46 protein-coding genes, 1 tRNA gene, 1 pseudogene and 2 riboswitches (1 of these 50 only partly in view) are annotated in these 53,207 nt (G+C 75.7%); of the genes and pseudogenes, 33 read left to right on the top strand and 15 right to left on the bottom strand.

Annotated elements, in window-relative coordinates; translation table 11 throughout:
* Positions 1-405 carry the 3' portion of a MarR family winged helix-turn-helix transcriptional regulator gene (locus GCU56_RS20620; RefSeq protein WP_345771978.1) on the top strand. The gene continues 42 nt to the left of window position 1, outside the view, so the window shows 405 of its 447 coding nt (coding positions 43-447); the start codon falls outside the window, past its left edge; its stop codon occupies positions 403-405.
* A gap of 4 nt (positions 406-409) precedes the next feature.
* Here the strand turns inward: GCU56_RS20620 and GCU56_RS20625 are convergent, their stop codons facing one another.
* The 4 genes from GCU56_RS20625 to GCU56_RS20640 all read right to left on the bottom strand — a co-directional run bounded on the left by GCU56_RS20625 (position 410) and on the right by GCU56_RS20640 (position 3,680).
* Positions 410-823 carry a transcriptional repressor gene (locus GCU56_RS20625; RefSeq protein WP_163483800.1) on the bottom strand — a complete coding sequence of 138 codons (414 nt, stop codon included), beginning with the start codon at positions 821-823 and terminating at the stop codon, positions 410-412.
* Between the two features lie 73 nt (positions 824-896).
* Positions 897-1,919 carry an iron chelate uptake ABC transporter family permease subunit gene (locus GCU56_RS20630; RefSeq protein ID WP_163483801.1) on the bottom strand — a complete coding sequence of 341 codons (1,023 nt, stop codon included), beginning with the start codon at positions 1,917-1,919 and terminating at the stop codon, positions 897-899.
* A 1-nt stretch (position 1,920) separates the two neighbouring features.
* Positions 1,921-2,706 (bottom strand): metal ABC transporter ATP-binding protein, encoded by a 786-nt coding sequence (locus tag GCU56_RS20635; RefSeq protein WP_163483803.1) that lies wholly within the window; start codon positions 2,704-2,706, stop codon positions 1,921-1,923.
* Positions 2,703-3,680: a metal ABC transporter substrate-binding protein gene (locus tag GCU56_RS20640; RefSeq protein ID WP_163483805.1), complete on the bottom strand. Its 978-nt coding sequence runs from the start codon at positions 3,678-3,680 to the stop codon at positions 2,703-2,705. The genes GCU56_RS20635 and GCU56_RS20640 overlap by 4 nt, the downstream gene beginning before the upstream one ends.
* 73 nt (positions 3,681-3,753) lie before the next feature.
* On the opposite strand from GCU56_RS20640, the gene GCU56_RS20645 reads away from it, so the two are divergent.
* The 10 genes and pseudogenes from GCU56_RS20645 to holA all read left to right on the top strand — a co-directional run bounded on the left by GCU56_RS20645 (position 3,754) and on the right by holA (position 15,081).
* The gene (locus GCU56_RS20645) at positions 3,754-5,007 is read left to right on the top strand and encodes a glutamate-5-semialdehyde dehydrogenase (RefSeq protein WP_163483807.1); all 1,254 of its coding nucleotides are present in this window, start codon (positions 3,754-3,756) and stop codon (positions 5,005-5,007) included.
* Positions 5,008-5,044: 37 nt separating this feature from the next.
* The gene (locus GCU56_RS20650) at positions 5,045-5,932 is read left to right on the top strand and encodes an AAA family ATPase (RefSeq protein ID WP_163483809.1); all 888 of its coding nucleotides are present in this window, start codon (positions 5,045-5,047) and stop codon (positions 5,930-5,932) included.
* A complete protein-coding gene (locus GCU56_RS20655) occupies positions 5,932-7,365 on the top strand; it encodes a vWA domain-containing protein (RefSeq protein ID WP_163483811.1) in 1,434 nt (477 codons plus the stop codon). Before GCU56_RS20650 ends, GCU56_RS20655 begins: the two co-directional genes overlap by 1 nt.
* A gap of 276 nt (positions 7,366-7,641) precedes the next feature.
* Positions 7,642-8,379, top strand: coding sequence for a nicotinate-nucleotide adenylyltransferase (nadD, locus tag GCU56_RS20660; protein WP_345771979.1), 738 nt, complete (start codon positions 7,642-7,644; stop codon positions 8,377-8,379).
* Complete coding sequence (gene rsfS / locus GCU56_RS20665; protein ID WP_163483813.1) at positions 8,376-8,945, top strand: ribosome silencing factor; 570 nt, start codon at positions 8,376-8,378, stop codon at positions 8,943-8,945. Before nadD ends, rsfS begins: the two co-directional genes overlap by 4 nt.
* A complete protein-coding gene (locus tag GCU56_RS20670; RefSeq protein WP_163483815.1) occupies positions 8,942-9,676 on the top strand; it encodes a histidine phosphatase family protein in 735 nt (244 codons plus the stop codon). The genes rsfS and GCU56_RS20670 overlap by 4 nt, the downstream gene beginning before the upstream one ends.
* A 68-nt stretch (positions 9,677-9,744) precedes the next feature.
* On the top strand, positions 9,745-10,662 hold the full coding sequence (locus GCU56_RS20675; protein ID WP_163483817.1) for a DegV family protein: 918 nt from the start codon (positions 9,745-9,747) through the stop codon (positions 10,660-10,662).
* 141 nt (positions 10,663-10,803) lie between these two features.
* A complete protein-coding gene (locus GCU56_RS20680; RefSeq protein ID WP_163483819.1) occupies positions 10,804-11,640 on the top strand; it encodes a helix-hairpin-helix domain-containing protein in 837 nt (278 codons plus the stop codon).
* Between the two features lie 407 nt (positions 11,641-12,047).
* Positions 12,048-13,751: pseudogene (locus tag GCU56_RS25390) on the top strand (ComEC/Rec2 family competence protein); the annotation flags it as partial.
* Positions 13,752-14,190: 439 nt separating this feature from the next.
* The gene (gene holA / locus GCU56_RS25395) at positions 14,191-15,081 is read left to right on the top strand and encodes a DNA polymerase III subunit delta (RefSeq protein ID WP_345771980.1); all 891 of its coding nucleotides are present in this window, start codon (positions 14,191-14,193) and stop codon (positions 15,079-15,081) included.
* A gap of 158 nt (positions 15,082-15,239) precedes the next feature.
* Here the strand turns inward: holA and rpsT are convergent, their stop codons facing one another.
* Positions 15,240-15,500, bottom strand: coding sequence for a 30S ribosomal protein S20 (gene rpsT / locus GCU56_RS20695; RefSeq protein WP_163483824.1), 261 nt, complete (start codon positions 15,498-15,500; stop codon positions 15,240-15,242).
* A gap of 186 nt (positions 15,501-15,686) precedes the next feature.
* A riboswitch (cobalamin riboswitch) is annotated at positions 15,687-15,905 on the top strand.
* 120 nt (positions 15,906-16,025) lie between these two features.
* Between rpsT and GCU56_RS20700 the strand changes: the two genes are divergently transcribed.
* The 9 genes from GCU56_RS20700 to GCU56_RS20740 all read left to right on the top strand — a co-directional run bounded on the left by GCU56_RS20700 (position 16,026) and on the right by GCU56_RS20740 (position 31,108).
* A complete protein-coding gene (locus GCU56_RS20700) occupies positions 16,026-18,407 on the top strand; it encodes a ribonucleoside-diphosphate reductase subunit alpha (protein ID WP_163483826.1) in 2,382 nt (793 codons plus the stop codon).
* 89 nt (positions 18,408-18,496) lie between these two features.
* On the top strand, positions 18,497-19,492 hold the full coding sequence (locus GCU56_RS20705; RefSeq protein ID WP_204332553.1) for a ribonucleotide-diphosphate reductase subunit beta: 996 nt from the start codon (positions 18,497-18,499) through the stop codon (positions 19,490-19,492).
* Between the two features lie 103 nt (positions 19,493-19,595).
* The gene (lepA, locus tag GCU56_RS20710) at positions 19,596-21,440 is read left to right on the top strand and encodes a translation elongation factor 4 (RefSeq protein ID WP_163483830.1); all 1,845 of its coding nucleotides are present in this window, start codon (positions 19,596-19,598) and stop codon (positions 21,438-21,440) included.
* On the top strand, positions 21,437-22,096 hold the full coding sequence (locus tag GCU56_RS20715) for an MOSC domain-containing protein (RefSeq protein ID WP_345771981.1): 660 nt from the start codon (positions 21,437-21,439) through the stop codon (positions 22,094-22,096). Before lepA ends, GCU56_RS20715 begins: the two co-directional genes overlap by 4 nt.
* 56 nt (positions 22,097-22,152) lie before the next feature.
* Positions 22,153-22,842, top strand: a complete 690-nt coding sequence (locus GCU56_RS20720) for an LppX_LprAFG lipoprotein (protein WP_163483832.1) — start codon at positions 22,153-22,155, stop codon at positions 22,840-22,842.
* Positions 22,811-24,559 carry an MFS transporter gene (locus GCU56_RS20725; RefSeq protein WP_163483835.1) on the top strand — a complete coding sequence of 583 codons (1,749 nt, stop codon included), beginning with the start codon at positions 22,811-22,813 and terminating at the stop codon, positions 24,557-24,559. Before GCU56_RS20720 ends, GCU56_RS20725 begins: the two co-directional genes overlap by 32 nt.
* Positions 24,560-24,622: 63 nt before the next feature.
* A complete protein-coding gene (locus tag GCU56_RS20730) occupies positions 24,623-28,222 on the top strand; it encodes a BTAD domain-containing putative transcriptional regulator (RefSeq protein ID WP_163483837.1) in 3,600 nt (1,199 codons plus the stop codon).
* Positions 28,219-29,610, top strand: coding sequence for an FAD-binding protein (locus GCU56_RS20735; protein WP_163483839.1), 1,392 nt, complete (start codon positions 28,219-28,221; stop codon positions 29,608-29,610). Before GCU56_RS20730 ends, GCU56_RS20735 begins: the two co-directional genes overlap by 4 nt.
* A 97-nt stretch (positions 29,611-29,707) precedes the next feature.
* A complete protein-coding gene (locus tag GCU56_RS20740) occupies positions 29,708-31,108 on the top strand; it encodes an FAD-binding protein (RefSeq protein WP_163483841.1) in 1,401 nt (466 codons plus the stop codon).
* Between the two features lie 106 nt (positions 31,109-31,214).
* Here the strand turns inward: GCU56_RS20740 and GCU56_RS20745 are convergent, their stop codons facing one another.
* The 4 genes from GCU56_RS20745 to GCU56_RS20760 all read right to left on the bottom strand — a co-directional run bounded on the left by GCU56_RS20745 (position 31,215) and on the right by GCU56_RS20760 (position 33,339).
* Positions 31,215-31,751, bottom strand: coding sequence for a Clp protease N-terminal domain-containing protein (locus GCU56_RS20745; protein ID WP_163483843.1), 537 nt, complete (start codon positions 31,749-31,751; stop codon positions 31,215-31,217).
* Positions 31,752-31,754: 3 nt separating this feature from the next.
* On the bottom strand, positions 31,755-31,988 hold the full coding sequence (locus GCU56_RS20750) for a helix-turn-helix domain-containing protein (protein WP_163483845.1): 234 nt from the start codon (positions 31,986-31,988) through the stop codon (positions 31,755-31,757).
* Between the two features lie 61 nt (positions 31,989-32,049).
* Entirely contained in the window at positions 32,050-32,358 is a 309-nt protein-coding gene (locus GCU56_RS20755; RefSeq protein ID WP_345771982.1) for a hypothetical protein, read from the bottom strand.
* 15 nt (positions 32,359-32,373) lie between these two features.
* On the bottom strand, positions 32,374-33,339 hold the full coding sequence (locus GCU56_RS20760) for a zinc-binding dehydrogenase (protein WP_163483848.1): 966 nt from the start codon (positions 33,337-33,339) through the stop codon (positions 32,374-32,376).
* A 136-nt stretch (positions 33,340-33,475) separates the two neighbouring features.
* On the opposite strand from GCU56_RS20760, the gene GCU56_RS20765 reads away from it, so the two are divergent.
* A complete protein-coding gene (locus tag GCU56_RS20765; RefSeq protein ID WP_163483850.1) occupies positions 33,476-34,366 on the top strand; it encodes a class I SAM-dependent methyltransferase in 891 nt (296 codons plus the stop codon).
* A gap of 47 nt (positions 34,367-34,413) precedes the next feature.
* On the opposite strand, the gene selD is transcribed toward GCU56_RS20765, so the two are convergent.
* The gene (selD, locus tag GCU56_RS20770; protein ID WP_163483852.1) at positions 34,414-35,421 is read right to left on the bottom strand and encodes a selenide, water dikinase SelD; all 1,008 of its coding nucleotides are present in this window, start codon (positions 35,419-35,421) and stop codon (positions 34,414-34,416) included.
* Positions 35,422-35,517: 96 nt separating this feature from the next.
* On the opposite strand from selD, the gene GCU56_RS20775 reads away from it, so the two are divergent.
* On the top strand, positions 35,518-36,210 hold the full coding sequence (locus tag GCU56_RS20775) for a DUF6624 domain-containing protein (protein WP_163483854.1): 693 nt from the start codon (positions 35,518-35,520) through the stop codon (positions 36,208-36,210).
* Positions 36,211-36,220: 10 nt separating this feature from the next.
* Here GCU56_RS20775 and GCU56_RS25400 read toward each other — a convergent pair whose 3' ends face one another.
* Complete coding sequence (locus GCU56_RS25400; RefSeq protein WP_163483856.1) at positions 36,221-36,862, bottom strand: WYL domain-containing protein; 642 nt, start codon at positions 36,860-36,862, stop codon at positions 36,221-36,223.
* A gap of 52 nt (positions 36,863-36,914) precedes the next feature.
* Here GCU56_RS25400 and GCU56_RS20785 point away from each other — a divergent pair.
* From GCU56_RS20785 to GCU56_RS20800, 4 genes are all read left to right on the top strand, one after another.
* Positions 36,915-37,010: transfer RNA gene (locus GCU56_RS20785), tRNA-OTHER, on the top strand.
* Positions 37,011-37,048: 38 nt separating this feature from the next.
* Entirely contained in the window at positions 37,049-38,350 is a 1,302-nt protein-coding gene (gene selA, locus GCU56_RS20790) for an L-seryl-tRNA(Sec) selenium transferase (protein ID WP_163483859.1), read from the top strand.
* Positions 38,347-40,113, top strand: a complete 1,767-nt coding sequence (selB, locus tag GCU56_RS20795; RefSeq protein ID WP_239522652.1) for a selenocysteine-specific translation elongation factor — start codon at positions 38,347-38,349, stop codon at positions 40,111-40,113. Before selA ends, selB begins: the two co-directional genes overlap by 4 nt.
* Positions 40,114-40,385: 272 nt before the next feature.
* On the top strand, positions 40,386-42,740 hold the full coding sequence (locus tag GCU56_RS20800) for a hypothetical protein (protein ID WP_163483861.1): 2,355 nt from the start codon (positions 40,386-40,388) through the stop codon (positions 42,738-42,740).
* Between the two features lie 15 nt (positions 42,741-42,755).
* On the opposite strand, the gene GCU56_RS20805 is transcribed toward GCU56_RS20800, so the two are convergent.
* Positions 42,756-43,526: an enoyl-CoA hydratase-related protein gene (locus GCU56_RS20805; protein ID WP_345771983.1), complete on the bottom strand. Its 771-nt coding sequence runs from the start codon at positions 43,524-43,526 to the stop codon at positions 42,756-42,758.
* Positions 43,527-43,576: 50 nt separating this feature from the next.
* Here GCU56_RS20805 and hemW point away from each other — a divergent pair, with 50 nt between their 5' ends.
* Positions 43,577-44,797 (top strand): radical SAM family heme chaperone HemW, encoded by a 1,221-nt coding sequence (hemW, locus tag GCU56_RS20810; RefSeq protein ID WP_163483865.1) that lies wholly within the window; start codon positions 43,577-43,579, stop codon positions 44,795-44,797.
* A 122-nt stretch (positions 44,798-44,919) separates the two neighbouring features.
* Here hemW and GCU56_RS20815 read toward each other — a convergent pair whose 3' ends face one another.
* Positions 44,920-45,279 (bottom strand): ANTAR domain-containing response regulator, encoded by a 360-nt coding sequence (locus GCU56_RS20815; RefSeq protein ID WP_345771984.1) that lies wholly within the window; start codon positions 45,277-45,279, stop codon positions 44,920-44,922.
* A gap of 185 nt (positions 45,280-45,464) precedes the next feature.
* Here GCU56_RS20815 and GCU56_RS20820 point away from each other — a divergent pair, with 185 nt between their 5' ends.
* From GCU56_RS20820 to GCU56_RS25405, 4 genes are read left to right on the top strand one after another with little or no spacing between them, the layout of a single operon-like run.
* Positions 45,465-46,373, top strand: coding sequence for an ABC transporter ATP-binding protein (locus tag GCU56_RS20820; RefSeq protein WP_345771985.1), 909 nt, complete (start codon positions 45,465-45,467; stop codon positions 46,371-46,373).
* Positions 46,370-47,113, top strand: a complete 744-nt coding sequence (locus tag GCU56_RS20825) for an ABC transporter permease (RefSeq protein ID WP_163483872.1) — start codon at positions 46,370-46,372, stop codon at positions 47,111-47,113. The genes GCU56_RS20820 and GCU56_RS20825 overlap by 4 nt, the downstream gene beginning before the upstream one ends.
* A 21-nt stretch (positions 47,114-47,134) precedes the next feature.
* A complete protein-coding gene (locus tag GCU56_RS20830) occupies positions 47,135-48,241 on the top strand; it encodes a sensor histidine kinase (protein WP_163483874.1) in 1,107 nt (368 codons plus the stop codon).
* Complete coding sequence (locus GCU56_RS25405) at positions 48,238-48,843, top strand: response regulator (protein WP_163483876.1); 606 nt, start codon at positions 48,238-48,240, stop codon at positions 48,841-48,843. Before GCU56_RS20830 ends, GCU56_RS25405 begins: the two co-directional genes overlap by 4 nt.
* A gap of 58 nt (positions 48,844-48,901) precedes the next feature.
* Here the strand turns inward: GCU56_RS25405 and GCU56_RS20840 are convergent, their stop codons facing one another.
* Positions 48,902-50,101, bottom strand: coding sequence for a cobalamin-independent methionine synthase II family protein (locus GCU56_RS20840; protein WP_163483878.1), 1,200 nt, complete (start codon positions 50,099-50,101; stop codon positions 48,902-48,904).
* Between the two features lie 54 nt (positions 50,102-50,155).
* Positions 50,156-50,265, bottom strand: a riboswitch (SAM riboswitch).
* Between the two features lie 80 nt (positions 50,266-50,345).
* Complete coding sequence (locus GCU56_RS25885; protein ID WP_440588757.1) at positions 50,346-50,969, bottom strand: type II toxin-antitoxin system VapB family antitoxin; 624 nt, start codon at positions 50,967-50,969, stop codon at positions 50,346-50,348.
* Here GCU56_RS25885 and hrcA point away from each other — a divergent pair.
* Positions 50,929-51,951 (top strand): heat-inducible transcriptional repressor HrcA, encoded by a 1,023-nt coding sequence (gene hrcA / locus GCU56_RS20850; protein ID WP_163483880.1) that lies wholly within the window; start codon positions 50,929-50,931, stop codon positions 51,949-51,951. The genes GCU56_RS25885 and hrcA overlap by 41 nt on opposite strands.
* A 15-nt stretch (positions 51,952-51,966) precedes the next feature.
* On the top strand, positions 51,967-53,103 hold the full coding sequence (dnaJ, locus tag GCU56_RS20855; protein WP_163483882.1) for a molecular chaperone DnaJ: 1,137 nt from the start codon (positions 51,967-51,969) through the stop codon (positions 53,101-53,103).
* Positions 53,104-53,207 lie beyond the last annotated feature (104 nt).

Consider the following 53,207-nt stretch of genomic DNA (forward strand, 5'->3'; position numbering starts at 1 on the left):
TGCTTCTACCCCCACCGGGCCATGGAGGCCCGCCTGCTCGCGACGCTGGCCGCCGCCGGTTTCGACGACATCACCATGGCGCAGGGCCGGATCGCGGCCCGGATCGGCCCGGCCGGCACCCGGCTCACCGACCTCGCCGAGCAGGCCCTGGTGACCAAGCAGACCGCGGGTCACCTGGTCGACCAACTCGAGCGGTCCGGGTACGTCCGGCGGGTGCCCGACCCGACGGACGGCCGTGCCCGGCTGGTCCGGATGGCCGAGCGCGGGGAGCAGGTGGTGCACCTGGCCCGCCGGGTGGAGGCCGAGGTGGAGGCCGAGTGGACGGCCCACCTGGGCGAGGAGGCCACCGCCCAGCTGCGCGCGGCCCTGGAGCGGCTGCGCGAGATCACCGACCCCTACCGCTGAGGCGTCAGCGCGCCGCCGTGCAGGCCGAGCAGGTGCCGAAGACCTCCAGCTGGTGCTGCACGTCGGCGAAGCCGTGCTCGGCGGCGACGCGGGCCGCCCAGCGCTCCACCGGCGGGTCGGCGACCTCCACCGTGCGGCCGCACGAGCGGCAGACGAGGTGGTGGTGGTGCACCGGCGAGCACCGCCGGTAGGCGGCCTCCCCGTCGCCGCCCCGGAGGACGTCGACCAGGCCGTCGTCCACGAGCGCCTGCAGGGCCCGGTAGACCGTCGCCAGCCCCACCGAGTCACCACGCTGGCGGAGCATCGCGTGCAGGTCCTGGGCGCTGGCGAAGCCGTCGAGCTCGTCGAGCAGGGTCAGGACGGCGCTGCGCTGGCGGGTCTGCCGACGGGGCGCCTCGGCCGGCTCCGGGCGGGTCACGAGCCCACCTCGCCGGCGCTCGTCGGACTCGTGTCCCCAGGTGCTGTGCTCCTGCGTGACCTCGCGAGCTCGGTCACGAGCGGCCCGCCGTCCCGGCCGGGGGCGCGGTGTGCTGGCCGTGCTCGTCGTAGTGCACGCCGGCGCCGGTCCGGTGCGCGGCGTGCAGGTGGCCGTCGTGGTCGTAGTCGACGTGGTCGCCGTGCGGCACCGGTTGGTGGCCGCAGTTCTCGCCGTGCTCGTGCGGATGGGCGGCGTGCACCTCGGCGCGGCGCTGGTGCCGGCGGCGCGCGGTCGCGCCGCTGACCGCCGTCCCCGCGGTCACCAGCAGGAACAGCGCGATGGCCAGCAGCACGATGGTGCCGCCCGACGGGGTGCCGGTGTAGTAGGACGCCGTCGTCCCGCTGACGCTGACCACCAGGCCGATGCCGCAGGCCAGGTACAGGGTCTGCCGGAAGCTGCGGGCCAGCAGTTGGGCGACGGCGCTCGGCACGATCATCAGCGCGCTGATCAGCAGGAGCCCGACGACGCGCATCGAGAGCACGACGGTCGAGGCGACGAGCGCGGCCAGCACGATGTTGAGCGCCAGCACCGGCAGGCCGACGGCGCGGGCGTACTCCTCGTCGTCGCTGACCGCGTAGAGCCGCTGCCCCAGCAGCCAGACGACGGCGAGGACGACGACGGTGATCGCGGCGAACACCGCGACGTCGGCCGTGCTGGTCGTGGTGATCGCGCCGAACAGGTAGGCGTCGAGGTTGGTCGCCTGCCCGCGCGGGGCGAGGCTGAGCAGCACCACGCCGCCGGCGATGCCGCCGTAGAACAGCACGGCGAGCGCGACGTCGCCGCTGGTGCGGCCGCGCGCCCGGACCAGCTCGATCAGCACCGCGCCCAGGATCGCCGCCACCAGCGCCGTCCCCACCGGGGCCGTCGACGTCAGGACGCCGATCGCGACGCCGGTCAGGGCGACGTGGCCCAGGCCGTCGCCGAGCAGCGACAGCCGGCGCTGCACGAGGAAGACGCCCACCGCGGGCGCCACCAGGCCGACCATGAGCGAGGCCAGCAGCGCCCGCTGCATGAAGCCGAACTCGAGGACCTCCACGTCAGCGCCTCCTGTCCGTCGTCACCCGCGGCTGGTCCTGCCGGTAGCGCGGCGGCTCCAGCCGGTCGGGGTCGCCGGGGTGGTGGTGCCCGCCGCCGTCCGGTGCGGCGCCGGCGAGCGGGCCGTCGTAGCTGATCCGCCCGTGGTCGACGGCGATCGCGCGGGTCAGGACGCCGGACAGCGGGCCCGCCTCGTGCGTGACCACGACCAGTGTGGTCCCGGCGGCCGACACCCGGGCCAGGACGGCGGCCAGCGCCTCCTGGCTGGCGGCGTCCACGCCCGCGGTCGGCTCGTCCATGATCAGCAGCTCGGGTTCGGCGGCCAGGGCCCGGGCCACCAGCACACGGCGCTGCTGTCCACCCGACAGCGAGGCGACCGGGTCGCCCAGGCGGTCGCCGAGGCCGACGGCGGCCACCGCGTCGGCGACCGCGCTGCGGTCGGCCGCCCGGAGCCGGCGGAACAGCCCCAGCCGGGCGAGGCGCCCGACGCCGACGACCTCCCGCACCGTCGCGGGCACCGCGCCGCTGACGGTGTGCCGCTGCGGCACGTAACCGATCCGGCCGCGCTCGCGCAGCCGCCCGACGGGCGCGCCGAGCACCTGCACGTCCCCACCCAGCACGGTCGCCAGTCCCAGGACGCCGCGGGCCAGCGTCGTCTTGCCGGAGCCGTTGGAGCCGAGGACGGCGACCGCCTCCCCGTGGTCCACGGTGAGGTCCACGCCCCGGACGATCGCCACGTCGCCGTAGCCGATGCTGGCGTCCCGGAGCTGGAGGGCGGGTGCGGTCATGCGCAGGACTGTCCCTCCTGCAGGGTGACCAGGTTCGCGCGCATGACCTCGAGGTAGTCGGCGCCGGCCGAGTCGTCGGTCAGCCCCTCGAGGGGGTCGAGCACCGCGGTCTCGACCCCGGCCTCGTCGGCGACGGTCTCCGCGACCGCCGGGTCGACGAGGGTCTCGGTGTAGACGGTGGTCACCCCGCGCTCGCGCACCAGCGTGGAGATCTCGGCCAGCTGTGCGGGGTCGGGCTCCTGCGAGGGGCTGAGCCCGCTGATGCCGACCACCTCGAGACCGTAACGGTCGGCCAGGTAGCCGAAGGCGTCGTGCGAGGTGACCAGGGTGTCGACGGCGCAGTCACCGAGGCCTGCCTGCATCTCGGCGTCGAGGGCTTCGAGGTCCGCGCGCAGGGCGGCGGCGTTCTCCTCGTAGGTGGCGCCGCCGTCCGGGTCGAGTACGGCGAGGCGGTCGGCGACGGCGTCCCCGACGGCGGCCAGCCGGATGGGGTCGAGCCAGAAGTGCGGATCGACCGGCTCCTCGTCGCCGTGCTGCTCGCCCTCGGGCTCCTCGCCCTCGGGCTCCTCGCCCTCGCCCTCGTGCTCGTGCCCGTGGTCGTCGGCGGCGGTCAGGGACAGGTCCGCGGCCTGACCGGCGTCCCAGCTGGTGTCGGCGGCCTCCGACCCCGCCGCCTCGTCGAGCGCGGGCTGGAAACCGTCCAGGTAGACGAGCAGGTCCGCCTCGGCGACCGCGGCGACGTCCTGCGGGGTCAGCTCCAGGTCGTGGGCCTCGGCGCCCGGTGGGGTGAGCGAGGAGACGTCGACGCGGTCGCCGCCGACCCTCGCGGCGGCCCACTCCAGGGGGTAGAAGCCGGCGACCACGGTGAGCCCGCCGCCGCCGGAGGCCTCCTCGGAGCCGCCGCAGCCGGCGAGCAGCAGGGTCGCGGCCGAGGTCACCGCGACGATGGTCGAGCGGCGCATTGCGGTGTTCATGAGAATCATTCTCGCATACCGGCGAGGCGAGGAGGCGGGGAGGGCCGCGTGCTCCCCGCGTACCCTCGCGGGCGTGTCCGACGTCTCCGGCCTGCCGCTGATCGGGGCCGCGGCGCTGCGTGCCCGCGCCGCCGCCCGGGTGCTGCGCACCCTGCCCACCGACACCAAGGACGCCGCGCTGCGTGCCATGGCCGACGCGCTGGTCGAGCGCACCGATGAGGTGCTGGCCGCCAACGCCGTCGACGTCGAGGCCGCCGCCGCTGCCGGCACGCCCGCGTCGGTGCTCGACCGGCTGCGGCTGGACGCCCCGCGGCTGGCCGGCGTCGCCGCTGCGCTGCGCGAACTGGTGGCGCTGCCCGACCCGGTGGGGGACGTCGTCCGCGGCTCGACGCTGGCCAACGGACTGCAGCTGCGCCAGGTGCGGGTGCCCCTCGGGGTGGTCGGCATCGTCTACGAGGCCCGGCCCAACGTGACCGTGGACGCCGCGGGGCTCTGCCTCAAGAGCGGCAACGCGGCGCTGCTGCGCGGCTCCGCGTCGGCCTTCCGCACCAACACCGCACTGGTCGCCGTCCTGACCGAGGCGGCCGAGAAGGCGGGGCTGCCCTCCGGGTCGATCGAGCTGCTGCCGGCCGACCGCGCGTCGGTCGGCGAGCTGCTGAACGCCCGCGGGCTGGTCGACGTGGTCATCCCGCGCGGAGGGGCCTCGCTGATCCAGCGGGTGGTCCGTGAGTCGCGCGTGCCGGTGATCGAGACCGGCGAGGGCAACTGCCACGTCTACGTCGACGCCTCGGCCGACCCCGCGATCGCCGAGGCCATCGTGCTCAACTCCAAGACCCACCGGGTGAGCGTCTGCAACTCCGCGGAGACGCTGCTGGTGCACCGCGACGTCCCCTTCCTGCCCCGGCTGCTGTCCGCGCTCGCCGAGGCCGGGGTGACCCTGCACGGGGACCCCGCGGCCCTGGCCGCCTCCGCCGCGGTGGTGCCGGCGACCGACGAGGACTGGGGCACCGAGTACCTGTCGATGGACATGGCGGTGCGGGTCGTCGACGACCTCCCGCAGGCGCTGGACCACATCGAGCGGTGGGGGACCGGGCACAGCGAGGCCATCGTCGCCGACTCCGCCCGGGCCATCGCCGAGTTCACCGCCGGGGTGGACGCCGCCGCGGTGCTGGTCAACGCCTCGACCCGGTTCACCGACGGCGGCGAGTTCGGCTTCGGCGCCGAGATCGGCATCTCCACGCAGAAGCTGCACGCGCGGGGCCCGCTCGGCCTGCCCGAGCTGACCTCCACCACCTACGTCGTGACCGGCAGCGGCCACACCCGCTGACCGCCGCTCCGCCCCGCCACCCCCGAAGGGGAGCCGCATGCCCCGTCCGCCGTCGCAGTCCCCGCAGTTCTCCTCGGTCGCCGACGTCGGCAAGCGGCTGTCCACCGCCGGGTACCTGCCCGACGCGCAGATCGCCACGACCGTCTTCCTCGCCGACCGGCTGGGCAAGCCGCTGCTCGTGGAGGGTCCGGCCGGCACCGGGAAGACCGAGCTGGCCAAGGCACTGGCGGCCGCGACCGGGTCGGAGCTGATCCGGCTGCAGTGCTACGAGGGGCTGGACGAGGCCCGGGCGCTCTACGAGTGGAACTACAAGAAGCAACTGCTGCGGATCCAGGCGGCGCAGGGCACGGGCGGCGCGGACTGGGACACCGTCCACGACGACATCTTCGGGGAGGAGTTCCTGCTCGCCCGGCCGCTGCTCACCGCCATCCGACGCACCGAGCCGACCGTGCTGCTCATCGACGAGACCGACAAGGCCGACGTCGAGGTCGAGGGGCTGTTGCTCGAGGTGCTGTCGGACTTCCAGGTCACCATCCCCGAGCTCGGCACCGTGACCGCCACCCGCCGGCCGATGGTGGTGCTGACCTCCAACGCCACCCGGGAGCTGTCGGAGGCGCTCAAGCGGCGCTGTCTGTACCTGGCGCTGGACTACCCGTCGGCGGAGCGGGAGCGGGAGATCGTGCTCTCCCGGGTGCCCGACCTCGCGCCGGGGCTGGCCGAGCAGCTGGTCCGCACCATCCGGGCGCTGCGGGCGCTGGAGCTGAAGAAGTCGCCGTCGATCTCGGAGACCCTCGACTGGGCGCAGACGCTGCTCGAGCTGGGGCTGGACACCCTCGACGAGTCGGCGGTGCGCTCGACGCTGGGCGTGGTGCTCAAGCACGCCAGTGACCAGCAGCGGGCCGCCGCCGAGCTGCGGCTGAACTGATGACCGCGCCCGCCGGCTCCGCGGCCGCACCGGGTGGCCTGGCCGGGCACCTGGACGGCTTCGTCCGCGCCGTCCGCGACGCCGGCATCCCCGTGGGCATCAGCCAGGCGGTGGACGCCGCCGAGATCCTCACCGTGGTCGAGCTGCTCGACCGCGAGCAGCTGCGCCACGGGCTGGCCGCGGTGCTGCTGCAGCGGGCGGCGCAGCGGCCGGCCTACGACGTGCTGTTCGACCTGTGGTGGCCGCTGGGCGACCGGCCGGTCGCCGTTCCCGAGGACGACGAGGACCGCGCCGACCCGTCGGGCGAGTCCACCCTCGACGCGCCCGACACGGACCCCGGCGACCTCGCCCAGCTGCTGCGCGACCGGCTGGCGCGGTTGCTGCTGGAGGGGGACGAGGAGGCGCTGCGCCGCTTCGCCCGCGAGGTGGTGGACCGGCTGGGGCGGGCGTCCCCCTCGCCGTCGGGGCAGTCCTTCTTCAGCTACCGGGTCATGCGGGCGCTCTCCCCGGACACCCTGATCGCCCAGCTGCTCGCCGGGCTCCTCGGGGACGGCGAGCGCGGTGGGCTGGCCGAGCAGGTGGCGCGGCAGACGGTGCGGGAGCGGCTGGCGGCCTTCCGGGCCGCGGTGGAGGCCGAGGTCCGCCGGCGGACGGCGGCCGAGCGGGGACGGGACCGGGTCGCGAAGAACGCGGTGCGGCCGCTGGCCGACCAGGTGGAGTTCCTCCGCGCCCAGCAGGCCGACCTCGCCGAGCTGCGCCGGACGGTGGGCCCGCTGGCCCGGCGACTGGCCGTGCGGCTGTCGGCCCGCCGGCGGCTGGGCCGGGAGGGGCGGCTGGACTTCCGGCGGACCGTCCGGGCGTCGCTGGGCACCGGCGGCGTACCGGTGGTCACCCACCACCGCCCGCGGAAGGTGCACAAGCCCGAGCTGGTGGTGCTCTGCGACGTGAGCGGCTCGGTCGCCGGGTTCAGCCACTTCACCCTGATGCTCACCCAGGCCCTGCGTGAGCACTTCTCCGGGGTGCGGGCCTTCGCCTTCGTCGACACCACCGACGAGGTGACCCGCTTCTTCCGGCCCGGTGCCGACGTCGCCGACGCCGTCGCCCGGATCGGCCGGGAGGCCGACGTCGTGGGCTTCGACGGGCACAGCGACTACGGCACCGCGTTCGAGGTCTTCGCCGACCGGTGGCCCGCTGCCGTAGGGCCGAAGTCGTCGCTGCTGGTCCTCGGCGACGGGCGGACCAACTACCGCCAGCCGGGCCTGCCGGTCCTGGCCGACCTGGTCCGCCGCGCGCGATCGGCGTACTGGCTCAACCCCGAGCCGCGGCGGCTCTGGGGGAGCGGGGACTCGGCGGCCGACCGGTACGGCGAGGTGATCGGCATGGTGGAGTGCCGCAACGCCGCCCAGCTCGCCGACTTCGTGACCACCCTCTGACTCCTCCCGCGGGTTCGGCTGGGCGAGCGCGTAACCGATCGAGGGCTCGGGCGTTGGACAGTCCGGTGCCGGGCTCCGCCCCGGTGCCGGCGCGCCCCGGCCCCTGCTCCCGGCCGGTGCGCGCCGCGACCGGCGGCACGGGGGCGCCGGTCCGCCTCGCCGGCCAGGCCGGACCTCGCGGGCTCGGGGCCGGGCCTCGCGGGCTCGGGGCCGGACCCGGACGGCCGGGGCCGGACCTCGCGGGCCGGTCCCCGGCGGCCCGGTTAGGCTCGATCGGTGGCTGGCCGGCGGATCGGGGTGATGGGTGGGACGTTCGATCCCGTCCACCACGGGCACCTGGTCGCGGCGAGCGAGGTCGCCGTGCTCTTCGGATTGGACGAGGTCGTCTTCGTCCCGACCGGTGAACCGTGGCAGAAGAGCGAACGCGAGGTGAGCCCGGCCGAGGACCGCTACCTCATGACCGTGGTCGCCACCGCCTCCAACCCGCGCTTCTCGGTCAGCCGCGTCGACATCGACCGAGGCGGCCCCACCTACACGATCGACACGCTGCTGGACCTGCGCCGGCAGCGGCCCGACGACGAGCTGTTCTTCATCACCGGCGCCGACGCGCTGTCCCAGATCCTGGGGTGGCGGCACAGCGACCGCTGCTTCGAGCTGGCGCACTTCATCGGTGTCACCCGGCCCGGGTTCGACCTCGGCGACTCACACCTGCCCGAGGGCGTGGTGAGCCTGGTCGAGGTCCCGGCGCTGGCGATCAGTTCCAGTGACTGCCGCGACCGGGTGAGCCGGGGCATGCCGGTCTGGTACCTCGTCCCCGACGGCGTGGTGCAGTACATCGAGAAGCGCGGCCTCTACCGCGGCCGGGGCGTCCGGCCCACCCGCGAGGGCATCGCCCACCACCCACCGGCGCCGGCGGACCGTCCCGAGCACGACCGGGCACCGGCCTCCGCAGCGCCTCCCGACGGGCCGTCTCAGGACCCGCCGTCCCCCCATCTCCAGGAGGTACCCCGATGACCGCCTCGTCCGAGGCGCGGGAGACCGCACTGCTCGCCGCCCAGGCAGCCGCTGACAAGCTGGCAACCAACGTGTCGATCGTCGACGTCAGCGACCGGCTGGCGATCACCGACGCCTTCGTGCTCGCGTCGGCCCCCAACGAGCGGCAGGTGCAGGCCATCGTCGACGAGGTCGAGGAGCGGCTGCGCCAGCACGGGGTGAAGCCGGTGCGCCGCGAGGGCGTCGCCGAGTCCCGCTGGGTGCTGCTCGACTTCGTCGACGTCGTGGTCCACGTGCAGCACGCCGAGGAGCGGGCCTACTACGCCCTCGAACGGCTGTGGAAGGACTGCCCGACGATCCCGTTCACCGACAGTTCTGCGCCGTCCGGCGGCGGGGCCGCCACCAGCGCCACGAACGGCGCCACGAACGGCGCCGCGGGGACGCTGTCCACCGACGACATCGACCCCGCCAGCGCCGACCCGACGCCGTTGCCCCCGGCACCCGCCGGCGACTCCGGGACCGCCGGGTCCGAGCCCGGGACGCAGGCGGTCGAGGACCCGGCCGGTCCGGAGGCGACCGGCCGGTGACCGGTGCCGTTCCGCCGTTGCCCGTCCCGCGCCTGGTCATCTGGCGGCACGGGCGGACGGCGTGGAACGCCGCCGGCCGGTTCCAGGGGCAGCTGGACCCGCCCCTCGATGACGAGGGCCGCCGCCAGGCCGCACTGGCCGCGCCCCACCTGGCGGCTGCCGGGCTGCCCGACGAGGGCGCGGTCGTGGTCTCGAGCCCCCTCCAGCGCGCCACGGACACCGCCACGGCGCTCACCTCCCTCCTCGGGGTGCCGCTGCGGGTGGACGAGCGACTGCGCGAGTTCGGCATGGGCTCGTGGGAGGGGCTGACCCGGAAGGAGGTCGCCGAGCACCACCCCGAGCAGTACGCCGACTGGCTGGCCGGCCGACCGGTCCGGGGCCGGGGCGGGGAGGACCCGGCGGACGTGCCGGTCCGCGCCCTCGCCGCTCTGCGCGCCCTGCCCGAGGCGCCGGTGGCCGTCGTCGTCACGCACGGGGGGACCGCCGCCCGGCTGATGGAGGCCCTGCTGGGGCTGGGGCCAGAGCACCGTCGGCTGTTCGGCCCGCTGGGCAACTGCGCCTGGAGCGAGCTGGCCGTGCAGCGGGACCAGTGGCGGCTGCTCCGCCACAACCACACCGCGCCGACGATCCCGGCGCGGCCGGCCTCCTCGGCCCTGGTCGAGGGGGCCGGGCGCTCGGGGGCCAGGCCCGACGAGGACGCCCCCGCACAGGACGCCGACGCCGTCCTCTGACCCGCCGGTCCGCCGCTGCCGCGGGGGACCGGGCCCGGGCGCGCCGCCGCTCGGGCTAGCCTCGCCGGATGCCCGTCGCCGTGGTCACCGACTCCACGGCCTACCTGCCCCCCGACGTCGTCGCGCAGTACGCCGTCGACGTCGTCCCGTTGTACGTGGTCATGGCCGGTCACTCCGGACGGGAGGGGCAGGAGATCGGGCCGGCGGACGTGGCCCGCGCGCTGGCCGTCCGCGGCCAGAAGGTCTCCACGTCCCGGCCGACCCCCGGGGACTTCGTCAGTGCCTACCGGCGCCGGCTGGCCGGCGGTGCGGACCGGATCGTGTCGGTGCACCTGTCGGCCGAGCTCTCGGGCACCGTGGACGCCGCCCGGCTGGCCGCCGCGCAGGTCGGCGAGCACATCGTGACCGTCGTCGACTCCCGGTCGGCGGCGATGGGGTGCGGGTTCGCCGTGCTCGCCGCCGCCCGTGCCGCCGCGGCCGGTGCCGACGCCGGCGCCGTCGCCACCGCCGCGCGCGACACCGCGGCGGCCACCCGCACCCTCTTCGTCGTCGACACCCTGGAGCACCTGCGCCGCGGCGGACGGATCGGCTCGGCCGCCTCCATGATCGGTACCGCGCTGGCGGTCAAGCCGGTGCTGCACATGTCCGAGGGCCGGGTGGTGCCGCTGGAGAAGGTGCGCACCTCCACCCGCGCGCTCGCCCGCCTCGTGCAGCGGGCGGTGGAGGCGGCCGATGGCGCGCCGGTGGCCGTCGCCGTCCACCACCTCGCGGCCCCCGAGCGGGCCGAGCGGCTGGCCGCCGACCTGGCGGACCGGCTGCCCGGGCTGGCCGAGCTGTTCGTCAGCGAACTGGGTGCCGCGATCGGGGCGCACGTGGGCCCGGGAGCGGTGGGCCTCGTCGTCGCGCCGATGTCCCTCCTGGGGTCGCCCCCGCTCGCGTCCGAGGGCCCGGCGGAGGAACCGGCCGAGGGTGCGGAGGACGCCTGAGCGAGGCGGTCGGGTGGTCACGGGGCACAGCGTCGACCCGGCGGCCGACCGCGCGGCCGCCGCCGTCCACAGGCCGTGCGCCCGTCCACAACCTCCCCGGGCCGGCTCCGGTCCGGCCGGCGCCGCCCTAGCGTCCGGCCGGTGCGCCTCCTCTCCCGCGCCGGTGACGACGCCGACCTGATCCGTGCCCGCCTGCGCGCGCTGCTGCAGGAGGGCGGTCCGCCGGCGGGCTGGGTCCCTGACGACGGAGCACCGGACCGGCCGGGCGGTGAGGTGGAGCCGGACGAGGCCGAGGACCCTGACGGCGGCCTGCCCGGAGGCATCGGGCGGCACCGCGCTCCCGGCGCCGCCGTGCGGCTGGACCCGGGCCGGCGGGGGGCATGGGCGCTGTGGGCCGCCGGGCTGATCGCCGCCGTCCTCGTCGCGGTGCTGACCTGGGTCGACCGACCGCAGGTGCAGCCGGCGCCGGACGCGCCGGCCCGCCAGTCGACCCCGGCACCGCCCGGGACGGCGCCCGCCACCCCGTCGGTGGGCGCGGTGCCGGGCACCTCCACCCCGGTGGTCGTGTCCGTGGTGGGCCTCGTCGCCCGCCCCGGCCTGGTGACCCTCCCCGGGGGCTCGCGGGTGGCCGACGCCGTCGCGTCGGCCGGCGGGCTGTTGCCCGAGGCCGACCCGGCCTCGGTCAACCTCGCCGCGGTGGTGACCGACGGCCAGCAGATCGCGGTGGGCGTCCCCGGAGCCGCCCCGGTCGCCGGCTCGACGCCCGCGACCGGCGCCGCCGCCACCGGTCCGGTCGACCTCAACGCCGCGACCGCCGCCGACCTCGACGCGCTCCCCGGCATCGGGCCGGTGCTGGCGCAGCGGATCGTCGACCACCGGGCCCAGCACGGTCGCTTCACCACCGTGGAGCAGCTCGACGACGTCGCGGGGATCGGCCCGGCGATCTACGCCGACCTCGCCGAGCTGGTGGCCGTGTGAGCGTCGCCGACCGGCGCTGGGCCTGGGTCGACCTGCGGCTGGGGCCGGCCGCGGCGACCGTGTGGGTCGCCACCCTCCTGTCGCCGTTGCTGCCGCCCGTGGTCCTGGGCGGTTCGGCCCTCCTGGCCGGTGCCGGGGCGGCGCTGGGAGTCCGGCGGCGACGGTCCACCGCGGCCGTCGTCCTGCTCGGTGTCCTGGCCGCGATCGCGGTCACCGGCGCCACCTCCGCGGTGCGGGCCGCCGCCCGGGAGACGTCCCCCCTGACCCCGGTCGCGGAGGCCCGGGGGACGGTGGTGGTCGACCTGGAGCTCGCCGGGGATCCGCGGCGGGTCCGCGGCGCCGGCCCGCCGCGGATCGTCGTCGATGCCGCGGTGACCGTCCTGCACGGCGCGGGCAGCCGGACCGTGATGGACGCCGATGTCGTGATCTTCGCTCCGGCGGAGGAGTGGCTCGGCCTGCTGCCGGGGCAGGCGGCGCGGGTCCGTGCGGCGGTCTCGCCGGCCGATCCGGCGGACGGACTGGTCGCCCGGCTCTCGGCCCGCGCGCCGCCGGTCCTGCTGGGCGAGCCCCCGTGGGTGCAGCGGGCCGCCGGGAGTCTCCGCGACGGCCTGGCCTCCTCGGCTCTCCGGGTGCTGGGCCCGGAGGCCGGTGGCCTGCTCCCGGGCCTCGTCGTGGGTGACGTCCGGGCGATGGACCCGGTGCTCACCGAGGACTTCCGGCGGGCCGGGTTGGCCCACCTCACCGCGGTGTCGGGGGCCAACGTGGCCATCGTGCTGACCGGGGTGCTCGCGCCCCTGCGGCGTCGGGCGGTCGACCGGCGGGTGCAGGCACTGGTGGCGGTCGTCGCGCTGGTGGGCTTCGTGGTGCTGGCCCGGCCGAGCGCCAGTGTGGTGCGGGCGGCGGCCATGGGCGCGGTGTCACTGCTGGCGCTGGCGACCGGGCGGTCGAGGGTGGCGCTGCCGGCACTGGGCGCCGCGGTCATCGTGTTGCTGCTGGTCGACCCGGGCCTGGCCCGGGACGCGGGGTTCGCCCTGTCCGTCGCCGCGACCGCCGCCATCGTGCTGCTGGCGCCCGGATGGTCGCGGCGGCTGCGCGGTCGCGGCTGCCCGCCGCTGGTGGCCGACGCGCTGGCGGTCACGGCGGCCGCGGGCCTGGGCACCGCACCGCTGATCGCCGCGCTCTCCGGGCTGGTGAGCCCGGTGTCGCTGCCGGCCAACCTGCTCGCCGCCCCCGCCGTCCCCCCGGCCACGGTGCTCGGCCTGCTGGCCGCCGTGGCGACCGTCACGGTGCCGGCGCTGGGTGACGCGCTGGTGTGGCTGGGCGGGTGGCCGGTGCGCTGGCTGGTCCTCGTCGCGCAGCACGCGGCCGCCGTGCCCGACGGCGCGACCGGCTGGCCGGGCGGAACCCGGGGCGCGGTCCTGCTGACCGTGCTCCTGCTCGGGTCCGGCTGGCTGCTCTGGCGCTTCCCCCGGCTCCGAGCCCTGGGCCTCGCGGTGCTCGTGGGCGTCGTGGTGGTGGGGTGGCCGATCCGGCAGGTCACCCGCGGCTGGCCGCCCGACCGGACGGTGCTGGTGGCCTGTGACGTCGGGCAGGGCGACGCCCTCGTGCTGCCCACCGCCCCGGGGGAGGGCGTCCTGGTGGACGCCGGGCCGGACGTCGCCGCCGTCGACCGGTGTCTGGACCGACTCGGCATCGAGGTCCTCCCGTTGGTCCTCCTCAGCCACCTGGACGCCGACCACGTCGGCGGCCTGGCGGGAGCGCTCGCCGGCCGGGACGTCGGGGTGGTGGCCACCGGGACCCTCTCGCCGGCCGACGACCGCGCGGGCCGGCTGGAGCACCTGGTCCGCCGGTCGGGCGCGGAGCAGGTCGTCCTCGTCCCCGGGGACCGCCGGACGGTGGGGGAGACCGCCGTCGAGGTGCTGGCACCACCACCGGAGATCGCCACGGCGGCCGCCGAACCGAACGACCTCTCGCTCGTCGTGCGGATCGCCCGGCACGGGCTGCGGGTGCTGCTCACCGGCGACCTGGGCGGCGAGGCACAGGCCCGCATCGTGGCGCGGGGTGTGGACCTGGGAGCCGACGTGCTCAAGGTGCCCCACCACGGCAGTGCCGACGCCGACCGCGGCTTCCTCGCGGCCACCGGGGCTCGGGTGGCTCTGGTGTCCGTCGGCGCGGACAACACCTACGGCCACCCCACGGGCCGGGTGCTGTCCTGGCTCGCCCAGCTCGGCGCACGCGTGCACCGCACCGATCGCGAGGGCGATCTGGCCGTGGCCGGAGACGCCGGCGACTGGGGGGTGGCCGCCCTCGGTCCCCGGGCTGAGGGCTCCGCGGCCGAACGGCAGCGCACGGACGGCGGTGACGGCCGACCGGACGGCCGCCCGCCCGCGGAGGCCGCCGCCGGCCGCGCGCGACGCCGGGACGGTCGTCCCCGCGTGACACCATGCCGGTGTGGCAGCGGCACCCCCGGCACCGACCTCACGCCTGCGCGCCGTGGTCGGCGAGGAGGAGCTGCTGCGCTCCCGCGCCGTCACCGCCGTGCGCGCCGCCGTGCTCGAGCGCCACCCGGACGCCGAGCTGCACGAGCTGGCCGCCCTCGGTCTGCCCGTGGGACAGCTCGCCGACGTCCTGGCGCCCTCGCTGTTCGGTGGGCACCGCCTGGTGGTGGTCACCGGGGTGCACGAGGCGGCCGGCGCGCTGTCCGACGCGCTCACCAGTTACGCCAAGGACCCCGATCCCGATCTCACGCTGGTGGTGGTGCACTCGGGCGGGAAACGGAACGAGGCGCTGATCAAGGCCTTCACCGCCGCGGGCGCCGCCGTCGACGACTGCCCCAAGGTCAGCTCGGTCGGCGACCGGATCGCCTTCGTCCGCAACGAGGTGCGCACGGCCGGCGGGCGGATCACCGCGGACGCCGCCTCGGCCCTGGTCGAGGCGATCGGTGCCGACCTCCGGCAGCTGTCGTCGGCCGCGAGCCAACTGGTGTCGGACTTCGGTGGCACCGTCGACGGCGACGCGGTGGCCCGCTTCCACCGCGGCCAGGCGGAGGTCACCGGCTTCACCGTGGCCGAACGGGTGCTGGTCGGTGACCGGCAGGGATCGCTGGAGATGCTGCGCTGGGCACTGCAGCGCGGGGTCGCCCACGTGCTCATCGCCGACGCCATCGCCGACGGGGTGCGCACCGCCGCGCGCGTCACGTCGGTGCGCAGCACCAACCCCGGCGAGCTCGCCCGGACCCTCAAGCTGCCGCCGTGGAAGGTGAAGAAGGCCCAGGCGCAGGCGCGCGGCTGGAGCATCGAGGGGCTCCAGCAGGCGATCGGGGTGGCGGCCGAGCTCAACGCCGACGTCAAGGGCGCGGCGGCCAGCGCCGACTACGCCCTGGAGCGGGCGGTGCGCCGGATCGTGGCGATCAGGGCCGCGTCCGCCCGTGGCCGGGCCTGACGCCGAGGCGCCGGGACCGAGGCCACCCGACCCGGGAACGCGACGAGGGCGCCTGACCCCGGGAGCGCGACGAGGGCATCCGACCCCGGGAACGCGACGAGCCCCCGTCCCGGAGGGGAGGGGGCTCGTCGCGGACCGCGCGCTGGCGGTTCGCCGGCTCAGAGGCCGGCGACCTGCTTGGCCAGACCGGACTTGCGGTTGGCCGCCTGGTTCTTGTGGATGACGCCCTTGCTGGCGGCCTTGTCCAGCGCCTTGCTGGCCGTGACCAGAGCGGTGGCCGCAGCCTCGGCGTCCCCGGCGTCGGCAGCCGTGCGGACGCGCCGGACGGCCGTCTTCAGGGCGGACTTGACGGCCACGTTGCGCTGGCGCGCCTTCTCGTTGGTCCGGTTCCGCTTGATCTGGGACTTGATGTTCGCCACGCGTGAGCCTCGGGTGTCTCTCAGGAGGGAGTACTTCTGACAGTGCGTCCGGACGGCGTGCGTCAGCGGACCGGCTTGCAAAGATACCAGCGTGCCCGCACGGCCCCAAGCCGGAGCGACAGGGTGCGATCAAGAGCACGACACGCCGCGCACATCTTGGGTTGGTCGTGCTGTTGCACCACACCATATGGTGGTCTCGCAGCTGGTCCGGGCCGCTCGACGAGAGCGACCCGGGGCAAGAGGGAACCCGGTGGGAATCCGGGACTGTCCCGCAGCGGTGAGTGGGAACGACCGCCGTCAGGAGCACTGGGTGCGCGAGCACCTGGGAAGCGACGGCCAGTAGGAGTCGACCGGTCGGTCGGCGCGCCCGCGAGTCCGAAGACCTGCCAGCCGCACCGCGCACTCCCGTGCGCGGTCGTCCGGGGCCTCGGGGATCGGGTCCGTCGGACAGCGCCGGGCCGCGACCCGCGCTGACGGCTCCTCCTCGTCCGGACGTCTCGAGTCTGGCTTCCGAGGAGCGAGCAGATGACCCTGACCGACCAGCCGGCCGCGCCGGTGGGCGATCCCCCCGTGCGGACCACGATGCGGGTCCGCAAGCGCAGTGGCGACCTCGAACCGGTCGACGTCAACAAGATCGTCCGGGCCGTCGAGCGCTGGTGCGACGACCTCGCCTGGGTGGACCCGCTGCGGGTGGCGACCCGCACGATCAGCGGGCTCTACGACGGTGCCACCAGTTCCGAACTGGACCGGCTGTCGATCCAGACCGCGGCCGAGATGACCGGTGCCGAGCCCGAGTACTCGCGGCTGGCCGCCCGCCTGCTGGCCAACTACGTCCGGAAGGAGGTCACCGGCCAGGGCATCGCCTCGTTCAGCCAGAGCATCGCCCTCGGGCACGCCGAGGGGCTGATCGGCGACGAGACCGCGGCCTTCGTCCGCCGGCACGCCCGCAAGCTCGACGACGCGATCGACCCCGAGGGCGACCGCCGGTTCGAGTACTTCGGGCTGCGCACCGTCGCCGACCGCTACCTGTTGCGGCACCCCACGACCCGCCTCGTCGTCGAGACCCCGCAGTACTGGCTGCTGCGGGTCGCCTGCGGCCTGTCCCGCACGCCGGCCGAGGCCATCGCCTTCTACCGGCTGATGAGCTCGCTTGCCTACCTGCCCAGCTCGCCCACCCTGTTCAACTCCGGCACGCGGCACACCCAGATGAGCTCGTGCTACCTGGTCGACTCCCCGCGCGACGAGCTCGGCTCCATCTACGAGCGCTACGCCCAGGTCGCCGCCCTGTCCAAGTTCGCCGGCGGCATCGGCATCTCCTGGTCTCGGGTGCGCTCCCGGGGGGCGCTGATCCGCGGCACCAACGGCCGCTCGAACGGCATCGTCCCGTGGCTGCGCACCCTCAACGCATCGGTCGCCGCGGTCAACCAGGGCGGCCGGCGCAAGGGCGCGGCCTGCGTCTACCTCGAACCGTGGCATCCCGACGTCGAGGAGTTCCTCGAGCTCCGGGACAACACCGGTGAGGACGCCCGCCGCACCCACGACCTGAACCTGGCCAACTGGATCCCCGACGAGTTCATGCGCCGCGTCGAGGCCGACGAGCCGTGGTCGCTGATCGACCCGGACGAGGTGCCCGAGCTGCCCGACCTCTGGGGCGCGGACTTCGACCGCGCCTACCGCGCCGCCGAGGCCGAGGGCCGGGTCGTGCGGCAGCTGCCCGCCCGCGAGCTCTACGCCCGCATGATGCGCACCCTGGCGCAGACCGGGAACGGCTGGATGACGTTCAAGGACGCCGCCAACCGCACCTGCAACCAGACCGCGCGGCCGGGCAACGTCGTCCACCTGTCCAACCTGTGCACCGAGATCGCCGAGGTGTCCAGCGACGCCGAGACCGCCGTGTGCAACCTCGGCTCGGTGAACCTCGGCGCGCACCTGGCCCGGGACGCCGACGGCGCCGCGACCGGCATGGACTGGCCCGGGCTGCGCGCGACCGTGCGCACGGCCGTCGGCTTCCTCGACCGGGTGATCGACGTCAACTACTACCCCAGCGCACAGGCGGCGGCGAGCAACCCGCGCTGGCGTCCGGTCGGACTGGGCGTCATGGGCCTGCAGGACGTCTTCTTCGCCCTGCGCCTGCCCTTCGACGGCGCGGCGGCCCGGGAGCTGTCCACCCGGATCGCCGAGGAGGTGTACCTCACCGCGCTCGAGACCTCGGCTGGTCTGGCCCGCGAGCACGGCGCCCACCCGGCCTTCGCCGACACCCGCGCGGCCGACGGGCAGCTGCAGCCGGACCTGTGGGGCGTCGCGCCCACCCAGACCAGCCGCTGGGAGCAGCTCCGGGCCGCCGTCGCCGAGCACGGGCTGCGCAACTCGCTGCTGGTCGCCATCGCGCCCACGGCGACCATCGCGTCGATCGCCGGCTGCTACGAGTGCATCGAGCCGCAGGTGTCCAACCTGTTCAAGCGGGAGACCCTCTCCGGGGAGTTCCTCCAGGTCAACGGCGCGCTGGTGGCCGAGCTCCGGCGGCTGGGCAGCTGGGACGACCGGACACGCGAGGCGCTCAAGCGGGCCGAGGGCTCGGTGCAGGGCCTCGTCGGCCTGCCCGAGGAGACCCGGCGGCTGTTCCGCACCGCCTGGGAGCTGCCGCAGCGCGCGCTCATCGACCTGGCGGCCGCCCGCGCCCCCTACGTCGACCAGAGCCAGTCGCTGAACCTGTTCCTGGCCGCGCCGACCATCGGCGCGCTGAGCTCGATGTACCGCTACGCCTGGGCGAGCGGGCTCAAGAGCACGTACTACCTGCGGTCCCGTCCGGCGACCCGCATCCAGCAGGCCACCGTCGGGGTCGCGCCTCCGGCGGACGCCGTCGCCTGCTCCCTGGAGAACCCGGAGAGCTGCGAGGCCTGCCAGTGACCGCCGTCCCGACGTCAGCCGACCCGCTGCCGGCCGACCCCATGCCAGCCGTCCCGATGCCAGCCGTCCCGACCACCGGAGAGTCCCCGATGCTGCTCGACCCCGGCATGGAGCTGACGCTCCGACCGATGCGCTACCCGCACTTCTACGACCGGTTCCGCGACGCGATCAAGAACACCTGGACCGTCGAGGAGGTGGACCTGCACTCCGACCTCGCCGACCTCGACCGGCTCACCCCGGCCGAGCGGCACCTGGTCAGCCGGCTGGTGGCCTTCTTCGCGACCGGCGACACCATCGTCGCGAACAACCTGGTCCTCAACCTCTACCAGCACGTCAACTCGCCTGAGGGGCGGCTCTACCTCTCCCGGCAGCTGTTCGAGGAGGCCGTGCACGTCCAGTTCTACCTGACCCTGCTCGACACCTACGTGCCCGACGAGACCGAGCGGCACGAGGCCTTCGCCGCGGTCGACACCATCCCCTCGATCCGGCGCAAGGCGGAGTTCTGCTTCCGCTGGATCGACTCGCTGGGGGAGCTCGACGAGCTGCGCAGCCGCGCCGACCGCCGGGCGTTCCTGCGCAACCTGATCTGCTTCGCCGCCTGCATCGAGGGGCTGTTCTTCTACGGCGCGTTCGCCTACGTCTACTTCCTGCGGTCCCGGGGCCTGCTCAACGGCCTGGCCAGCGGCACCAACTGGGTGTTCCGCGACGAGTCGATGCACATGGCGTTCGCCTTCGACGTCGTCGACACCGTCCGGCGGGAGGAACCCGACCTCTGGGACGACGGGCTCGCCGCGGAGGTCGGCGACATGCTGGCCGAGGCGGTGGAGTGCGAGGTGCAGTTCGCCGAGGACCTGCTCGGCGGGGGAGTGCCGGGCATGACGCCCGCGGACATGCGGCGCTACCTGGAGCACGTGGCCGACCGGCGGCTCGAGACGCTGGGCATCCCGCCGCGGTTCGGCTCGGCCAACCCGTTCGCGTTCATGGAGCTGCAGGACGTGCAGGAGCTGTCGAACTTCTTCGAGCGGCGGGTCTCGGCCTACCAGGTGGGAGTCGGCGGCCAGGTCGCCTTCGACCACGAGTTCTGAGCGCCGCGCCGGCGGGACGGCGGTGCCGGGCGGAGGACGCCCGGCACCGCCGCCCGTCGGTCGCGTGGGGTCGCGGCCCGCGGCGTGGGACGATGGCGGCACTGTGACGACTCCCGCCAACACCGACCCGGCCCGCATCCGGAACTTCTGCATCATCGCCCACATCGACCACGGCAAGTCGACGCTGGCCGACCGGATGCTCGAGGTGACCGGGCTCGTCGAGGGGCGCCACATGCGTGCCCAGTACCTCGACCGCATGGACATCGAGCGCGAGCGCGGCATCACGATCAAGGCCCAGAACGTGCGGCTGCCGTGGACACCGCGGTCCGGCGCGCACACCGGCACCGAGTACGTGCTCGACATGATCGACACCCCGGGCCACGTCGACTTCACCTACGAGGTGTCCCGGTCGCTGGCCGCCTGCGAGGGAGCCGTGCTGCTCGTCGACGCCGCGCAGGGCATCGAGGCCCAGACGCTGGCCAACCTGTACCTGGCGCTGGAGAACGACCTCACGATCATCCCGGTGCTCAACAAGATCGACCTGCCGGCCGCCCAGCCGGAGAAGTACGCCGCGGAGATCGCGCACATCATCGGCTGCGACCCCGACGACGTCCTCCGCGTCAGCGGCAAGACCGGCGAGGGCGTGCCCGAGCTGCTCGACCGCATCGTCGAGGAGATCCCCGCCCCCACGGGCGAGGGCGACGGCGCCGCCCGCGCGATGATCTTCGACTCGGTCTACGACATCTACCGCGGCGTCATCACCTACGTCCGCGTCGTCGACGGCCGGATCTCCGCCCGCGACAAGATCAAGATGATGTCCACCGGCGCCACGCACGAGCTGCTCGAGATCGGCGTCATCTCCCCGGAGCCCAAGCCGGTGGAGAGCCTCGGCGTCGGCGAGGTCGGGTACTTCATCACCGGCGTGAAGGACGTCCGCCAGTCCCGCGTCGGTGACACGGTGACCCTCCAGCACAAGCCGGCGACGGAGTCCATCGGCGGTTACCGCGACCCCAAGCCGATGGTCTACTCCGGCCTCTACCCCATCGACGGCAGCGAGTACCCGCTGCTGCGCGAGGCGCTGGACAAGCTGCTGCTCAACGACGCCGCGCTCACCTACGAGCCGGAGACCTCCGCCGCGCTCGGGTTCGGCTTCCGCGTCGGCTTCCTGGGGCTGCTGCACCTGGAGATCGTCCGCGAGCGGCTGGAGCGCGAGGCCGGCATCAGCCTCATCTCCACCGCGCCGAACGTCGTCTACCGGGTGGTCATGGAGGACGGCACCGAGATCACCGTGACCAACCCCAGCGACTGGCCCGAGGGCAAGATCGACCGGGTCTTCGAGCCGATCGTCAACGCCACGATCATCGCCCCCAGCGACTACACCGGCGCGATCATGGAGCTCTGCCAGGGCCGTCGCGGCCAGCTCGGCGGCATGGACTACCTGTCCGAGTCCCGGGTCGAGCTGCGCTACACGCTGCCGCTCGGCGAGATCATCTTCGACTTCTTCGACGCCCTGAAGTCGCGCACCCGCGGCTACGCCAGCCTGGACTACTCCGAGGGCGGCGAGCAGGAGTCCTCGCTGGTCAAGGTGGACATCCTGCTGCAGGGCGAGGCGGTCGACGCGTTCAGCGCGATCGTGCACAAGGACAAGGCCTACGGCTACGGCGTCATGATGGCCGGCAAGCTGCGCGAGCTGATCCCGCGCCAGCAGTTCGAGGTGCCGATCCAGGCCGCCGTCGGCTCCCGGGTGATCGCCCGCGAGACGGTCCGCGCCATCCGCAAGGACGTCCTCGCCAAGTGCTACGGCGGTGACATCACCCGCAAGCGGAAGCTGCTGGAGAAGCAGAAGGAGGGCAAGAAGCGGATGAAGATGGTCGGCCGGGTCGAGGTGCCCCAGGAGGCCTTCGTCGCCGCGCTGTCCACGAACGAGTCGACTGCGTCCAAGAAGTGACGACGGCGTCGCTGCTCGCCGTCTGCGTCTCCGGGCCCGACCTGCTGCCCCTGCCGGGACGCCGGCCCGGCCGCAGCGGGATCGACAAGAAGCCGGTGCCCGGCCGGGTCGCCGTCAGGCCGCTGGGCCTGGACGGCGACGTCCAGGTCAACCGCAGGTACCACGGCGGCGAGGGCCAGGCGCTCTACGCCTATGCCCAGGAGGACGCCGACTGGTGGGTGGCCGACCTCGGCCGTGAGCTGCCGCCGGGCCGGTTCGGCGAGAACCTGCGGACGGCGGGGCTGGACCTCACCGACGCGCTGCTCGGTGAGCGGTGGCGGGTGGGGACGGCGCTGCTCGAGGTCACCTCGCCCCGCATCCCGTGCGCCAACTTCGCCCGTTTCTGGGACGAGCCGCAGCTGGTCAAACGGTTCACCGCCCGCGGCACGGCCGGCGCCTACCTCCGGGTCCTCGAGCCCGGCGCCGTCGGTGCCGGCGACGGCGTGGAGGTCGTCGAGCGGCCCGGCCACGAGGTGAGCGTCGGGCTGGTCTTCCGCGCCTACACCACGCAGAAGTACCGGCTGCCCGAGCTCGAGCCGGCGCTGCAGCACCTGCCCGTGAAGGACCAGCCGAAGATCGCCGCGCGGATCGCCGCCCGGAGTGCCGTCGTCCTCTGAGCGGCGCGCTACCGTCCCCGCGCGCCGGGAGGTCCCCGGAGGGTCGGGAGGTCGCCATGTCGCCGCGCCGCGCCGGGTCGCTCGCGGCCGGAGTGCTCCTCGCGGTCGCCGCCTGCGGGGGTGGGGAACCGGCGGAGTCGGCCGGGGAGCTGCTCGAGCGCGCCCGGACCACCCTCGACCAGACGCAGGGCCTGCACTTCGTCCTCACGAGCGAGGGCGCCCCCTCGACGGGGTCGCACCTGGCCGGCGGTGAGGGGGACATCGCCCGGCCGGCCTCCTTCGACGGGACCCTCCAGGTGCTGGTCAACGGCTCCGCCCTCGACCTCGCGGTCGTCTCGGTCGACGGCACCGTCTACGCCCAGCTGCCCTTCACCAGCGGCTTCAGCGTCATCGACCCCGCCGAGTTCGGCTTCGGCGACCCCGGTGCGCTGCTGGACCCCGACACCGGCATCTCCCAGCTCCTGGCCGGCGCCGACGACGCCGAGCTGGGGGAGGAGCGCCGGGTGGACGGCGAGGTGGTCCGCGAGGTCACCGCCTCCCTGCCCGGGGACCTCGTGGAGCAGGTGCTGACCAGCGAGGACCCCGGCCGGCCGGTGCAGGCGCGGCTGTCGGTGGTCCCCGAGAGCGGCGAGCTGCGCCGGGTCGAGCTGACCGGCCCCTTCTTCACTCCCGACGACGCCACGTACATCCTCGAGCTGAGCGACCCCGGGGCCGATGTCGACATCACCGCGCCACCCACCGGCTGACCCGGCCGGCACCCGGCCGGCGGGACCCGGACTGCCGCTGGTCGTCCTCGCCGCCCTGGCCGTGCTCGTCACCGCGGCCGACACCTACGTCGTCGTGCTGGCGCTGCCCGACATCCTCACCGGCGTCGGCGTGGGCATCGACGAGTTGCAACGGGCCACCCCGATCGTCGGCGGGTTCCTGCTCGGCTACACCGCGACGCTGCCGCTGCTGGGCCGGCTGGCCGACCTGCGCGGCCGGGTGCCGGTGCTGGTCGGCTGCCTGCTGCTGTTCGCCCTCGGCTCGCTGCTCACCGCGACCGCCGTCGACCTCGGTCCCGCCGTCGCCGGGCGCGGGCTGCAGGGCATCGGCGCCGGGGGGCTGGTGCCGGCCACGCTCGCCCTGGTCGCCGACCGCTGGCCGCCGGAGCGGCGCGCCGTGCCCCTCGGCGTGGTCGGCGCGGTGCAGGAGGCCGGCGCCGTGCTCGGGCCGCTGGCCGGCGCCGCGGTGCTGGCGGTCGCGGACTGGCGGGCCGTCTTCTGGCTGAACCTCCTGCTCGGACTGCTCCTGGCGGCCGGTGCGCTGGCCACCGGGCGGGCACGCCGCCCGGAGCCGGTCGGGCTCGCACTCGCGGCGCTGGCCGCGGTCGCGGCCGGGCTGCAGCTCGCCGAGCCGGCCGCCCTCGCCGAGGACGTCACCCTGGGCCTGCTGTACGTGCCCTTGGTGCCCGCCGTCCCCGCGTCGACCCCGCTGGTGGTGGTCGCGGTGCTGGCCGGTGCCGCACTCGTCGTCCGCAGCGCGACCACCCCGGCGGGCGCGGTGCTGCCGGTCCGCGGGCTGCGGCGCCTGGCCGGCGAGGTGGACGTCGTCGGGTCGGCCCTGGCCGTGGTGGCCCTCGGCAGCCTGGTGTGGGCCTTCGCCGCGGCCGACCCCGGCACCGAGGTGGTCGCCTCCGGGTGGCTGCTCCTGCCGCTGGCCGCGGCGGCGGCGGTCGCTTTCGTGCTGCACGAGCGGCGGGCGGCCGACCCGGTGCTGCCACTGCGGGCGCTGCGCCCGGTCGGTGCCTGGGGCGCGCTGGTGGTCAACCTGCTGGTGGGCGTGGCGCTGGTGGCCGCGCTGGTCGACGTCCCGCTGTTCGCCCGGGCGACCACCACGCCCGGTGACCAGCTCGGCGCCGCCCTCGTCCTGCTGCGGCTGCTGGTCGCCGTCCCGGTGGGCGCGGTGGCCGGGGGCTGGCTGTGCCGCGTCGTCGCGCCCCGCCTGGTGGCCGGCGCCGGCATGGCGCTGGCCGCGGGCGCCTTCCTGGCGATGACCGGCTGGGACGAGCGGTCCCTGGACGGCGTCGCCTCGACCGTCGTGCTGCTCGCCGCGGGGCTGGGCTTCGGGCTGGCCATCGCGCCGGTCAACGCGGTGCTGCTGGGTGTCACCGGGGCCGACGTGCACGGCAGCGCCAGCGCGCTCGCGGTGGTCGCCCGGACCGTCGGCATGCTGGTCGGGCTGTCGCTGCTGACCGCCGTGGCGCTGCGCCGGTTCACCGCCGAGGTCGCCGCGATCGGCTCGCCGCTCACCCTCTGCCCCCGGACGCCGGCCGACTGCCCGGCCTACGACGCCGCGACCGACGCCGCCGTCCTCACCCAGCTGCAGACGGTCTTCGCCGGAGCCGCCGTCGCGGCCGCGCTGGCGGCGGTCGCCGCGCTGCTCCTGCTCCGGCAGACGGTCGCTGCGTCCCGGGAGCGCTGAGGGCGCTCGTGGAGCTCCCGCAGCCCGGACTCCCGGTCTACGGTCCCCGCGAGGGGAGGCCGAGTGGAGACCGGGCAGCTGCGGATCAGCCTGCTGGGTGCCTGCACGGCGTCGTACGGGGACGCGCCCCTCGACCTCGGCGGCCCCCGGCAGCGCGCCGTCCTCGTCGTCCTGGTCCTCGCCCGCGGCGAGGTCGTGCCCGTCGAGCGGCTCACCGGGGCGGTGTGGGGCGACCGGCCGCCGGCCGACGCCGCCGGCGCGCTGCAGGCCTACGTCTCGCACCTGCGCCGACGGCTCGAGCCGGGCAGTGCGGCGCGGGCCCGCTCGTCGATCATCGTCAGCGGGGGCCGCGGCTACGCGGTACGGCTGCCCCCGGACGCCGTCGACGTCTGGCGGTTCGAGCGGCTGCTCGAGCGGGCGGCGACGGCGTCGGCGGCGGAGACCGTGCAGCTGGTCGGCGAGGCGCTCGGCCTGTGGCGAGGCCCGCCGCTGGCCGAGTGGTCCGACGAGCCGTGGGCCGAGCCGGAGATCGCCCGGCTGGTGGAGCTGCGGGCGGTCGCCCGCGAGCGGCTGGTGGCCGCCCGGCTGGAGCTCGGCGAGGCCGCGCTGCTCGTCCCCGACCTGGAGACCATGGTCGCCGACGAGCCGCTGCGGGAGGAGCGATGGCGGCTGCTGGCGCTCGCCCTCTACCGGGCGCACCGGCAGGCCGACGCGCTCGGCGCCCTGCGCCGGGCGCGGGCGACGCTGGCCGACGAGCTCGGGGTCGATCCGGGCCCGGCGTTGCGCGAGCTGGAGCGGCAGGTGCTCGTCCAGGCGCCGGAGCTCGACGTCCCGGTCCGGCGTCCCCGCGCGCCGGACGGCCCGGCGCCGGCCGCGGCGCCCGTCGCCGACGACCTGCTCGACCGCGAGCACGAACTGGCCGCCGTCCGTGCCGCGCTCGACGACCTCGCAGCGGGTGAGCCACGGCTGCTCCTCATCGAGGGGCCGGCGGGCATCGGCAAGACCCGTCTGCTCACCGAGGTGCGGAGGCTCGCGGCCGAGCGCTCCGTCCGCGTGCTCACGGCCCGCGGCAGCCCGCTGGAGAAGACCTTCGGCTTCGGGGCGGTGCGGCAGCTGTTCGAGCCCCAGCTCACCGATCCCGCCCGCCGGGCCGCGCTGCTCGCCGGCGCCGCGGCCAGCGCCCGGGGCGTCTTCGACCCGATGGGCGGGGACTCGCCCGACGGGTCGTTCGCCGCCCTCCACGGGCTGTACTGGCTGGCGGTCAACCTGACCGTCGACGGTCCACTGGTGCTGGCGATCGACGACGTGCAGTGGTGCGACAGCGCCTCCCTCCGGTCACTGGCCTACCTCGTGCGGCGGCTGGACGCGGTACCGGTCCTCGTCGTCGGCACGGTCCGCACCGGCGAACCGCACGAGGACGAGGAGCTGCTGGCCGACCTCGCGCTGGAGCCGGTCGCCGTCGTCCTCCGGCCGGCGACCCTCTCGCCCGACGCCGTCACCGAACTGGTGGGACGGCGCCTGGGGGAGCCGGTCTCGCCCCTGTTCGCCCTCGCCTGCCACGGCACGACGTCGGGCAACCCCCTGCTCCTGCGGCAGCTGCTCCGCGGCCTGGAGGCCGACCGGGTGCGGCCCGACGCCGCCCACGCCGACGTGGTCGTCGCCGTGGGGTCCCGCGCGGTGTCGAGCATGGTGCTCATGCGGTTGCGCCGGCTCGGCGGTGCCGCACCGGTGGTGGCCCGTGCCGCGGGCGTGCTGGGTGACGGCGCGCCGCTGCCGGTGGTGGCGGCGCTGGCCGGACTGCCGGAGCAGGAGACCGCCGCGGCCCTCGCCGCGCTGGCGCGCGCGGAGATCGTGAAGGACGAGCAACCCCTGGCCTTCGTCCACCCGCTGGTGCGGGAGTCGGTCTACCGCGACCAGCCCGCGGCGGAGCGGGCACTGCGGCACGAGCGGGCCGCCCGGCTGCTGCGCGCGGCCGGCGCGGCCGACGAGCAGGTGGCCGCGCACCTCCTGCTCGCTCCGGTCCGCGGCGACGGGGCGGCCACGGAGGTGCTGTGCTCCGCGGCGCGGACGGCGGCCGAGCGCGGTGCCGCCGACAGCGCGGTGACCTATCTGCGGCGGGCGCTCGACGACCTGCCCGCCGGTGCGCAGCGCTGCGACCTCCTGCGCGAACTCGGCCTGCTGGAGTCGCTGGTCGACGGCGCGGCGAGCACCGGGCACCTGCTGCAGGCCTACGAGCGGCTCGAGGACCCGGCCGAGCGCGCCGACGTCGCGGTGGCGATCGCCCGGACCCAGGTGTTCGCCAGCCCTCCCGGCGCGGCCACCGCCTTCGCGCGGCAGGCCGCCGAGGCCCTGCCCGGGGAGCTGCACGACCACCGGCAGGCGTTGCTGGCCATCGAGCTGGTCAGCGGCTACATGCACGCCCTGGACCCGGCCGTCTGGCGGCACCCGGTCCCCGACCCCGACGGCGCGGGCCACGGTGCGCAGATGCTGGCCGCCGCGCTGGCCTACGACGCGACCATCGAGGGCGCCGACCGGGAGCGGGCCGTCCGGCTCGCGCGCTCGGCCCTGGAGGGCGACCGGCTGTGGGCGGTGGACCACGGGTTGTTCTGGGTCATCGCCGCGATCATCCGGATGCTGGCCGACGACGACCTGGGGGACTTCTGGGCGCGCGCCCGTGCCGAGGCCCACGCCCGGGGCTCGCTGTTCGCGGTCCTCTCCACCAACCTGTGGCAGGGCTTCTGGCACTGGCGCCGGGGGGACCTGGCCGAGGCCGACTCGTGCCTGACCAACGCGCTCGACGAGAGCCGCATGTGGGGTGGTGCGGGCATCGCACCGCCGTTCGCCCTGGCGTTCCTGATCGGCTGCCACCTGGACCGCGGTGACGTCGCCGCGGCGCGGGCCACGGCCGACGCGGCCGCCGGGTCCGGGCCGGCGGTGGGCGACGGGGGCCGGCTCCTGCAGCACGCGATCGCCCGTGTCCTCACCGCCGAGGGCCACCACGAACGCGCGCTCACCGTGCTGGACGCCGTCCCGGCTCCGGTGCCCGTGCCCAATCCGGTGTGGAACCCGTGGCGCAGCACCGCGGCGCTGGCCCTGCGCGGGCTGGGCCGCACCGGCGAGGCGATCGCGGTGGCCGAGGAGGAGGTGCGGCTGCTGCGCCGCTGGGGCGCGCCCAGTCACCTGGGCGCGTCGCTGCGGCTGCTCGGCGAGGTGCGCGGGGCGGAGGGCGTGGCCGAGCTGCGGGAGGCGGTGGCCCTGCTGGCCACGACGACGGCTGCCGTCGACCTCGCCCGCGCCCGGTGCACGCTCGGCGCCCGGCCGGAGGTGCCCGACGACGAGGCGGTGCCGTTGCTGCGTGCGTCGATGGCGGAGGCGCACGCCCGGGGTGCGCTGGGGATCCGGGAGCGCGCGCGGGAGGCGCTGCGGGCCCGGGGCTGCCCCGACGCCCTCCACGGGGAGACCGTCCGCCCGCCGACGGTGACCGAGCGCCGGATCGCCGAGCTGACCGCCGCCGGGCTGGGGATCCGCGAGGTGGCCCAGCAGCTGTTCCTCACCCCGGGCATGGTCCGGTCGGTGCTGGAGAAGGCGCCCGCCGACGGCCTCAAGTCCCTCTCAAGTCCCCCCGGCGAGGCTCGTGCACCGGCAACCGGGAGGACCCCGTGACGCAGCAGCAGATCGCGACGGCGCCGCGGGCCCGCGCCGAGCCGTTGCGTGGGCTCTGCGGGGGCTCGGTGCAGCTGCCGGGCGATCCGGCCTACGACATGGCCCGCTCGCCGTGGAACCTCCAGGTGCGCGACCACCCGGCGGCCGTGGCCTATCCGGCGTTCCCCGACGAGGTGGCCGAGGTGCTGGTGGCGGCGGCCGGTGCGGGTCTCCGCGTCGCCGCGCAGGGCACCGGTCACGGCGCTCCGCCGCTCGAGGGGCGGCTGGGTGACGCGGTCCTGCTGCGCACCTCGGCGATGACGGAGCTCGCGATCGACGCCGAGCGCCGCACCGTGCGTGCGGGGGCCGGCGTGCTGTGGGGCGACCTCGCCGACGCCGCGGGGCGGCAGGGTCTGGCCGCGCGGCACCCGTCGTCGCCCGACGTGGGGGTGGTCGGTTACTCGCTCGGCGGGGGCATCGGCTGGTACGCCCGCAGGCTGGGTCTGCAGTGCAACGCGGTCTCCGCCGTCGAGCTGGTGCTGGCCGACGGCAGCTGCGTGCGGGCCACCGCCGACTCCGAGCCGGAGCTGTTCTGGGCGCTGCGCGGCGGGGCCACTCCGGTCGGCGTCGTCACCGCGCTGGAGTTCGCGCTCTTCCCCCTGGAGACCGTCGTCGCCGGGCACCTCTCCTGGGACTGGACGGCGGTCGAGCGGGTCCTCCCGGCGTGGGTGGCCTGGTGCGCGCAGGCGCCGGAGGAGGTCACCACGGCGTTCCGGCTGCTCGACGTCCCCGCCGACGAGCTGGTCCCGGCCGAGCTGCGTGGCCGGCGCATCGCGATGATCGACGGCGCCGTGCTGGGCGACGACGCCTCCGCCGCGGAGGTCCTCGCGCCGCTGCGCGCGCTGCGGCCGGAGTTCGACACGGTCGCCCGGGTGCCCGCCGCGTCGCTCGTCCGGCTGCACCTCGACCCCGAGGGGCCGACGCCCGCCTACGCGAGCAGCACGCTGGTCTCCGGCCTGCCCGACGCCGCGATCGCCGCGATCGTCGAGGCGGTGGGTCCCGGCTCGGGAACGCGGCTGGCCGCCGCGGAGCTGCGCCAGCTCGGCGGGGCGCTGGCCCGACCCGACCCGGACGGCGGGGCGCTGGCCGCGCTCGACGGGCAGTTCCTGGCGCTCGGTCTCGGCCTCGGGGGCGGGGACGACGGCGACTGGGCGCGCCAGCGCGAGGACGCGGGCCGCTTCCTGTCCGCCCTGGAGCCGTGGGCGACCGGGCGGCAGTACCTCCCGATGCTCGACGCCCGCACCGACACCCGGAAGGTCTTCCCGCCCGGCGTGCACGCGCGGCTCTCCGCCGTCCGCCGCGCCGTCGATCCCGGCGACCTCTTCCTCGCCGCACACGACCAGACCTGAGGCCGGTCTCAAGCGCGGCTGCAAGCCCGCCGCAGCCTCCCGTCAAGGCCCCGGATCCACGGTTGCCCCACCAACCAGATCCAACCTGGAGGACCCCGTGACCCTCACCCTCGACGCCCCCTACGTCGACTCGGAGATCTCGTTCGACGCCCTGCGCGCCGAGCTGACCGGCTCCCTGCACACCCCGGACGAGCCGGAGTACGACGCGCTCGTGAGCCCCTGGAACCTGGCCGTCCCGATGCGGCCGGCCGCCGTCGTCGCCGTCGGCACGGCGGAGGACGTCGTCGCCGCCGTGCGCTTCGCCGGCGCGCACGGATTCACCGCCGGCGTGCAGGCCACCGGCCACGGCGCCGAGCGGTCGCTGGCCGGCCACCTGCTGGTCCTCACCCGCGGACTGGACGAGGTCACGGTGCACCCCGAGGGCTGGGCCCGCGTGGGCGCCGGGGTCAAGTGGTCGCAGCTGGTGCCGGTCGCCGCCCGGTACGGCCTGGCCGGCGTCAACGGCTCCACCACCGACGTCGGCATCGTCGGCTACACCACCGGCGGCGGTGTCGGCCCGATGGCCCGGACCCACGGCATCAACGCCGACCGCGTGCGCGCCTTCGAGGTCGTCACCGGCGACGGCGTCTTCCGGCGGGTGACCCCCACCGAGTACCCGGACCTCTACTTCGCCCTCCGCGGTGGCAAGGGCGCGGCCGGGATCGTGACCGCCATCGAGTTCGACCTGATCCGCATGCCGGAGTTCTACGGCGGGGCCGTCTACTTCGACGGCGCCGACGCCGCCGCGGTGATCGACCGGTGGCGGGGCTGGGCCGACGCCCTCCCGGAGCAGGGGACGACGTCGTTCGTCGTCTTCCAGCTGCCCCCGATGCCCGACGTCCCGCCGCCGCTGGCCGGCCGGATGACCCTGGGCGTCCGGTTCCTGTGGACCGGGGAGCCGGAGGAGGGCGCGCGGCTGCTGGACGAGCTGCGTGCGGTCGCGCCGGTGATCCTGGACGACGCGGAGCTGCGTCCCTACACGGAGATCGACCACGTGCACGCCGACCCCGTCGACCCGATGCCGGTCGTCGACCCGGCGATCCTGCTGAACGGCTTCCCGGCCGAGGCGGCCCAGCGGCTGCTCGCCGTCGCCGGCCACGGCTCGGGCTCCCCGCAGGTGCTGGTGGAGGTGCGGCACCTGGGTGGCGCCTACGCCCGCGAGGGGCAGCACCCCAGCGCCTTCAGCCACCGTGCGGCCAGGTTCAGCGTGCTGGCCGTCGGGATGGCGGTCGACGAGGCGACGGCCGCCGGTGCCCTGGCGCACGCCGACCAGGTGTTCGCCGCGCTGGCCGACTGGGACACCGGTGGGGTGTGGCCGAACTTCGGCATCCCGCACGACGCCGTCTCGGCCCGCCGCTGCTACGACGAGCCGACGTTGGCGCGGCTCCGCGAGGTCGTCGACACCTACGACCCGCAGGGCGTCCTGCAGGCCGGCTACTACACGCGGGCGGCCGGCTGACCGGTCGCCCGGCCCCGGCTGCGTCGATCACGGGGTCGTTGCCGGCGACACGGCGGGAGACGCCGTGGAACCCGACGACGACCCCCTGATCGACGGGCCGGCGGGGTCAGGAGTCCAGCACCAGCCGGAGCTCGTCGCGCAGCGCCGGGAGGTCGACCCCGCGGTCGTACAGCACCTTCATCGCCAGACCCGCACCCTCGCGCAGGAGGCCGAGGAGGATGTGCCCGTCGGTGATGCTCCGCGACCGCATCGCCAGTGCCTCCCGCAGCGACAGCTCCAGCACCTTCTTGGCCCGCGGGGTGAACGGGATGTGCCCCGAGGGCTCGCGGGGGTCGCGCGGCGCGTCCAGCGCCCCCGGCCCGAAGGTCGCCTCGACCGTGGTGCGGACGGCGTCCAGGTCGATGCCGACCGACGTGAGCGCCGCGGCGTCCAGGTCGTCGCCGGCGAGGGGCGCCAGGGCGTCGACGACCACCTGCCGGGTGATCCCGTGCCGGCCGAGCGCCCGGGCTGACGTCGTCCCCGGCTGGGCCAGGAGGCCGAGCAGGAGGTGCTCGGTGCCGATCCGCCCGTGCCGCAGCGCCCGGGCCTCCTGCTGCGCCCCGACGACGACCTCGCGGGCCTCGCGGGTGAACCGTTCGAACATCCCTCAGTCCTTCCGCCGGAGCGGCCCGCGGCCGCGCGCGTACTTCTTGTGCACCGCCTGGCGAGTGACGCCCAGTTGCTGCGCGATCTGCTCCCAGGTCCAGCCCTGGTCGCGCGCGTTGTCGACCTGGAGTGCCTCCAGGCGCTCGACGAGGACCCGTAACGACCGGACCGCCTTGAGGCCGACCGACGGGTCCCGGCTCGCGGCGGCGGAGGCCACCTGCGTCGTGTCCGTCATGGCTGTCAACCTATGTTGCTTCCGCGGTCGTGTCAACTGCAGTTGACGCCGGGGAGCCGGGTCAGGTGGGGGAGTACACCTCGTGATGGGTCACGGTGACCTCGCGGTCGACGAGCCAGCGGTCGTCCTCGGGGTAGAACACCGCCCGGGAGACGTCCTCACCGGCGAACCCGCGGACCACGTCCAGGCTGTCCCACAGGCTCAGCGTGACGATCTCGGTACGACCGTCCGCGAGGTCGCGGGTCAGCAGGTGCGCACCCCGGTTGCCGGGGGTGCGGCGGTAGTGCGCCATCCCCGTCTCCTCGACGTAGGCGGCGTAGGCGTGGCGGTCCTCGGTGCGCACCCAACCGCGCCACATCCGTGCGATCACCGCGTCACCTCCGGGCTACAGGGTGAAGACGATCTTCCCGGCGGTGCGGCCCTCGAGCATCCGCTCGAAGCCCTCACGGGCCTGGGCCATGGGCAGCTCGACGTCGATGACGGGGCGGATGCCGGTCACCCGGCACATCTGCACGAGCGACTCCAGCTCGTCGCGGGTGCCCATCGTCGAGCCGATCACCGACAGCTGGGTGAAGAAGACCCGGTTCAGCTCGGCGCCGGGGTTGAAGCCGCTGGTGGCGCCGCAGGTGACCAGCACGCCGCCGGGGCGCAGCGACTTGATGCTGTGGCTCCAGGTCGCCTCGCCGACGGTCTCCATCACGCCGTCCACCCGCTCGGGCAGCCGGGCACCGGTCTCGAAGGCCTGGTCGGCGCCCAGCGCCAGGGCGGCGGCGCGCTTGTCCTCGCTGCGCCCGGTGACCCACATCCGGTACCCGGCGGCGCGCCCGAGCGCGACCAGGGCCGTCGCCACCCCGCCGCTGGCGCCCTGGACGAGCACGGTGGCGCCCGGCCGCAGTCCCGACTTCACGAACAGCATCCGGTAGGCGGTCAGCCAGGCCGTGGGCAGGCAGGCGGCCTCGGCGAAGGACAGCTCGGCCGGCTTCGGCACGAGGTTGCGGCGGGGGACGGCGACCTGCTCGGCCATCGTGCCCTGGTGCAGCTCGGAGAACAGCGAGCGCTTGGGGTCCAGGGTCTCGTCGCCGGTCCAGCCCGGAGTGGCCACCACCCCGTGCACGACGACCTCGTTGCCCTCGGCGTCGATGCCGGCCGCGTCGGTGCCCAGGATCATCGGCATCCGCTCCTGCGGCAGTCCCACCCCGCGCAGGCTGAAGAGGTCGTGGTGGTTGAGCGAGGCGGCCTTGACCTGCACCGTGGTCCAGCCGTCGGCCGGCTCCGGCGCGGGGCGCTCACCGATCTCCAGCACGGAGAGCGGGTCCTTCGGGGCGGGCGTGGAGACGAAGGCAGCGAGCATGGTCGGACGCTAACCGAGCCGCCGACCAGCGGCGACGTCGGCCCGCGCGCGAGGGGGTAGGCGGCGGTGCAGCCGTCCGGGACCATCGCGGCCGACGGGTCGCCGCCCGCGGCCCGCTGCCGGGAGGACTCCGACGATGACGGTCCCCGCATCGCAGCCCGCGCCGCTGGTCGACGAGGCGAACGCCGAGCAGTTCCGGGCCTGGAACGGCGACGACGTCGAGCACTGGGTCACGCACGTCGACCGCTACGAGGCGGCCAGCGCCCGCTTCGACCGGTGGCTGCTCGACGCGGCCGCCATCACCGCTCCCGATCACGTGCTCGACGTCGGGTGCGGCGCCGGGGTCTCCAGCGCCGCCGCTGCCCGCGCGGCGGTGGACGGGCACGTCACCGGCCTCGACCTGTCCGCGCCGCTGCTGGCCGTGGCCCGGCGCCGAGCCGAGGCGGCCGGCCTGACCAACGTGACGTTCGTGCAGGGCGACGCCCAGGTGCACCCCTTCGAGCCCGCGGCGTTCGACGTCGTCCTCAGCCGGTTCGGCGTCATGTTCTTCGCCGATCCGCCCGCCGCGTTCGCCAACCTCGGTGCGGCCGTCCGGCCGGGGGGACGGCTGGCGATGCTGGCCTGGCAGGGGATGGCGCGCAACGAGTGGCTCGGCATCCTGTTCGAGACCCTGGCCGCCGGTCGGTCGCTGCCCGAGCCGCCGGTCGGTGCTCCCGGACCGTTCGGCCTCGCCGACCCGGACACCGTGCGCCGCCTGCTCACCGGAGCCGGGTTCGTCGACGTCGACCTCGCCGACGTGCGCGAGCCCGAGCGCGTGGGCGCGGACGTCGACGACGCCTACGCCTTCATGAGCTCCCTCGGCCCCACGAAGGGGCTCCTCGCCGGCTTGGACGAGCACGACCGTGCGTCGGCACTGTCCGCGCTCCGCGCCCGGCTGGCCGACCGGGCGGGCCCGGACGGGGTGCTGCTGGGCGCCGCGGCCTGGCTGGTGACCGCGCGGCGCGGCAGCATCGACGCACGACGCTGACCGTCCGCTCCCGCTCCCTGGCCCTCGCTGCGATGCTCCTGGGGCTCTCAGCGGACGACGACGACGTGCTCCCCGCGCGGCACGAACTCGCCGATGACCGGGGCGCCGGGCACCTCGCCGCCCAGCAGCAGACCACCGGAGGTCTGCGCGTCGGCGAGCAGCAGCGCCTCGTCGTCGGAGACCGCGGACAGGTCGGTGTGCGGCCGCACCCAGTCCAGGTTGCGCCGGGTGCCACCGGAGACGAAGCCGTCGGCCAGGGCCTGGCGCGCCCCGGTGAGGTAGGGGACGGCGGCGGCGTCGACCACGGCGGTCACCCCGCTGGCCCGGGCCATCTTGTAGAGGTGTCCGAGCAGCCCGAAGCCGGTGACGTCGGTGCCGGCGCGGATGCCGGCGTCGACGGCCGCGCGGCCGGCGTCCCGGTTGAGCGCGGTCATCGAGGCGACTGCCTCCTCCGACACCTCGCCGGTGGCCTTCATCCGGCTGTTGAGCACGCCCACGCCGAGGGGCTTGGTGAGCGACAGCGGCGTCCCGGCCACCGCGGCGTCGTTGCGGACCAGCCGGTCGAGGTCGACCAGACCGGTGACCGCCATCCCGTACTTGGGCTCGGGGTCGTCGATCGAGTGCCCGCCGCCGACGTGGCAGCCGGCCTCCTGGGCGACCTCCAGCCCCCCGCGGAGCACCTCGGCGGCCAGTTCCGCGGGCAGTACCTCGCGCGGCCAGCCGAGCAGGTTGACCGCGACGACCGGCGTGCCGCCCATCGCGTAGACGTCGGAGAGCGCGTTCGCCGCCGCGATCCGGCCGAACGTGTACGCGTCGTCGACCACCGGCGTGAAGAAGTCGGTGGTGAGCACCAGGCCCTGCCCGCCGGCGATGCGGACGACGGCGGCGTCGTCGCCGTCGTCCAGCCCCACCACCAGCTCGGCGTTCGGGCTGGAGGGGCCACCGGCGGTCAGCCCGGCCACGACGGCCTCCAGCTCGCCGGGCGGGATCTTGCAGGCGCAGCCGCCGCCGTGCGCGTACTGGGTGAGCCGGATCGTCGCGGGAGCGGTCGTCACGCCCCGACCGTAGTCGCGCCCGGACCGGCTCAGCAGCGCGTTCCCGCCGCACGGGAGATCCCCGGCTCTCGACAGCCCGCCGGTCGGACCCCGAGCATGACGCCCGGATCCCGGGAGGTCGCCGTGCCCCGACTCGTCGTCGCCGTGCTCCTGCTCCTGGTCGGCTGCTCCTCCTCGGGCGGCGCGTCCGCGGACCGCCCGCCGCCCGCCGCCGCGACGACGCCGTCGGCCGGCCAGACGTCGGTGGCGGAGGCGACGCCGGCGGGGCGGACCGCGGAGCCTTCGGGCCGCCCCCGGTCACCGTCGTTCGACCAGGCCCTGCACGACGAGCTGATCGCCATGCTCGAGCGCGACCAGAGCGGACGCACCGGCGGCCCGGACCCCGAGGGCGACGCGGCCCGGACCGCGCGCCTGGCCGAGATCCTGGACACCCACGGCTGGCCCACGTACGCCCTCGTCGGTGAGGACGGCGAGGACGCCGCCTGGGCGGTCGCCCAGCACTCCGACGCCGACCCCGCGTTCCAGCGGCGGGCGCTGGAGCTCCTGCGGCGGGCCGTGGCGGACGGCCAGGCATCGCCGGGCAACCTCGCCTACCTCGAGGACCGGGTCGCGGTCGGGGCCGGACAGCCGCAGCTCTACGGCACCCAGGTCGGCTGCGGTCCCGACGGCCCGGTCCCGGCCACCCCGATCGCCGACCAGGCCGCGGTCGACGAGCGACGGGCCGCCGCGGGGCTGGACCCGCTGGCCGACTACCTCGCCGAGATGACCACGATCTGCGCCGAGGAGTGAGACGAGCGGCCTAGGACCGGCCGCCCGGGAGCGCGACCAGCCGGGGACGGTCTCGCCCGGGCCGGGCGACGGGATCCGGTGCGGTGTCGGCGGTCGGGGGCGAGGCCGGACCGGCGGCCGGTGGCCGGCGGCGCAGCGACCGCCCGGCGGGGTGGGCGGGTGACGGCGGGACCCCCACGTCGGCCAGGTCGCGTCGCGGCGCGGTCTCGCTGGTGAGCTCGACCGCCTCGATGCGGTCGCTCCGGAACCACCGTGGCGCCCGCCGCTCGCGGCACCAGGCCACGAGGAACCAGTGGTCGTGCGTGCGGGCCAGCAGGTGGGGCTCCACCTCGCGCCGGGACGGCCGGCCGGCACCGTCGCGGTAGCGGAGCACCACGACGCGGTGCCGCTCGACCGCCCGCTCCAGCGTGGTGCGGACCTGCTCGGCGTGGCCGGCCTCGGCGCTGACCCACAGACTCGAGGCCAGGAGCTGGGCGCGGCGGAGCGGATCGGGCTCGAGGGCGTCCAGGACCTTCTCGAGGGCGCCCCGCCCGGCGGCGGCGTAGGGGCCGTCGGGCCGGGCGGCGAGGGCGGAGGCGACCGCCGCCGCCTCCTCCGGCGTCAGGGTGACCGGCGGCAGGGTCGCGGCGGTGCGGTGCTCGGTGCGGCTCACGCTCCGAGGGTGGCAGTCGGCACCGACAGTTCGGCGACGTAGGGTGCGCGGCGGAGGCGTCAGGGCGCCTGGTGGCCCCCGCGGCCTCTAAAGCCGACGTGGCCGAGCACCTCGGTCAGGCGGGTTCGATTCCCGTCCGCCTCCGCCAACCACCCGCGCGCGGGTCGGCGCATACGCTCCCGGGCGATGAGCGCCGACCCGCGGCGGCAGGTGCCCCGCACCGACACGCTGCTCGCCGACCCCCAGCTCGCCGCCGCCGCCGACCGGCTGGGCCGCGAGCTGGTGAAGTCCGCCGTCCAGCAGGTCCAGCAGCGCATCCGGGACGGCGCCCTGGCACCCGGCGACGCGGTGGACGCCGCGCTCGCCGGACTGCCGTCGACGGCGGGCAGCCTGCGGCCGGTGCTCAACGCCACCGGCGTGCTCGTGCACACCAACCTGGGCCGCGCTCCGTTGTCGCCGGCCGCGGTCGAGGCGGTCGCGGCCGCCAGCGGCACCACCGACGTCGAGCTGGACCTCGGGACCGGCCGACGCGGGCCGCGGGGGGAGGCGGCGATCGCCGCGCTCCTGGCGGCCGTGCCCGCGGCGGAGGCCGCGCTCGTGGTCAACAACTGCGCCGCCGCGCTCGCGCTGGTGGCCACGGCGCTCGGCGGCGAGCTCGTCATCGCCCGGGGCGAGCTGGTCGAGATCGGCGACGGCTTCCGGATCCCGGAGCTGCTCACCGCCACCGGTGCCCGGCTGCGCGAGGTCGGGACGACGAACCGGGTGACCCTCGACGACTACCGCGACGCCCTGTCCCCGGACACCGGTGCGGTGCTCAAGGTGCACCCGTCGAACTTCGTCGTCCGCGGCTTCACCCGGGCGGTCCCCGTGGCCGAGCTCGCCGCCGGGCTGGGCGGCAGCGGGGTGCCGCTGGTGGCCGACGTCGGATCGGGCCTGCTGCGCCCGCACCCCGTGCTGCCCGAGGAGCCCGACCTGCAGACCACGCTCGACGACGGCGCCGACCTGGTGCTGGCCAGCGGCGACAAGCTGCTCGGCGGCCCGCAGGCCGGGCTCGTGCTCGGCCGCGCCCACCTGGTGCAGCGGCTGCGCCGGCATCCGCTGTACCGGGCGCTGCGGGTGGACAAGACGACCCTGGCGGCACTGGAGGCCACCCTGCGCGGCCCGCTGCCGCCGGTGCACCAGATGCTCTCCGCCGATCCGGCCGAGCTGCGCCGCCGGGCCGGCGCGCTCGCCGCCCGGCTGGCCGGTGCCGGCGTGGACGCGGTGGCGGTCGACGCGCAGGCGCGGGTCGGCGGCGGAGGCGCTCCGGAGCACCCGCTGCCCAGCGCCGCGGTCTCGCTGCCCGGGACGTTCGCCGCACCGCTGCGCGCCGGGACGCCACCGGTGGTCGGGTACGTCGCCGGGGACCGCACCCTGCTCGACCTGCGCAGCCTCCCGCCCTCGGCCGACGAGACCCTGGCCGCCGCGGTGCTGCAGGTGGCCCGATGAGCGGGACCGACGAGGGCGGCATGGACGTCATCGCCACCGCCGGGCACGTCGACCACGGCAAGTCGACTCTGGTGCGGGCGCTCACCGGCATGGAGCCCGACCGGTGGGAGGAGGAGCGCCGCCGCGGGCTGACCATCGACCTCGGGTTCGCCTGGACGACCCTGCCGTCGGGCCGCCGGCTGGCCGTCGTCGACGTCCCCGGGCACGAGCGCTTCGTCGGCAACATGCTGGCCGGCGTCGGCTCGGTGCCCGCCGCGCTGGTCGTGGTCGCGGCGGACGACGGGTGGTCGGCGCAGACCGCGGAGCACGTGGCGGTCCTCGACGCGCTGGGGGTGCGGCACGCGCTGCTCGCCGTCACCAAGGCCGACCTCGCCGACGCCAGGCCCGTGCTCGACGACGCCCGCGAGCGGCTGGCGGCCACCTCGATGGGTGCGGTCCCCGGGGTGGCGGTCAGCGCCGCCACCGGCGCCGGCGTGCCCGAGGTCGCCGCGGCGCTCGAGGCGATGCTGGCCGGCCTGCCCGCGCCGGACCGCAGCGCCCCGGTGCGGCTGTGGATCGACCGGGCCTTCCCGATCAAGGGCGCCGGCACCGTGGTCACCGGGACCCTCGCCGCCGGCACCGTGGCGCCCGGTGACCGCCTTCAGCTCGGCGACCGGGAGGTCGGGGTCCGGGGCGTGCAGTCGCTGGGCCGGCCGGTCGAGCGGGCCCGCGCCACCGCCCGGGTGGCGCTGAACCTGCGCGGCATCGCGGTCGAGGAGATCGCCCGCGGGGACGCGCTGCTGACCCCGGGCGCGTTCCGCGTCACCGTGGACGTCGACGTCACGCTCGACGTGGCGCCCGACCGGCTGCCGGCCGAGGCGGTCGTGCACGTCGGGTCCGCGGCGGTCGGCGCCCGGCTGCGCCCGCTCGAGGGGACGGCGGTACGGCTGCGGCTGGCCGGCCCGCTGCCGCTGCGGGTCGGCGACCGGCTGCTCGTCCGGGACCCGGGCGCCCGCCGGGTGCTCGGCGCCGACGTCCGGGACGTCGACCCGCCGGAGCTGCGCCGCCGGGGAGCGGCCCGCCAGCGCGCCGCGGAGCTGGCCGCGCAGCCGACCGGCGCCGCCGGTGCCGCCGTGGAGCTGGCCCGCCGCCGGGTCGTGCGGGCCGCCGACTTCGCCGCCATGGGCTGGCCGGTGCCCGACGGGGCGACCGCCGTCGGTCCGTGGCTCATGGCCCCCGGGCTGGCCGACCAGCTGGCCGCGCGGCTGCCCGCCGTGGTGGCCCGCTACCGGGAGCTGCGGCCGCTGGAGCCGGGCCCGCCGGTCGACGTCGCCCGCCGGGCGCTGGAGCTGCCCGACGCCGAGCTGCTGCGCGCGGTGGTGCGCCCGCCGCTGGCCCTGCGGGAGGGGCGGGTGTCGGCCGCGACGGCCGGACTGCCACCGCAGGTGCAGCAGGCGGTCGACGCCGTCCGCGCCCGGCTGGCCGCCGACGCCTTCGCCGCACCCGAGGCGCCCGACCTGGCCGCGGCTGGCCTCGGCCCGCGGGAGCTGGCCGCCGCCGTCCGGGACGGTCAGCTGGTGAAGATCGCCGACGGCGTGTTCCTGGCGCCCGGGGTGGCGGACGTGGCGCGGCAGCGGCTGACCGGCCTGCCGGCGCCGTTCACGCTCAGCCAGGCCCGCTCGGCCTGGGGCACGACCCGCCGGGTCGCCGTGCCGCTCATGGAGTGGCTCGACGCCCGGGGGGTCACCGAGCGGCTGCCGGACAACACCCGCCGGCTCCGGTAGGGGTCCGCTCCCGGCCTCGCGCAGCTCGAGCCCGGCGGGGTCGGTCGCGTCCACAGGACCTGCGCGAGACGGCGGAGCTGCCAGCCGGTCCGCAGGCGCGGCCCCCGGTCCTAGTACGAACGTCCACTTGCCCGTCACCGACGGGGGGAGGGGGATGGGCGGGACCAGCGGGGGCGATCGGAGTGCCCACCATGTCGCGATCCGGAACCCCCCGTCACCCCGCCCGATCCGGATGGCGGGCCGCGGTCGTCGCCGTCCTCGCGGTCCTGCCCATGGTCCTGCTCGCAGGGCCCGCGTCGGCCGCGGTGTCGGTGTCGCGGGCCGAGGTCAGCGCCGGCACGCTGCGCCTCGACGGGACCGCGACCGCCCGCCGGGACATCCGGGTGGACGGCGCCGTCCTGGGGCGCAGCGACTCCCGCGGCCGGTTCGCCATCGTGCGGTCGGGCTACACCCCGCCCGCCGACTGCACGGTCGACGTCAACGACGGGTCGGCGACACCGCGGGTGGCGACGCTGACCGGCTGCTCCACCACCGCCCCGCCGTCGGCTCCGGCCGCCCCGGCCCAGCTCGCGCCGGCGAACGGGGCGAGCGTCACGACCCCGGTCACGCTGTCCTGGTCGGCGGTCCTCGACCCGGCCCCGGCCAGCCAGAACGGCGGCTACAACTGGGAGATCGCCACCTCGGCGACGTTCACCACCCTCGTGACCCGCGACTCGACGCTGCCCGGCGTCACGCAGGAGTCGGTCGGGCAACTCGCCCCAGGCACCTACCACTGGCGGGTGCAGGCCGTGGACGGGGCGCTGCGCGTCGGCCCGTGGTCGTCCACCCGGAGCTTCGTCGTCACCGGCGCGGGCCCGGGCGCGCTCGCAGCGCCGGTGCTCGCGGCGCTGCCGTTCGGCACCGCGTACCACCCGATGGAGACCTTCCCGTTCAGCTGGGGTGCCGTGCCCGGAGCTGCCAGCTACGTGGTCGAGGCCTCCCGCAACGCGGCGTTCCCCGCGCCCGTCGAGGTCCGGTTCGACAACATCACGGCGCCCACCTACTCGCTGACCATGCACGACTCGCTGACCGGCAGCTGGAACCTGCGGGTCCGCGCGATCGGCGCGGACGGCGTCGCCGGTCCGGCCTCCGACGTGCGCACCTTCACCATCTCCTACAGCGCCCCCGTCGGGCCGCCGCCGATCCTCGTCGCGCCCGCTGACGGCGCGACCGTCTCGCTGCCGTTCGTCCTCGACTGGGACGACGTGCCCAACCCGCAGAGCTCGGGCTACACGGTCGAGATCGCGCGCGACCCCGGGTTCGGCGCCGTCGAGGCGCAGAGCGCCGGGCTCACCGACTCGCGGTGGACCGTCCTCGGGCTGTCCGCCGGCACGAAGTACTGGCGGGTCCGGCACGCCTACGGCAACGCGTCACCCACCACGGCCGCGCTGTCCGCACCGTCCACCGTCCGCTCGTTCACCCTCGGCAGCGGGCCCTCCGGCGTGGCGTCGGTCCGACTGCTGGACTCGCCGACCGCCCACAGCGGCACCGAGCGGGTCGGCGAGGTGCAGCTGACCGCCCTGGCCCCGGCCGGCGGCGCGGTGGTCGGGCTGAGCAGCACCGACCCGTCCGCGGTGCCGGTCCCGGCGACCGTGACCGTTCCGGCCGGGCAGTCCGTGCAGCAGTTCCGCTTCTCCCACGGCCAGGTGACCCAGCCGACCCCGGTGACGGTGACGGCGATCCTCGACGGGTCCACCGCCACGACGTCGATCACCGTGCTGCCCTCCTCGCTGAAGAGCGTGGGGCCAGGCGGCAACACCGTCACCGGCGGCGCGACCGGCTCGGCCTTCGTCGAGCTCGACGGCGCCGCCCCGGGCGGTGGCGCGGACGTCACCCTGACCAGCAGCTCGCCGCTGGCGTCGCCACCGGCCACCGTCACCGTGCCGGCAGGGGGCTTCCTGCAGCACTTCGCGATCCCGACCACCCCGGTCCCGGCCCCGACGACCGTGACGCTGACGGCGAGCTGGCGCGGCGGGCAGGCCACGCATCAACTGGTCCTGAACCCGGGCGTCCCCCCGGCGGTCTGGACCGTCGAGAAGACGCCGACCACCGGCTCGGAGGGCTCCTCCGCCCGGGTGGCCATCGACACGGTGCAGACCACGGACACCACGTTCACGCTGACCAGCAGTGATCCCGCCGTCGCCCGCATGGCGCCGTCGGTGACGATCCCGGCCGGCTCCCCGCACGCAGGGGTGCTGATCCACACCACCAACCCCGCCGCGCCGACGACGGTGACGCTGTCGGTGGCCGGCGGTGGCGGGACGAGGACGGCGACGCTCACGGTCAACCCGATCCCGCTGGCGCCGCTGCCCGCACCGACGCTGGTCGCCCCGGCGTCCGGCAGCCGGTTCGGGGTCGGCCAGTCGATCCCCTTCGACTGGAGCGACGTGCCCGACGCCGCGAGCTACACGCTGCAGGTCGGCAGTTCGACCACCTTCACGACCGTGCTGGTCACCCGAACGGTGACCGCCTCGCAGCTCGGCGCGGCCCTGACCGCCACGGGTGACCGGAGCTGGCGGGTGCGCGCGCACCGGGTCGACGGCAGTCCGGGCGCCTGGTCACCGGCGCGGTCGATCCGGGTCGGGTAGCGCGGGCGGTCGGGCTCAGTCCGCGGCCGGCACCCAGCGGGCGGGGCGCTTCTCTCGGAAGGCGGCGATGCCCTCCTGCCCCTCCTCGCTGGCGAAGAACCGGGCGGAGAGCTCCTGGAGCTCGTCGAACGAGCCGCGCAGCCCGCCCGCGCGCAGCAGCCGCTTGGTCGCGGCCAGTGCCGCCGGCGCCCCCGCGGCGAGCGCGGTGACCTGCGCGGCGACGGCGGCGTCCACCTGCTCGTCGGGCACCGCGACGTCGACCAGGCCGGCCGCGGCGGCGGTGGCCGCGTCGAACACCTCGCCGGTCAGCATGAGCCGGTGCGCCAGGTGCGGCAGCATCCGCGGCAGGACGACGGCGGAGATCACCGCGGGCACGATGCCCAGGCGGACCTCGGAGAAGGCGAACGTGGCCGCGGCGCCCGCGACCACGACGTCGCAGGCGGCCAGCACGCCGACCCCGCCGGCCCGGGCCGGACCGCGCACGACCGCCAGCACCGGCTTGGCCGCGGTGAACAGCGTCTCCAGCAGCTCGGGGACCTCCCGCACGCCCTGGTCCTCCGCCGCGCCCCCCGCCGCCTCGGCGAGGTCCATCCCCGAGCAGAACACCCGGCCGGTGTGGTCGAGGACCACCACCCGCACCGCGTCGTCGGCCAGGGCGGCCGCCAGGGCCGTCCGCAGCTGTGCCCGCACCGCCCGGGACAGCGCGTTGCGGTTGGCGGGGGAGTCCAGGGTCAGGGTCGCGACCCCGCGGGACACCCTCACCTGCAGCACGCGGTCTCGGTCCACGCCCCGCATCCTGCCCGGCCGGTGGCGCCCGCGCGGCACACTGGGAGCAGATGAACACCGCCCTGCCGCTGCTGGACACCCCGGCCCCCGACCTGCAGCTCCCCGACAGTGCCCGTGAGGGCCTGGCGACGACGCCGTTCGGGCTCTACGTGCACGTGCCGTTCTGCGCGACCCGCTGCGGCTACTGCGACTTCAACACCTACACCGCCGAGGAGCTCGGCCCCGGGGCCGGTCGCGCGGACTACGCGGGCACGGCGATCGCCGAGCTGCACCGGGCGGCGCGCACCCTGGGCCCGGACCGGCCGACGGTGTCGACGGTCTTCGTCGGCGGTGGCACGCCCACGCTGCTGCCCGCCGACGACCTGGCCGCCGTCCTCGGCGCGGTCCGCGAGCTGTTCCCCGTGGCCGACGACGTCGAGGTCACCACCGAGGCCAACCCGGAGACGGTGACGCCGGCGAGCCTGGCGCGGCTCCGGGAGGCCGGCTTCACCCGGATCAGCCTGGGCATGCAGTCCGCCGCCGAGCACGTGCTGGCCGTGCTCGACCGGCGGCACACGCCCGGACGGGCGGCGGAGGCGGCGCGCGAGGCCGCGGCGGCGGGCTTCGCGCACGTCAACCTCGACCTGATCTACGGCACCCCGGGGGAGACCGATGCCGACTGGGCCGCCTCGCTGGCCGCCGTCCTCGCCGCGCCGGTCGACCACGTGAGCGCCTACGCGCTGATCGTCGAGGACGGCACCCGGCTGGCCCGCCGGATCAGCCGGGGCGAGCTGCCGATGCCCGACGACGACGTCCTGGCCGACCGGTACGAGCAGGCCGACGCGACGCTGCGGTCGGCCGGCTTCGACTGGTACGAGGTCTCCAACTGGGCCACCTCGGACGCCGCCCGCTGCCGGCACAACGAGCTGTACTGGGCCAACGCCAACTGGTGGGGCGTCGGCCCGGGGGCGCACAGCCACGTCGGCGGGCTGCGCTGGTGGAACGTCAAGCACCCGGCCGCCTACGCCGGCCGGTTGCTCGCCGGCGACAGCCCGGTGCAGGACGCCGAACTGCTCGACGACGAGGACCGTGCGCTCGAGACGATCATGCTCGGACTCCGGCTGCGCGAGGGCCTGGCCCTGACCACGCTGTCGGCGACCGGCCGGGCCCGCGCCGCCGACGCCGTCGCCCGCGGCCTGCTCGAGCCCCGCGCCCACGCCCGCGGGCGCGCCGTGCTCACCGATCGGGGCCGGCTGCTGGCCGACGGACTCGTCCGGGAACTGACCGACTGAACCGGGGCGGCCCCGCCACCCCACGGTCAGGAGTGGCGGGACCTGACCGCGGCCGCCTCCCGGGAGGCCGCCGCGGCTGTAGAGGGCCCTCGTACGAGGGGTGGTGGGTCCGTCGTGCCCCGTCAGCGGCCGGTCGCGGCCCGGGTCCGGCCGACCGCGAGCTCGCCGGTCACGACCAGGTGCTCGGCGACGTCGCGGAGCTCGACGTTCGTGTTCATCGACGCCCTGGCCAGGGCGTCGAACGCCTGGTCGGGGGTCAGCCGGTGGCGCTCGATGAGGATGCCCTCGGCCTGCTCGATGACCCCGCGGGTCTCCAGCGCGGCCTGCAGGTCGTCCGCTGCCGTGCGGGCGCTGCGGTAGGCCTGGACGGTGCCGGCGGCGACGGCCGCGTAGGGGGCGATCCCGGTGGCCACCGTCCGGCTCGCGTCGTCGGAGGCCCGCGGCGTCCGGGCGTCGATGTCGAGCACTCCGGCGACCTCCACCTCCCCGGCGAGCGGCCGAGGCGCACCAGCGCCTGCGCGCCATCGGTGGACGGTCGGTGCGACTGCTGGCCACGGAGGGCCTTCGGTCTCCGGCGATTGACGTGCCGCCGGGGATGACATCCGTCAGGCGCGACCGGCGACGTCTCGCACTACTCCCGGTCCGGGCGGCTCGGCAGGCTCGAGCCGTGCCTGGAACCCCTGCCCTGGACGTGTCCGGTCTGACCGTCCGCTACGGCGACACGGTCGCCGTCGACGAGCTGGACCTCACCATCCCCACCGGTCAGACGGTGGCGCTGCTCGGCCCCAACGGCGCCGGGAAGTCCACCGTCGTCAACGCCGTCCTCGGCCTGCTGGCCCCGGCGGCGGGAGCGGTCCGCGTGCTGGGGCGGACACCGCGCGAGGCGGTGCGTGCGGGCAGCGTCGGCGCGATGCTGCAGCACGGCGGACTGCCCAGCGAGGCGCGCGTCGGCGAGGTGCTCGACCTGGTGCGGCGCAGCTTCCCCACCCGGTGGCCGCTGGAGGACCTCGTCGTCACCGCCGGCATCGACGGGCTGCTCGGCCGTCCGGTCGAGGCGCTCTCCGGCGGGCAGCGCCAGCGGGTGCTGCTGGCGCTGGCCCTCGCCGGGGCCCCGCCGCTGCTCCTCCTCGACGAGCCGACGTCGGCCATGGACGTCGAGGGCCGGCGGGCCTTCTGGACGACGATGCGCGGGCTGGCCGAGCGGGGGCACACCGTCGTCTTCGCCACCCACCACCTGGACGAGGCCGACGCGGTGGCCGACCGGGTGGTGGTCGTGGCCGGCGGACGGCTGGTCGCCGACGGCTCCTCGGCACAGGTGAAGGCGGGGATCGTCGGCCGGACCATCTCGTTCACCGCCGCACCCGACCGCCGCCTCGACGGGCTGCCCGCCGTCACCGGCCTGACGCGGCAGGGCACGACGGTGACCCTCAGGACCGCCGACGCCGACGTCACCCTGCGGGCCCTGCTCGCCGACGGTGGGCTCCCGGACCTCGAGGTGCGAGGCGCCACCCTGGAGGACGCCGTCCTCTCGCTCATCTCGACCGGCACGGACGCACCGATCGGAGTCGCACGATGAACCGGCTGTTGGTCTTCCAGCTGCGCCGCGTGGGGCGCAACAAGCAGTACCTCTTCTTCACCGTCCTGCTGCCCGCCCTGTTCACGATCTTCATCACCAAGATCATCGGCGGCCAGGCCGGGGACGCGGCGGGGTTCCAGGACCTCGCGGCCAGCGTGATGGTCTCGATGATGGCCTACGGCGCCCTGGGTGCGGCCCTCGGCGCGACCATCCGGATCTCCTTCGACCGGGCGTCGGGATGGCTCCGGCAACTGCGGATCACCCCCGTGCCGCAGACGCAGGTGGTCGCCGTCGACGTCGCCGTCGGAGCCCTCCTGGCGCTGCCCAGCCTGGTCGTCGTCGCGCTCGTCGGCCGGTTCGTCAACGGCGTGCAACTCGGCCTGGGCACCTGGCTGACGCTGGTCGCCGTCCTCTGGGCGGGCTCGGTCGCCTTCGTCGCCCTGGGGATCCTGGTCGGGCTGAGCCTGGAGGAGAAGGCGGCCGGCGGGGCCATCGGCATCCTCGGGACGATGCTCGCCGCCCTCGGCGGGCTCTGGTGGCCGGTCGAGATGTTCCCGGACGCGATGCGGGCACTGGCCCGGTTCATGCCGTCCTACTGGTACGCCGAAGTGGGGCGGGACGTCGTCGCGGGCTCCTCGACGGTGCTGCCCGTGCTGGCGCTGGCCGGGTTCACCGCCCTGTTCGGCGTCCTCGCCGTCCTCGTGGGCACCCGGCGACCGCTGCACGCGGTCTCCGGCTGACCGGCGCTACCGTCCCGGGGCATGGACGTGCGGAGCCGGTTCCACCAGCTGGCCTGGGGGCTGCCGTGGCTGCTGTTCCAGCTCTTCCCCCTCGCCGACCTGGTGTCGGAGCCGCGCCCCGTCGGTGTGCGGATCGTTGCCGGTGTCGGGCTGGTGGTTTTCACCGTCGCGTACCTGGTCGCCTTCGCCCGCGCCTTCGCCCGCGGATGCGCCCCGGCCTACCGCGAGCTGGCCCTCGTGGCCGTCCTCGGCGTCGGGTTGGCGGTCTCGCTGGGCACCGCGTGGGCCGGCCTGATGATCTACGTGTCGGCCGCGATCGCCGTGACCCTGCCCGAGCGTTGGGTGTGGCCGGCGGTGCTGGCCGCGACCGCGGTCTGCACGGGGGTCGTCGCGGCGGACGACCTGCTCGGCGACGTGTTCATCCTGCCGGTGATGTGCGTGCTCACCGCGTTCGCGCTGCGGGGGACGCGGTACCTGGTCTCGGTCAACGCCGAGCTGCTCGAGGCGCGGGACGAGCTGGCCCGCTCGGCCGTGGCCGAGGAGCGGCTGCGCTTCGCCCGCGACCTGCACGACCTGCTCGGCCACAGCCTGTCGCTGATCGCCCTCAAGAGCGAACTCGCCGGCCGGCTGGCCGAGCGTGACCCGGCGCGGGCCCGTGCCGAGATGACCGACGTCGAGACCGCCGCCCGGCGCGCGCTGGCCGAGGTGCGGGAGGCGGTGAGCGGCTACCGGCAGGTCGGCTGCGCGCTGGCCCTCGCCGAGGCACGCGCGGCCCTGTCGGCCGCCGGAATGACGCTGCGCGCCCCGTCCCCGGTCCCCGAGCTGCCCGACCCCGTCGACGCCGTGCTCGGCTGGGTGGTGCGCGAGGCGGCCACCAACGCCCTGCGGCACAGCGGCGCGCGCACGGTGACCGTGGAGCTCCGGCTGACCGACGGGCAGACGGAGCTGACGGTGACCGACGACGGCCGGGGCCCCGGTGGCGCGCCCGGGGCGGGGCTGGCCGGCCTCGAGGAGCGGCTCGCCGGCGTCGGCGGCCGGCTGGCGACCGGCTCCGGACCCGGCGGCGGGTTCCGGCTGACCGCCCGGGTGCCGCTGACCGTCCCCGCCGACCGGGTGGGCGCGCCGTGATCCGGGTGCTCATCGCCGAGGACCAGGCCCTCGTCCGTGGCGCGCTGCGGGCCCTGCTCGACCTCGAGGAGGACATCGAGGTCGTGGCCGAGGTGGGCCGTGGCGACCTCGTCGTCGACGCGGCGCGCGCGCACCGGCCCGACGTCGCCCTGCTCGACATCGAGATGCCCGGCTGCGACGGCATCGAGGCCGCCCGGGCGCTGGCCGGTGCGGTGCCGGAGTGCCGCGCCGTCGTCCTCACCACCTTCGGCCGGCCGGGGTTCCTGCGCCGGGCCATGGAGGTCGGCGCGGCCGGTTTCCTCGTGAAGGACGCCCCCGTCGCCGAGCTGGCGCGAGGCATCCGGGCGGTGATGGCGGGGGAGCGGGTCATCGACCGCGACCTGGCCGCCGCCGCCCTCGCCCTGGGCGCCACCCCCCTGTCGGCCCGCGAGGCGGACGTGCTGCGGGCCGCCGCCGACGGGGCGACCGTCGCCGACATCGCCCGCCGGCTGTTCCTCTCCGAGGGGACGGTGCGCAACTACCTGTCCTCGGCGATCGGCAAGGCGGGGGCGCGCACCCGGGTGGAGGCCGCGCGGGTGGCGGAGGAGAAGGGCTGGCTCTGACGGCCCCGGCAGGGTCCCGCCGCTCGCAGGCCGGCGGCGGAGCCCCGCACCGGGGCGGTCAGCGCCGCCAGAGGCGACCGGTGGCGATCTCCGCGCCCTGACCGAGGGCCTCGAGCTTGGCCCAGGCGATCGACGGGTGGATCCGCCCGCCGAGCCCGCAGTCCGTGGAGGCGACGACCCGGTCGCGGCCCACGCGGTCGGCGAACCGCTCGATCCGGTCGGCGACCAGCTCGGGGTGCTCCACGACGTTGGTCGCGTGGCTGACGACGCCGGGCACGATCACCTTGCCCTCGGGCAGCGCGACGTCGTCCCACACCCGCCACTCGTGCTCGTGCCGGGCGTTGGCCGCCTCGAACGAGTACGAGCCGGCGTTGATCTCCAGCATCGTCGACACGATCTCGGCCAGCGGCAGGTCCGTGGTGTGCGGGCCGTGCCAGCTGCCCCAGCACAGGTGGAACCGGATGCGGTCCTCGGGCAGGCCGCGGAGGGCGTGGTTGAGCGCCTCCACTCGGATCTTGGTGAACGCGACGTAGTCGTCGACCGAGGGCTCGGGGACGACCTGGTCCCAGTTCTCGGCGATGGACGGGTCGTCGACCTGCAGGACCAGGCCGGACTCGACGATCGCCACGTACTCCTCCCGGAGGGCGTCCGCGCAGGCCCAGATGAACTCCTCCTCGGTCGCGTAGTGAGTGTTCGGGAGGCGGGAGGCGCTGCCCGGCGACAGCGCGGTGAGGAAGCCCTGCTCGACCCCGGCGGCGGCGAGACCCGCCTGCAGGTTGGCGATGTCGGAGGCGAGGGCGGCGCCACCGGTGTAGGTCAGCGGGCCGGTGCAGGTGGGCCACTCCCGCGCCGGGCCCAGCGCGATGCCGCTGGTGGGATCGGAGTACGCGTCGGCGAAGCGGGTCCAGTCGCGCCGGTCGGCGAACGTGCTGAGGACGACGTGGCCCGGCTCGGACCGGCGCGGCTCCCCGGCGATCGGGTTGTCGCCGGTCAGCTCCAGCCCGCCCAGGCGGGAGAAGGAGTAGGTCCACCAGGCGCCGTAGTCGACCGGTGAGGTCATCGACTTCCCGTACTCGCCGTCACCGGGGACGGTGATGCCGGCGTCGCGCTGGCGGGCGACCAGGTCGCGGACGGCCTCGGCCAGCAGCTGCTCGTGGGACCCGTCGGCGCGGCCGGCCTCACGGGCGGCGTTCGCGGCCAGCAGCTCGGGCGTGCGCGGCAGGCTGCCGGCGTGGGTGGTGGGGATGCGATCGGACACGGACGTCTCCTCGGCGTCGCTGCGGGGCGCAGGACGACCGGGGAACGGGTGACGTCGCTGCGCTTGCCCTGCCGGCGGCAGGGCCAGGTCGTCACCCGGGGCACCCCGCCGCAGTGGAGGGTTGCCGACCAGCGAGCCGGGGCTTGACGCTGGTACTCGAGACCTGGGGCGAACGTAGGAGGCGCGGACCGCCGGGGTCAAGGCGAGGACGGCGAGGCGACGGCGTGTCGGCGGCCGGTGGACCTCAGCCCTGGCCGGCCGGCTCCGCGGGCATCAGCGCATCGAGGTCGAGCACCCGCACGTGGATGACGTTGCGCTGCTGCAGGGCCGCCCGCAGCGCCCGGTGCAGGCCGTCCTCCAGGTAGAGCTCGCCGTGCCACTGGACGGCGTGCGGGAAGAGGTCGCCGTAGAAGGTGGAGTCCTCGGCCAGCAGCGCGTCCAGCGCCAGCTCGCGCTTGGTGGTGACCAGCGTGTCCATGCGGATCTGGCGGGGCGGGATCATCGCCCAGTCCCGGGTGGACAGGCCGTGCTCGGGATAGGGCCGGCCGTCACCGATCGCTTTGAAGATCAGGGCGACGACCTCCGCTCTGCGAGCCCCGCGAGCACCGGATCGGTGCCCGCCGAGCCTATCGGCCGCCGTCTCGACCCGCGGCCGCCCGCCCCGTCGGCCGCCGTCCCCCGGCCCGTGCGAGCCGCGCGACGGGGGAGGTTCGCCGACGTATGCTGGCCTGGCACTCCGAGCGGGTGAGTGCCAGGCACCCGCCAGTGCCGGGACGTCCCCGGGAGGGTCCCGAACGACGCGTCGACCGGTACGGGGAGGTGTCACCGTGGCGCACGACGAACGCCGCCTGCAGGTCCTGCGGGCCATCGTGCAGGACTACGTCTCGACCAACGACCCGGTGGGCAGCAAGGCCCTCGCCGAGCGCCACGACCTGGGCGTCTCGCCCGCCACGATCCGCAACGACATGGCCGTGCTCGAGGAGCAGGGCTACATCACCCAGCCGCACACCAGCGCCGGCCGGGTGCCGACCGACAAGGGTTACCGGCTCTTCGTCGACCGGCTGTCGGCGGTCAAGCCCCTGTCGGTGGCCGAGCGCCGGGCGATCGAGAAGTTCCTCGACGGCGCGCTCGACCTGCACGACGTCCTCAGTCGCACGGTGCGGCTGCTGGCCCAGCTGACCCACCAGGTCGCCGTCGTCCAGTACCCGACCCTGTCCCGCAGCGCCGTCCGCCACCTCGAGCTGGTGCAGGTCGCCGGGTCCCGGCTGCTCGTGGTCCTGATCACCGACACCGGCCGGGTCGAGCAGCGGCTGGTCGAGTGCGCGGTCGACGTCGAGCGCGACGACGTCGCCGACCTGCGTGCGCTGCTGAACTCGGCGTTCGCCGGCGCCAAGCTCGCCGACGCCGGCAGCAAGGTGCCCGAGCTGCTCGACACCGCCCCGCCGCACCTGCGGCCGCTGGTCGCGGCCGTGAGCGCAGCCCTCGTCGAGACCCTCGTCGAGCCGGGCGAGGACCGGCTGGTGGTCGGGGGGACGGCGAACCTGGCCCGCGAGGCGATGCACTTCCCCGGCAGCCTGCGCCCGCTCCTGGAGGCGCTGGAAGAACAGGTCGTCGTCCTGCGGTTGATCAGTGAGGTGGACACCGGCGGGGCCGTGCTCGTGCGGATCGGCGAGGAGAACGCGCACGAGGCGCTCACCGGCGCGTCGGTCGTCTCCGTCGGCTACGGCTCCGGCACCCGTGCACTCGGCGGGCTGGGGATCGTGGGCCCCACCCGCATGGACTACCCGATGAACATGGCCGCGGTGCGAGCCGTGGCCCGCTACGTCGGCCAGATCCTGGCCGAGAGCTGAGGCTGAGACTTCTCGATGGCAACCGACTACTACGGCGTCCTGGGCCTGTCCCGCGGGGCCAGCGACACCGAGATCAAGAAGGCCTACCGGCGGTTGGCCCGGGACCTGCATCCCGACGTCAACCCCGACCCCGAGGCCAAGGAGCGCTTCCAGGAGATCAGTCGCGCCTACCAGGCGCTGACCGACCCCGACAAGCGCCGCATCGTCGACCTCGGCGGGGACCCGTTCGACACCGGCGGGGGCGGTGGGGCGGGCAGCCCGTTCGCCGGTGCCGGCTTCGGCGGCCTCGGCGACATCATGGACGCCTTCTTCGGCGCCGGTGCCACCACCCGCGGCCCGCGCAGCCGGGTCCGGGCCGGCGGTGACGCCCTCATCCGGCTCGAGCTCGACCTGGACGAGACGGTCTTCGGCACCACGCGCGACATCACCGTCGACACCGCCGTCCTCTGCGACGGCTGCACCGGCGCGGGCACCGCGCCCGGCACCCACGCGACCACCTGCACCACCTGCGGCGGCCGCGGCGAGGTGCAGAGCGTGCAGCGGTCCTTCCTCGGACAGGTCGTGGCCTCCCGGCCCTGCCCCACCTGCGGCGCCACCGGTCAGGTCATCCCCGAGCCGTGCCCGAAGTGCGCCGGCGACGGCCGGGTCCGCGCGCGGCGCACCATCCCGGTGAAGGTGCCGGCCGGCGTCGAGGACGGGATGCGGATCCGGCTCACCGGGCACGGTGAGGTCGGCCCGGGCGGCGGTCCGGCCGGCGACCTGTACGTGGAGATCGTCGAGCAGCCGCACCCGGTGTTCACCCGGGACGGCGAGGACCTGCACTGCCGGGTCACCCTCCCGATGACCGCCGCGGCGCTGGGGACGACGCTGACGCTCGAGACCCTCGACGGCGAGGAGGAGGTCGACATCCGCCCGGGCACCCAGTCGGGCAGCATGCTCACCCTCCGCGCCAAGGGCGCCCCCCGGCTGCGGGCCACGGGGCGGGGCAACCTGCACGTGCACGTCGAGGTCGAGACGCCGACCCGCCTGGACGCCGAGCAGGAGAAGCTGCTGCGCGAGCTGGCCACCCTGCGCGGCGAGGACCGTCCGGCCTCGTCGGCCACCGAGGGTCAGGGTGGGCTGTTCTCCAAGCTCCGGGACGCCTTGAAGTGAGCGAGCTCGCGAGCTCACCAGTGGGCACGGCACCTCCGGGCACGAGGGCGCCGAGCGCCAGCGAGGAGGGCCGGGTGAGCGAGCTCGCGAGCTCACCAGTGGGC

The sequence above is a fragment of the Geodermatophilus sabuli genome (assembly GCF_010686765.1).
GTDB classification, from domain to species: domain Bacteria; phylum Actinomycetota; class Actinomycetes; order Mycobacteriales; family Geodermatophilaceae; genus Geodermatophilus; species Geodermatophilus sabuli_A.

Coding starts and splice junctions, on each gene's coding strand:
- GCU56_RS20720 (WP_163483832.1), top strand. CDS start 22,153: ATGTCGCCGCGCCGCGCCGGGTCGCTCGCGGCCGGAGTGCTCCTCGCG.
- GCU56_RS20725 (WP_163483835.1), top strand. CDS start 22,811: ATGTCGACATCACCGCGCCACCCACCGGCTGACCCGGCCGGCACCCGG.
- GCU56_RS20745 (WP_163483843.1), bottom strand. CDS start 31,751: ATGTTCGAACGGTTCACCCGCGAGGCCCGCGAGGTCGTCGTCGGGGCG.
- dnaJ (WP_163483882.1), top strand. CDS start 51,967: ATGGCAACCGACTACTACGGCGTCCTGGGCCTGTCCCGCGGGGCCAGC.
- GCU56_RS20800 (WP_163483861.1), top strand. CDS start 40,386: ATGGTCCTGCTCGCAGGGCCCGCGTCGGCCGCGGTGTCGGTGTCGCGG.
- GCU56_RS20775 (WP_163483854.1), top strand. CDS start 35,518: ATGACGCCCGGATCCCGGGAGGTCGCCGTGCCCCGACTCGTCGTCGCC.
- GCU56_RS20640 (WP_163483805.1), bottom strand. CDS start 3,680: ATGAACACCGCAATGCGCCGCTCGACCATCGTCGCGGTGACCTCGGCC.
- GCU56_RS20825 (WP_163483872.1), top strand. CDS start 46,370: ATGAACCGGCTGTTGGTCTTCCAGCTGCGCCGCGTGGGGCGCAACAAG.
- GCU56_RS25885 (WP_440588757.1), bottom strand. CDS start 50,969: ATGGCCCGCAGGACCTGCAGGCGGCGTTCGTCGTGCGCCACGGTGACA.
- selA (WP_163483859.1), top strand. CDS start 37,049: ATGAGCGCCGACCCGCGGCGGCAGGTGCCCCGCACCGACACGCTGCTC.
- GCU56_RS20635 (WP_163483803.1), bottom strand. CDS start 2,706: ATGACCGCACCCGCCCTCCAGCTCCGGGACGCCAGCATCGGCTACGGC.
- GCU56_RS20700 (WP_163483826.1), top strand. CDS start 16,026: ATGACCCTGACCGACCAGCCGGCCGCGCCGGTGGGCGATCCCCCCGTG.
- GCU56_RS20760 (WP_163483848.1), bottom strand. CDS start 33,339: ATGCTCGCTGCCTTCGTCTCCACGCCCGCCCCGAAGGACCCGCTCTCC.
- GCU56_RS20750 (WP_163483845.1), bottom strand. CDS start 31,988: ATGACGGACACGACGCAGGTGGCCTCCGCCGCCGCGAGCCGGGACCCG.
- GCU56_RS20705 (WP_204332553.1), top strand. CDS start 18,497: ATGCTGCTCGACCCCGGCATGGAGCTGACGCTCCGACCGATGCGCTAC.
- GCU56_RS20830 (WP_163483874.1), top strand. CDS start 47,135: ATGGACGTGCGGAGCCGGTTCCACCAGCTGGCCTGGGGGCTGCCGTGG.
- rsfS (WP_163483813.1), top strand. CDS start 8,376: ATGACCGCCTCGTCCGAGGCGCGGGAGACCGCACTGCTCGCCGCCCAG.
- selB (WP_239522652.1), top strand. CDS start 38,347: ATGAGCGGGACCGACGAGGGCGGCATGGACGTCATCGCCACCGCCGGG.
- GCU56_RS20655 (WP_163483811.1), top strand. CDS start 5,932: ATGACCGCGCCCGCCGGCTCCGCGGCCGCACCGGGTGGCCTGGCCGGG.
- GCU56_RS20650 (WP_163483809.1), top strand. CDS start 5,045: ATGCCCCGTCCGCCGTCGCAGTCCCCGCAGTTCTCCTCGGTCGCCGAC.
- GCU56_RS20675 (WP_163483817.1), top strand. CDS start 9,745: ATGCCCGTCGCCGTGGTCACCGACTCCACGGCCTACCTGCCCCCCGAC.
- hemW (WP_163483865.1), top strand. CDS start 43,577: ATGAACACCGCCCTGCCGCTGCTGGACACCCCGGCCCCCGACCTGCAG.
- GCU56_RS20765 (WP_163483850.1), top strand. CDS start 33,476: ATGACGGTCCCCGCATCGCAGCCCGCGCCGCTGGTCGACGAGGCGAAC.